Genomic DNA, 57671 nt, shown 5'->3' on the forward strand with positions numbered 1-57671 from the left:
GTTCTCCGGAACAAAATCATCATAACTTGGTGGGAGAAGACTCAACTGGGACTGGTTGTTGGTCTTCCAGACAGGACTGGCTTTCATACCATGAAGATACGAAATACTGAAAAGTATTCAAAAAAAAAGAGACTGCCTTTTAAGACAGCCTCATTTTAATTTGTATCGCTATGTAAATGCGTTTTTAGTACCCAAAGTCTTCCTTAATTTTTGCTGCTTTATCCAGCATCAGATCTTTTGTAATAAAAGCAACCTCTTCTAATAGAAATCCATTCTGGTACGTTTTCATCGCCTTTTTGGGAGACCCTGTGTTTTCCATAGATAAGGCTAGATAATAATTACCTAACATGGTGTCTGGATATTGTTGTCTTGCAAGTTTTCCTAGACGCTCTAGTCCTTCCCAATCTGAGCGTTTTTCGAGTGCAGTTGAGGTGGCGATGAAGTCATTTACTCTAATCTTTTCATCTAGACCAAAAAGTTCCTTAACAACTGCATATTTCTCGATGAGATAATCATAGGGTGAACCTGGAAGATTGAGAATAGTTTCCTTGTATTCTTTTTTACTTATAGGTCTTGATATAGAAAATATATCTTCAAGCGCTTGTGGTATCGCACGACCCACTAAGGAGTAGTGTGTAGCCTCATCAAAATTATCAAAGTATGTTTTCACCATAGGATTGCTCACCGTATTGAGCTGTCCGTTAAGAGCGTTTATGGGCTCTCGTAATACTTTGATATCATCTGTAGCGGTAGCGAGATAATAAAAAACCTTTTGCTCTACAGCACCTAGACGCTGGACGAGTCGCTCTTCCATCATAGGAGAAAGGTCCGGGCTCAAGGATATGTATCCCTGAAAAAGCGATGGATCTTTCATAAGATAAAAGTTTATAAAATTTGCGGTGAGGTCGTGACCTACGGCAATTCTAAAGTTTGCCGTGCGGTAGTTTGCATCGAGATAAGGCATAAGCTCAAGGCCCACAAATTCAAAAAAAGCGGCTCCTGTATCGTCTGGAAGAAAATTTACATCATCATAAAAGGTGTCATCATCGCGCGTGTCTCCTTGAAGTATCCCGACTACAATGGCATCAGGCATTTCTTCCCAATAGCTATAATAATCTACGTTTCCAGCAACGGGTTCAAAAAGATAGTCTCCATCCATCACTATGATAACGGGATAGTTTTTCTCAGTGTTTGCACTGTAATTTCTAGGGAGTTGTACTTTGATTTGACGAGTGGCGCCTAGTTTTTCGGAGGTGAGTTCTCTGTATTCTACTTGCGCTTTCGCGAAAGCGGAAACTAAAAGAAACAATAGTAGGATTGTCTTTTTCATCGTGGGGTTTTAAGAATTAGGATGCGTAAAATACGGAAAGTTATACTTTTCTCTGAGCGAGCACGAAAAACAAGCCGCAAATGCCTCCAACAATAATGTTAAATATGGTTTGCGTGCCCCAAATAATCCAACCAAAGGTAAAAGCATCTTCGTATAAAAATCCAAAAAAAGAAAAGATAGCGCCCATTGCTATAGGATAAATTCCCATTCCCGCATTAGTAGCACTCATAGAAAATGCTCCTACAACAAACGCGGCGAGGATTACTCCTAGAGGAGCTTCTTCTAGCCCGGGGACTGTAAATTTCATCACCCAAAACATAGCAATATACATTGTCCATATAAATAGCGTATGGAAAATAAAAGCTGCATTTTTCTTCATATTCAGAATGCTTTTTACGCCTTCTAAAATACCGAGTCCAAAATCTCGAACTTTTATAATAAATGGATGTGAAGATTTTTTAAGAATACGCAATCCTAAAATTCCAATGGTGAGCAATACTGCCAGTCCTATGATGGACGGAAGCGGGTTTGCAGCCGTCTTAAAATAATCTATAAGTGTCGTAGACTGTAATACAATCGCAGTAGTCATAATGACGAGTAACACCGCAAGATCTGCAATACGTTCAGAAATTATGGAGCCAAAGGCTTTTTCAAAAGGGATTTTTTCAGATTTACTGATAACAACACCCCTTAATATCTCGCCAGATCTCAAAATAAAAGTGTTTGCAAAATAGGCAATCATTACTGCAGAGAAGCTGTTCCAAAGTCTAGGCGAATAGCCCATAGGTTCTAGCATAAACTTCCACCGGTATGCTCGCGATAGATGACTACAGGTGGCAAAAAATAATGAGATGACCACCCACAGGGGATTTACTCCCTTTATAGCTTCCCACATTTCTAAACGCCTGGCAGCACTCATTTCGTTAAGAGAATACCACATCAAAAAAACTCCCACGAGTGGGAGTATAATTTTAAGCGCAAGGCCTATATGTTTTTTGTTTGCCAATGTTTATTTGAGCAAGTTTGTTTCTTCGTTAGGGAAGCAAAGCGTAGGCTTAAATTTCTTTGCTTCTTCCAGTTCCATAAAAGCATAAACGATAAGAATAAGGATATCTCCCTTTGCTACTTTACGAGCAGCAGCACCGTTTAAGGTGATTTCTCCGCTATTACGAGGTCCTGGAATGGCGTATGTTTCCAAACGTTCTCCATTTGTCACATTTACGATCTGCACGCGCTCGCCTTCAATTACATTTGCAGCATCCATTAAGTCCTCATCTATGGTAATACTCCCAATATAATGAAGCTCTGCTCCAGTAACCTTAACGCGATGAATTTTTGATTTTACAACATTTACTAACATGATACAAAGGTAATTAATTTAGTTAAGTGCAATATTATCTATAAGCCTGATTTCTCCAGCAAAGGCAGCGATAAAAGCGCGGTACTTTTGATTTTTACGCTTTCGCGAAAGCGGACTGAGATTTTTAATATTAGCAATTTCAAAGTATTCTAGCTCCAGACCGTCTTGAGAGGCAAATTGCGCTTGGACCCATTTACGAAGTTCATTTGCTGATGTCGAGCTAAATCTTTCTCGTGCCTCCTTCAAAATTTTATGAATAAAAGGAGCGGTTGCGAGTTGCTTTTGGGTAAGTCTTGCATTGCGACTACTCATTGCAAGCCCATCAGGTTGCCTGTAAATAGGGCACCCCAAAATTTGAACAGAAAGTTTTTCCTTTTCTACTAACTTCTCAACAATCTTTAATTGCTGGTAATCTTTTTCGCCAAAAAATGCCTTGTCCGGCTGTACTTGTCTAAAAAGATGATTGAGTACCGTACCCACGCCGTCAAAATGTCCTGGCCGGTGTTCTCCCTCCATAACATCTTCTAAAGAGCCAAAATTGTATGATTTTGACACAACATCACCTTCATAAATTACATTTACAGATGGGACATAAACTAAAACTTGCGATTGGTATGAGCTTAAAAGTTCAAGGTCTGCATCTACAGTGCGAGGGTATTTTTCTAAGTCGGCAGCGTTATTAAATTGTGTGGGATTCACAAAAATACTCACGACAACAACCTCACAACATTCTAAGGCATAGTCTATAAGGGAAAGGTGTCCTTTGTGCAGCGCTCCCATCGTAGGGACAAAACCTACGGTATTATTCTTCTTTTTTGCCTCTAAGACAGCTTTTAAGATTGCTTCTTTACTAGTTATTGCACGCACTTTACCAAAACTTTAACGGGCTGCAAACTTACCATTTTTAAGGCAAAGTGGGCAAAAATTCGTACTTTTGCGTGTTTTTTGAACAGATTAACAACCTAAGAATATTTTTATGAAAGAAAAGAGGATTTTGTACGTGTCGTCTGAAGTTATTCCTTATTTACCAGAGACCGAGATTGCCTCTATGTCGTTTGAAGCTCCTCAAATGGTTAATGCTAAGGGCGGTCAGATACGCATTTTTATGCCGCGCTACGGAAATATAAATGAGCGTAGGCACCAGCTACACGAGGTGATTCGCCTTTCTGGTATGAATCTGGTTATCAACGATTTTGATATGCCTCTGATCATAAAAGTTGCGTCTATCCCTAAAGAGCGCATGCAGGTCTATTTTATAGATAACGAAGAATACTTTAAACGCAAAGCGACGTTTACAGATGAAGAGGGGAAACTCTTTCCAGATAATGATGAACGTGCTATTTTTTTTGCTAAAGGAGTTGTAGAAACAGTTAAAAAATTAAACTGGTCTCCAGATATCATTCACGTACACGGTTGGTTAGCATCTTTACTACCGCTATATCTTAAGCATTATTATGCAAGTGAGCCTTTATTTAGCGAGAGTAAAATAGTAACCTCTATATACAATCAAGGTTATGAAGGATCGTTAAGTAAGGAGATGATTAATAAAATTGCCTTTGACGGAATAGATCCAGCAAGTATATCTGAGCTTGAAGATCCGACGTACGAAAACTTAATGAAAGTTTCTTTGCGTAATTCTGACGCAACGATTGTAGGTTCTGAGCATCTAGAAGAAAATTTAATGAAGTTGGTAAATACTACGAAAATACCAGCGTTACCTTACAAGAAGAAAGAAGAGTTTGCTCAAGCTTATGAGGAGTTCTACACGACCAAGGTTTTAAAGGAAGAATAGAGAATATGAAATTATATAAATTATTGACACGAACGGCAGTTTGTGTCTTTGCTCTTTTGGGAGCGGTTGCTTGTACAAATGATTTTGGTGGTGCTGGTGCAGGTCTTGTAGATCAAGTTAATTTTGATACAGGACTTACCGCAGAAATTGACATTACTTCATACAGCGTCAGGTTTGATGCAGTACAGACAAATAATCTTCCAGTAGGAGCGATAGGGGTGTATAATGACCCTGTTTACGGTACTGCGACAGTATCTGCTCTCTCTCAAGTTACTTTGTCTAGGTTTGATCCTAGCTTTGGCGATAATCCTGAATTAACCGGTGTATATCTTACACTACCATACTTTAGTTCTAGAGAAGAAACAGATGAGGATGGGAACACCACGTATACTTTAGATTCTATATTTAGCAATACGGGACCTATGAAGCTTTCTATTTATCGTTCTAATTATTTCTTGAACGATCTAGACCCAGATGATAACTTTGAATCTGCTGCTGTATATTTTTCTGATGAATTTAGAGATTTTGACGGTATAGAGGGTGACTTGCTTTACGAAGACGAAGCTTTTATTCCTAGCAATCTAGAAATCAGATTAGACTCAATAGGCAATCCTTTAGAGGAGTCATCTGAAATTGAAATAGCAAGTAGACTGGCACCATCTCTTAGAGTAAAACTAGATAATGATTATTTCACACAAAATTTGATTAATCAAGAAAATTCAGAAAACTTATTAAACCAAAATAATTTTAGAGATTATTTTAGAGGTATTTATATAAAAGCAGAGGCGGTAAACGGTAATGGGAGTTACATTCTTTTTAATTATGACGGTGCAAATATTACGGCTTTTTACCAATTTTCAGGCACTGACGATTCGGGAGACGATGAGGTCGAAACTACAGAAAATAGTTCTATTGCCCTAAATTTTGGAGGTGTGCAAGTTCTAGGAATTGATGGAGAATTTAATCCTGCAATCCAGAATGATATCAATAATGCAGACGTGCTAGACGGTGAGGATAATCTTTACTTAAAGGGAGGAAATGGATCAATAGCCGTTATAAATTTATTTCCAGATCGGGACGAGGACGGTATAGAAGATCAATTAGATATCTTAAAGTCTTGTAATGTCATAATAAACGAGGCCAACCTAATATTTTTTGTAGATCAAGACCAATTAGGAGCTGGGACCGGAGTTTTGGAACCAGAAAGGATTTTTATTTATGATTATGACAATAATCGCACGTTGATAGATGGACAGATTGACCTTTCGGCTGGTAACGATGGTGCTGTAAGTTCTAGAACAAACCATTTGGGCAGATTAACTAGAGAAATTGAAGGCGACAGAACAAGTCCAGGAGAAAGCTATAGAATACGTATCACAAGACATCTAAACAATATAGTGGTAAATGACTCTGCAAATGTAAATCTTGCATTAACAGTTTCTCAAAATGTTTTAAATGCCTCAAGTTCGAGAGTGCGCGGTGAGAATGGTGAGATATTAGATAGACGAATTCCATCTACTAATATAATTTCTCAGGAAGGAACGATTCTTCACGGTAACCGAAGTGTAGATGAAGATAAAAGACTAAAGCTGAGAATTAATTATACTCTTACAGAAGAGATTAATCCAGATACTCCTTGCGGGCGTATCTTAGGATTGTAAAAACCCAAATATACCCAGAACTATGTGCGGAATTGTAGGTTACATCGGTCATAGGGAAGCTTACCCTATAGTCTTGCAGGGTTTGCAGCGCTTAGAGTATCGAGGATATGATAGTGCAGGAATTGCCTTGTACGACGGTAAGGATCTTAAAGTCTCAAAAACAAAAGGTAAAGTAGCAGACCTTAAAAAACGTTTAGAAAAAGAAATTTCTACAGAGGGTTCTATAGCTATAGGTCATACAAGATGGGCAACTCACGGAGTTCCTAATGATGTAAATTCTCATCCTCATTATTCTAATTCTGGTAATCTAGTGATCATCCATAACGGAATCATTGAGAATTATGATGCATTGCGTCAGGAGTTGCTTAAGCGTGGTTATGCCTTTACATCAGACACAGATACAGAGGTTCTCGTAAACCTCATAGAAGATGTAAAAACAAAAGAAGGTGTAAAATTAGGAAAGGCAGTACAAATAGCACTTAACCAGACCGTCGGAGCTTATGCTATTGCAGTTTTTGATAAAACAAAGCCAGACGAGATTATTGTCGCACGACTAGGAAGCCCTCTGGCCATAGGAGTGGGAGACGATGAGTTTTTTATAGCATCAGACGCAACACCCTTCATTGAGTATACGAACAATGCAATCTATCTTGAAGATGGGGAAATGGCCATCGTAAGACGCCATAAGGATCTTAAAATTAGAAAGATAAAGGATGACACCCTAGTCGTTCCCTATATCCAGGAATTACAACTTAATCTTGAGCAAATTGAAAAAGGAGGTTACGACCATTTTATGCTCAAAGAAATTTATGAGCAACCCGCTGCGATAACAGACACCTTTAGAGGCCGTATGAGAGTAAATGAAGGCCTTATTAAAATGGCTGGAGTAGATGATAATATTGATAAGTTCTTAAACGCACGTCGCATCATCATTGTTGCCTGTGGAACATCCTGGCACGCTGGTTTGGTAGCCGAATACATTTTTGAGGAATTCTCAAGAATTCCTGTAGAGGTCGAGTACGCGTCAGAGTTTCGATACAGGAATCCCGTTATTTATAAAGATGATGTTGTAATAGCTATTTCTCAAAGTGGAGAAACAGCAGATACTATGGCCGCTATTAAACTTGCAAAAGAGCAAGGAGCTTTTGTTTTTGGGGTTTGTAATGTCGTAGGATCCTCAATCTCTCGAGAAACGCACGCAGGAGCATACACACACGCAGGACCCGAGATAGGTGTGGCGTCAACAAAAGCATTTACAACTCAAATCACCGTATTAACACTTATCGCATTAAAACTCGCAAAAAAGAAGGGAGCAATCACAACTTCTACCTTCTACGCTTATTTACAAGAGTTAGAAAGAATTCCGACAAAAGTGAAGACTGCACTAGAGTCTAATGAGCACGTAAAATTTGTTGCAGAGCAGTATAAAGATGTGTCTAACGCATTGTATTTAGGAAGAGGTTATAACTTTCCAGTTGCACTTGAGGGAGCGTTAAAACTTAAAGAGATCTCATATATCCACGCAGAGGGGTACCCTGCAGCCGAGATGAAACACGGACCTATTGCTCTTATAGATGAGCAAATGCCCGTAATTGTTATTGCCACAAAAAAGGGTCATTATGAGAAAGTGGTAAGTAATATTGAAGAGATTAAAGCACGTAGTGGTAAAATCATAGGTATAGTGACCGCTGGCGACACCGAGGTAAAAAGACTTGCTGACCATATTATAGAGATTCCAGAAACTATGGAGGCCTTAACGCCACTCTTAACAACAATTCCATTACAGTTATTGTCGTATCATATTGCGGTTATGCTGGAGAAGAATGTAGACCAACCGCGTAATCTTGCAAAGTCTGTTACTGTAGAGTAGCGTTTTAAACACGCCTAAGCGAAAAATCGAAAGGGTATTACATCATTGAGTTGTGAAACCTTTTTATTTTAAAAAACTCAGAATTTTAAATTTTTCTGAATCTCCAAAACTGCCGCTTTTTCATCCAGAACACCTCGTATTAGGGCATCGTCGCGAGTATCATAGTTTTGAAACCAGTCTACAATAATTTCTACTGCCCCAGGGTATTTTGTATTAAGATCTATTAGACTTTCTGAGGAAATAGTTCTTAAGTGTTCATCTGCTGGAATTGCTAGGATTTTTGTGTCCATCTCTCCATCATCCAGAAGATCAATCATCGCGATTGGGGTTACCTCAATAACGGTTCCTGTTTTTAGAGTAGGACATAGCACTAAAATGTCTAAGGCATCTCCATCACCACCTTTATTTTTTTCAGACAGGGTACCGGGGATAAAACCATAATTTGCTGGATAAGGCAAGAACTCGATAATGCGAGTTTTACCATTGCGCTGGTCTGGAGTAAATTTTTTGGTTTTGGGATGATATTCAATTTTTGTGTTTGTGCCGGCGGGAATTTCGATGACGGCGTTTAGGTTTCCGCTTTTCGCGAAAGCGGGATACTCATAAACATCTACCGTTTTACAATGAATAAAGAGCGCGCAAAGGGCTATGATGAGTAAGGTTCGAGTTAAATTCTGGCTCATCTAGGTCTCTTTATGATGTTGTATGAGATTTACACCTCTTACATATTTAGAATTTTTAGAGAGGCGAGCGGTAAGTTGTTGCGTGAGTTTTCGCGCCTCTTTGTCATCTTCGACTTTATACTTGAGCTCTAAAACTACGTCCTGTAATGTGGCTTTAGAAGCTTGTTTGTTTTTAAAATCTGGATTATAAAATACCATATTATAATCTATGGTAATTCTAAACTTCTCACAATCTGACAAGAAATACCTGCGCTCGTAGGCGTTGAATAGTGCTGGCGACAGCTGTTTTAGATTAATAAGAAGCTCAGGATTGTTGATTTGGGCTATTTTTTCAAGTATGGCGTTCTCAGTTGAGGCAATAGAATTATACTCAAGATTATGGGAGAATCCATCAAGCTTAAACGAGAGTTTATCTCCTACGGCTCCCATTTTCTTTTTGATTTCTAAAATGGGATTTTCAATTTTAGAAAAAGTATCTCCGTACCATCGTAGTCGGTATTTATGCCGTTTGTCGTCACCTGCAACGTTTTGATGATAAAAGGACATCGATGGGTCGTCATAGTAAATATTGTTTACGGTGCGGCGGTAAAAAATTTCGTGAAAGCAAAAAGAGTTTACCAGTACCTCTGTCTCGATAATATCTTGAGGTAATTTGTGCGTGTAAATGAATTTGCGCTCATACCGGAGATTCTGAAAAATCTCGCTCGTCTCCTTAACGGCTGCTTTTTCCGTACTCCTTTCCATACATTTGGTCTATCACATTGTTAGATACGGTCTCTACGGCCACATCATCTATTTTCAGGGTAGAATTGACTTCTATAAGGTGTTCTACACTTACGTTTTTAAATGAGAGCTCTCTTACATCTATGGAGGCTACGCCATATTCTGATTTTTTCTGGAATGCCGAAAGTCCTAGTCTCGTATCTGTAATATTGAGATTTGTAAGCGTCACATCCGAAAGGTCTTTACTCACAACACCTATCTCACCGCCAGAAACAGTAACATTTTGGCCCGTAATAGTGCTATTTTCTCCTGCGCTTATAGCTTTGTCTGACGGATTTGTGACCGTGATATCGTTTAGTTTAAGGACAGAGCCTGAAACATCTATCCCGTCGTTTCCAGAATTAATAAAGGAACATCGATTAAGACTTCCATTTACAAAATCCCCGTCAAAGGAGTCTGACTGTGTGTTTTCAAAAACAGTATCTGTCATCACAAACTCAGACCTAATGATGTTGAGTGCGTCCTCACACCTATTATTTGTAAAACTACTGTTTGTAATGGTTACATCACTTTCGTGAAAGTTTACTGCGCCAGATACAGACCACAATTCAGATTGAGGATTAGAAAGATTGTCAAACTGTGTGTAGGTTACCTTAGATCTTTTACTGGCATCTGTCACAAAAATCCCTTGTCCCGTACCGTCTGAAGAAAAGAACCGTACCGGATTTTCCTTAGTTCCCGTACAGATAAGTGCAGATTTTGATCTTATGGAAGCATTGTTCTTAAAGTCCAATGAAAATCCAGATGGAATTTTGACCACATATCCAGATGGAATAACGAGATTTTGCTCCAGTTTAAACGAGCCTTTACTAAAGGCAAGAATACTATCTGAAACGTTACTTATAAAGTCAAACAAATCCACATTTGGCGTATGGGATGCCTTATAGGAACTTATTTTTTTATCTAAATGCAAGCTGACGCTATAAGGCCTTATTTCTGAAAATTGAGTCGCTTTCACACCAGTTACATAATGTGGTATTCTAAGTTTTGAAACATCTTTAGGAAATTGAAACGTTCCTTTTTTGTTTTTTTTGGAGACAAAAGCGTTTACAAAATAGTTATTCAGTTTAAACCTTATAATTTGCGAGGTGTCTGCTGCGATTACTTTTATAGATTGTGCCACACTCATTTTACGCCCATCTTTGTGTTCTAAATCTTTAATTTGAACGGGAAATGACGTTAAGTTGTCTATGCGTATGTCCATACTTGAATCATCGTAGCTTACAAGACTAGAGGTAATAAGTATAGCCGGATCTATTGTTTTTTTAATAAAATTACTATTGTAGGCTAAAATCTCATCGTCAAAAAGGTAGTTATACTCCGTATATAATGCTGACTTTAATTTTAAGAGTTCTGTCTTGTGACGAGATAAAAAGCTATTAATATAATCTGTGCTGCTTACGAGTGCAAGCTTTTGCCTTACCTGTTTTTGATAAATGGTGTCATTTTCAGAAAATGGGTAGTGGGTGATTTCGGTTAACTTCCTGCCACTCATCGAGTCAAAGGAGATGGGCTCAAGCTTTCCAGTAATTGGATTGTAATACATTCTTAAATTATGCCAGACCAGCCCGTGAGAGCCGGCAAAAAGATTGTTAATCGCAACAAAGGTGGTTAACTTGTCCATATCAAAAACCTCTGAAATCTGATATTTAGATTGTCTTAAACCCTCCAAAAGTCCTTTTGCGGTTTCAAACTGTTTAGCCAGAGCAGGGTTGCTCAATACTTTGCCTTCATTAAAAACGCGTATGGGAGCCTTCATCACGTCTCTTAATGATTTTGAATATGCAGTTCTGTCTAGTTCTAGTTGTCGTTCTTTCTTAACGTCAGACCAGTATAGAGACTCATCAAAGGCTACAATAACGCCCTCTCTCTTTCTGTTACTTTCTATCAGAATTTTATCAAATGATTCCTCAACTGCCATTAACCCTACATTAATATCCTCATCATTTTCCTGATCTTTAATCTTGAGGTAAACTTCTGCATAGTCATAGCGTAATCCTATAATTTCTTCGTCTTTAATGACTTTGTTAAGCAACCATTCCCATAAATAGTTGCGTACTTTAGGGTGCTGGATAGAGAATTTGCGCATACCCTTAAAGGTTTCTCCATCTTTCATCACAACTCTATAAGACCATTTTTTTTTGTCTAACAAATGGTCTGGCCAGTCTCCTTTGAGCCTAAACTCAATATCTTTTTTGTCACCATTATTGAGAGAGATTTCGCCATTTATTAGATCACCATCTGCAGAGGATAACACACCTACGTCTAGCGCTTGTTTTCGTTTTTTTAGGATTTTTTCAAAATCCTTTGCTTTTGTAGTAATAAAAATTTTATCCTGATTACTGTTAAGCTCTATTTCTGGGATGTCCTTGATAACAATTTTACCCAAATCTAATGATCTATCTACTCCTGGCTTATTGCGTCCAGTTCTTATAAATGCTATGTCACTTATGGGTATCTCCTTACCTAAGTAACTTGCACTCACTAAATCTCTCTGAAAAATATAGTATATGTTATTATCTGTTCTTATGGGCTCTCCAGTTTGAAAGAAATCAAGATTTATAAAACGAGCATTCCCCATGAGCTTTGTAGAGTCTTTTACAAAAAGATGTAAGAAAAAATTATCCGTAATCTCCCGTCCTTTAGGAGCGTCCTTATAGGCATAGATGACTTTAGATACACCAGATTTATTTACAGCATACACCTTCAGGTCACTATTTTCATAAATTTTTGCGTCTTCCCCTTTTAGAAGTTCTTTGTAGTTAAGGCTAAGTCCATTAATAGTAGTTTTCTTACTCAGTTCATCAAGACTAGAAGAAACGCGATCAGATTTTCTCGCAGCGTTGTTGTACAGTACATAAAAACTCAAAAGAATGACTCCCAAAATAGCCAGTGCTATAGGTAACCAGTTTCTTTTTGAATTAGAGCGGGTAATCTGCATTTTTTTAGTTTTTAAAGCGAATTGTCAATAAACGTAACGTCTACTTTAGAATGAATAGCCACAAGTTTTTCATTTATGCTATTCAGGTTATCAAAGGATTTAACCTTCACGAGATAGTTTATAGCGATATTGTTTTCTCCGTGCTTGATTCTTTTTACATCCAGTTGGCGCGTATTTGCACTTATAGCATCGGTAATATTCTTTATGACTACTGCTCGTTGGTCAGCCTCACACGGCATATCGACTAAGATATTTTGAGTAATGGATGAATCGCCCCCTTTGTGCTGTATAATCACTATAAGCATCAATATTATAAAACCAATGAGTGTGGGAAAAAGTTGGTTAGCTCCCATTCCCAATCCTATCGCGATCGCCATAAAGAAGTATCCCAGCTCTTCTGGTTCCTTAATTGCTGTTCTAAAACGTACAATAGACAAGGCTCCAACTAATCCCAGCGAGAGGGCAAGAGAAGACTTTACAATAGATATGATTATAAATGTAGTAAGACCTACAATCATCAGTACTTTAGAAAGTTGTGCTCTGTTAGAAATAGACTGGCCAAACCTCCTGTAAACTACCGCAAGAAGAAATAATAGCCCCGCGCAGAGTAAAATGTATGCAATGTATTGCGTAGGTGAAAAGGTGTCTTCAAAACTCAAAGACAATTGATCTATAAATTGATCCATAATTAAAAATATAAATGTGATGGTGCGCGAAGTTAAATTTATTTATACAAACCAGCTAAAGACAGCCAGAATTCCTTTTGAACTGGCTACTGTGTCGACTTTAATTTAAGAAGTTATGTTCTTTTTGGCATCAGTGATAACTGTTAGGAGTACGCTTTCGCGAAAGCATAAAATGCCACCATAAAATCTAACACAAAAACTTACATTTTGCATTTTTCTATAAAAAATAAAAAGGTATCTTTGCGCTCTGAAAAAGGAGGTATTTTGCACCTTATATAATGCTAAACATTAAATAGATACTAATGTCACAAGTTACAGGTAAAGTTTCACAAATCATTGGCCCAGTAGTAGACGTTGCATTTGCAAGCGGTTCTGCATTGCCAAAAATTTACGACTCACTAGAAGTTACAAACTCAGACGGAACACTACTCGTTCTTGAAGTACAGTCACACATTGGAGAAAACACAGTACGTACGATCTCAATGGACTCTACAGATGGTTTGAGCCGTGGTGTGGATGTAGTTGCTACAGGAGCACCTATCCAGATGCCAGTAGGTGACGCTGTTTACGGTCGTCTTTTTAATGTAATCGGAGATGCGATTGATGGTATGGAGAACTTGCCTAAAGCAGGTGATGCTGGACTATCAATACACCGTGATGCACCTAAATTTGAAGATTTATCAACCTCTACAGAAGTACTTTTTACAGGAATAAAAGTAATTGACCTTATCGAGCCTTATGCAAAGGGTGGTAAGATTGGATTATTTGGAGGAGCAGGAGTAGGTAAAACTGTACTTATCCAGGAGTTGATTAACAATATTGCAAAAGGTCACGGAGGACTTTCAGTTTTTGCGGGAGTAGGAGAACGTACCCGTGAGGGGAACGACCTTTTGAGAGAGATGCTCGAGTCTGGTATTATTAAATACGGAGACGACTTTATGCACTCTATGGAAGAAGGAGGATGGGATTTGTCTAAGGTAGACAAAGAAGTGATGAAAGATTCTAAAGCAACTTTCGTATTCGGACAAATGAATGAGCCACCAGGAGCACGTGCACGTGTGGCACTTTCTGGACTTACGATTGCCGAGTATTTCCGTGATGGAGCAGGAGAAGGACAAGGGAAAGATGTACTCTTTTTCGTAGATAACATCTTCCGTTTTACACAAGCAGGTTCTGAGGTGTCTGCACTTCTAGGTCGTATGCCATCTGCAGTAGGTTACCAGCCTACACTTGCAACAGAGATGGGAGCGATGCAAGAGCGTATTACTTCTACTAAAAGAGGTTCTATTACATCTGTACAGGCGGTTTACGTACCTGCAGATGACCTTACAGATCCGGCGCCAGCAACAACGTTTGCTCACCTGGATGCAACTACCGTACTTTCTCGTAAGATTGCAGAGCTAGGTATCTACCCAGCGGTAGATCCTCTAGATTCTACTTCACGTATCCTTACGGCAGATATTCTAGGAGATGCTCACTATAACTGCGCACAACGTGTAAAAGAGTTATTGCAACGTTACAAGGAGCTTCAAGATATTATCGCCATCTTAGGTATGGAAGAACTTTCTGAAGAAGATAAAATGGCAGTAGGCCGTGCACGTCGTGTACAACGTTTCTTATCACAGCCATTCCACGTAGCAGAGCAGTTTACAGGTCTTAAAGGAGTTCTTGTAGATATTAAGGATACTATTAAAGGATTTAATATGATTATGGACGGTGAGTTAGACCACCTTCCAGAAGCAGCATTTAACCTTAAAGGAACGATTGAAGAAACAATCGAAGCTGGAGAGAAAATGCTTGCAGAAGCTTAAGAGCGATTTTTATTAAACTAACGAATTATTTCTCTCCCTCTGGGAGAGATGCCCGGAGGGCAGAGAGGGAAATCCCTAAGTAATTGATATAAACATTAGCATTATGCACTTAGAAATTGTAACTCCAGAAGCATCATTAGTAAGTGGCGAAGTAAAAAGCGTTACTGTTCCAGGTGTAGATGGTGAATTTCAAATGTTAGACAATCACGCGGCCGTTGTTTCATTACTGGACGAAGGGAAAGTAAAGTTTGAAGGTAGCCCTACGATTGCTAAAGGTTTTGAAAAAAAATTTACTAAAGAGTCTGATGGAAAATGGTCACTAGCCATTGCCAGCGGTACTGTTGAGATGAACAATAATAAAGTAATTGTACTGGCAGATTAATCGCTCAGTATGATAAACTATAATCCCAAATTCCGAAAGGAGTTTGGGATTTTTAGTTTTAAATAGGTTTCTAATCAAACCATTTGTAATACATCTTTTGAAAATGGAAAAATTGCACTGCTTCTAACGGAAGTAGCGTAATTTTAAAATACAATTTACTTCATTTTGGTTAGGAGTTGTTCATCTCATATTTAGTATCTTAGTGAGCTTATCAATACTCAATCTTATGAAAATCACTGATAAGTCAATTGCCTATGAATCTGCAGGTACAATTGAAGAAACGCGCCTCGAGAAAATACACAATGTTGTTTTTGAAGATAGTATAACCGCTTCTAAGATGGTTGCTCAGGAAATTGCTGCGCTCATACGGGAAAAGGGTAAGCAAGGTAGTAAGTGTGTTCTAGGACTTGCCACAGGATCTTCTCCTATTAGGGTTTACGATGAGCTTATTAGATTGCACAAGGAAGAAGGACTGAGCTTTAGGAATGTAATCACCTTTAATTTGGATGAGTATTATGGGCTTTCTAGAGAAAACCCTGAGAGCTATCACTATTTTATGCAGGAGCAATTGTTCGATCATATTGATGTGCTCCCTGAAAATATTCATATTCCTGACGGTACGGTTGCTCCAGATGATATCGAGGATTATTGTAAATCCTACGAATTAAAAATTAAGAGCGCTGGCGGTCTTGATTTTCAGCTTTTAGGAATAGGGCGTACGGGGCACATTGGTTTTAATGAACCCGGTTCTCATGTCAATTCTAGGACACGACTCGTTACCCTTGACCACATTACCAGAGTAGATGCATCTTCTTCATTTATGGGGATACAGAATGTACCACGCAAAGCAATTACGATGGGAATAGGAACTGTACTTGTCGCAAAACGTATTGTCCTGCTGGGATGGGGAAATCATAAGGCACAGATTTTAAGGGACACCATAGAGGGTGAAATATCTTCGGAGGTTCCAGCTACGTACTTACAGCGTCACGGTAATACCACATTCATTCTGGATACTGAGGCCGCTTCAGAGCTTACCCGTATTAATACACCCTGGCTTGTAGGGACGTGTCATTGGACCGAACTTTTAAAACGGCGAGCGGTAATTTGGCTAAGTAAGCAGCTTAAAAAATCTATTTTAAAACTTACGGACAGGGATTATAATGCTCACGATATGTCCGATTTGCTCCAAATCGAGGGAACGGCCTATGACCTCAATATAAAAGTATTTAATACACTACAAAGGTCCATTACTGGATGGCCAGGAGGAAAACACAATGCAGATGATACCTACAGGCCTGAGCGGTCTCAACCACAGCGCAAAAGAGTCATCATATTTAGCCCACATCCAGATGATGATGTGATTTCTATGGGGGGAACCTTTGACAGGCTTGTAGAACAAGGTCACGAAGTACACGTGGTCTATCAAACGTCTGGGAACATTGCGGTGTCAAATAATGAGGCGCTCAAATTTGCCCGTATCGCCAGACAATATTCATCAGATATCAAAACGATGGATATGATAATTTCTGAGTTAACAGAAGAGATTACGGGAGGAACTAGTTCCTTGCCTGTGCGCAACCTCAAAGGGTTAATCCGTAGGGAAGAGTCATTGCTGGCAACTGCCTTTTTAGGATTACCTGAGAGCAACGTTCATTTTTTAGACTTACCATTTTACGAGACTGGACAAAAAAAGAAAAACAAACTTAGTAGCGTGGACGTACAATTAATGACAGAAATTATTAAAAAAGTAGCGCCTCATCAGATCTATGCTGCAGGAGACCTTGCAGACCCTCACGGAACACATAAAGTTTGTCTTGAAGCGCTCTTTGCTGCATTAGAAGAACTAAAAGATCATAAAAGTCTTAAAGATTGTTGGGTGTGGTTGTATCGTGGAGCTTGGCACGAGTGGGAAATACACGAAATGGATATGGCTGTCCCTATGAGCCCAGATCAGGTAATAAAGAAGCGATTAGCTATATTTTACCATCAGTCGCAAAAAGACGGGGTGATGTTTCAGGGCGATGACCCTAGAGAATTTTGGGTACGCGCCGAAGATAGAAATCGAGCCACGGCCCAACAGTTCAATAAACTCGGATTTGCAGACTATGCGGCGATAGAAACTTTTAAGCGCTATCGTTTTAGATAAGGTTGACGTGAGGGGCGTTTTTAGGTAGTACGCTTTCGCGAAAGCGGAGCAAACTCTAAAATATCACCAGGCTGACAATCCAAAGCTTCACATATAGCTTCAAGTGTAGAAAACCTCACAGCCTTCGCCTTTCCAGATTTTAAGATAGACAGATTTGCCTCCGTAATTCCTACGATTTCTGCGAGCTCTTTGCTTCTCATTTTACGATCTGCCAGTACGACATCTAAGTTTATAATGATGGGCATAGGCTATATGGTTAGGTCGTTTTCTATTTGGATTTCGACGCCTCTTTTTAAAACTTGAGCAATAATAAAGAGTATCCCTGCAAAAAGGATAAAGGCATCTGCGCCTTTTATAAATTCGTTCATTACTGAGAAATTTTCGGCATCAAGAAAAGCTTGACTAAGGCGGAGGGAAACATTGCTTAGGATACCAATGGTGAGCGAGACGTAACTCATTTTTGATACAATTACACTAAGGATAGGAGTAAAGGGGCGTTCAAATTTAATTTTGGCAAAAATCTGAGTGACAAAATATAAGAGCAAGGTTTTGAATATGAAACTCACCACTATTGAGATTGTAATCAGGTAATAGACTACCGGTGTCTTAGTAATGGTGTCAAATAGGTCAAGACCACTATAAAGTTCACTCGCACTTTCAGGATTAATTTGTACCTGAATTAAAAATGAATAGGCTAAAATCCCTGTTTGAACGAGAAGCGATATAAATGTGAGCCAACTTATAGCCTGCATTACCTGCAGGATATTTTGTGTTCTTGTTTTCTTAATTGGATTCATAATCTAATTATTAAACCGTTAATTCATTTTCTTCTTTTAAGGCCTTAGCCTGTAAAAAAGCTTCTCCAAAAAACATAAAATAGAGCCCAACAATCACCAGAAAAACGGCTGTAAGGAACACACTGTCAAAACTTATTTGAAGTTTAGATAAGAGCACCAGTGGTCCAACAAACTGAAGTAGCGCTGTTCCTATTCCTGTATAGACGAGGAATCTCCCGCCGTTCTTAAAACCATTTGAGACAGGTTCTGAAAACCCAACACCTTTGTGCAAGAAGGGAGTGGTCTGTTTTAAATGGTTAATAGCCAGAATGAAAACATAAAAAAGCCCTAAACAGCAAGCGGTATAGAGGATAGTACCCCACGCCCCAAAGTTGACACTATCCAAGCCATCACAGCCGTCTGTTTCAATCGTTTTCCCGCTAAAGAAAAGAGCTATTGCGCCAGCGCAAGCCAAATAGAAAAACAGATTCAATCCATAATAAAAGTACTTTATGATAGTACTTAAGGTAGAGATATTTTTCATTTTATTATTGTTTTACGATAACAAATATATAAAAATTATTGAAAAACAATAATAATATTTTTGAATTATATATCAAATTGACAAGCTTGTACTCTAAACTTATTGACATTAAATGCGACAATGGCTCTCGGATAAATAAGAAATATTGATTAATAAATAGTGAGTCGAGCCTTTTGATTTTTATCTAGAAGTTATGAAATTCCCACAGCCACAATACAAAATTATTTAAGTTTGATTATTCTTTTAATAAGAAAGGGAGTGGTAATAATTAAGTGAGAGACTTCAAGAATATAGTGAGATCATCCGTATTACTAAGTTCTAGTTTCTTACGAATTTTATGACGATAATTATCTACAGTAACGGAGCTAATGTTAAGTTGATTTGCTATATCCTTAGAAGATTTATCCAAACGGACTAAAGTGGCAATTTTAATCTCACGTTTAGTCAAGTCAGGATAATTATGAGTTAAACAGCCTATAAAATCAGATGCAAGATCGTTATCAAGATGGAGGGAGTTGATTTTTTCTTTGTCTATTTCAAGAATTGATTTAAGTGTTTGCAACGCTATTTTCTTTGACTCAGGATTTTGAGTTGAGAGGCCTTGAAGTCGGTCCTTAAAAGTTTCAAGTAATTGGTTTTTCTCTCTAAAAAGTAATGCGACATCGGTCAGCTCTTCATTTTTTGTCGTATTAAGGGTAGCTAAATATTCAGTCTCCTTAAGGAGGGCATTTCTATTTGCAATATAAATATTGCGCCTATGTAAAAAAATAAGAGTAAGTAAAACCAACAATAATATTGAGGCTACGATGATGACAATATTTCTTTGTCTTACCACTTTAAGGTTTTTGCGCTCAATTTCGATTCTTTTATCCTTATATGCAAGTTCTCTTTGATGAGCGTTAAAGGTGAATTTAACGAGATCATTTTTTAATTTATTCTTTGACGAATCATCTGTAGCTACATTAGAAGACTTAGCCAAAAAATTCAAAAGACGAGTTGAGAGGGATTCCGTATCGTCACTTTTATATATTTTCTCTAAACTTTCAAGCTCACTTTGAGTCAAAGTTCTCAGTAAACCCGAATCTTGCCACTTGCTAACAAATTCATCCAAGCGTTGTTCTTTTAAATTAGAATTTTCAGAAGTGTTTTCAAGTATTAAATCTTTATCCACGCTGAATTCTATGGATGGGAACGAATATTTCGAAAGCAAATAGTCTAATTCCTTTCTCGATGCCTGAAACGCCAATTGTTGCTTATTTTCCTTAGATATTAGGCCTTTATAATACGTCGATGTAGTATGTTCGTATTGAAGTTCATATTTTTTTGCGTAGTTGTAAGCGCTGTCAACGTAGGGGGTTGCTTCTTCAAATTTCCCTACTTCTATATAAATTCCTGATAAATTAAGCCAGGCGCCCACAAGATAGTTTTTGGGAAGGTCAGACAAGCCCTTCACAATATTTAGCGCTCTTTCAAAATAGAATATGGATTCTTCGCTATTACCCAGAGAGCTATGTATCGATGCTAGTGAAGTGTAAAGCTCTGCAAGAAGTCCAGGAGACTCTTGTAGGTAAGGACTTTCTTTAATTTCTTCCAATTGCAAAAGTGCCTCTTCTAAATATTCAGAACGTATTAGGGTTCGAGCAATATCCAAGCGGTTTAAAACTTCTAATGTATCAAGAGAGCGAGAATTGACCTCTTTGTAAAAATTTTCTGCCTCTAAAAAAGTCTCTAGACTTTTTATACGCTCATTATTCATTTCATAGGCTCTTCCTAAGGCCTTGTAGACTAGTCCCAATTCTTTAGTAGGTTCTAGAGGAGTCAGAAAATGGCGTGCATTGTTCAAGCTCTGCATCCCTTCCTCTAATATACCTTTCTCAATTAGAATTTTACCAATATGATATTGAGCCACACCCATCTTTGTACTATCTAGCTTTTTTGCTATGGAGGCATCATATAAATTGAAATAATGAAGAGTGCTATCCTTCTCGTTGGGATCAAAACTTAGTGCTTTTTTATAGTCTGGGTGGTCTATTTCTATATAGCGAATAGACTCTGGAGGCGTGTCCTTGTCCATTTGTTTGCAACCTAGTAGAGAGAAGGTTATGATTAAAAAAAATGTAAGAAATATCTTCATTAGAAAGCCTTAAACAAGTTTTGTGAGATAAAAGTAAGATAAACTTCCTATAATCAGTAGCTTTTGTTAGATAACTGTGAGAAGGTATGAAGATATGTATGGCTAGACAATTCTAGATTTGAGCCGTATAAATTATCAAAATATTGTAATGGTTATGAGACAATTATATAAGATTAAAAAAAGAATAACAGGATTACTTGCCTGTGTACAAATGTTGTTTTCAGATAGGATAGATGTTCCGCCCGTTGTTGCGGAAATTATGCCATTAAAAAGAAGATCTCCTAAGAAAACAATAGAATGGTTGCTTAACATAATATATGAGATAATGCATAAAGCAACGCACCCTAATCAAAATTCAAAAACAACTCAAATTTCAGGGATTTTCCTGTTTTGTGCATTATCCTCATCTTTTGCCCAAATAGGAATTAATACAACCTCACCTACACGAGATCTGGATGTTAATGGAGATTTACGTATTAGAAACTTACCGAGTCAAAATGTAAATGAATCTAATTTTCTAACAACAGATGCAAATGGGAACATCGGACAATCTACAGCCTATATTTTATCAGATGTTGATGCTGTAATTGCTTCTACTAATGTAGATAGAACTGTAACTGGTTTAGGTATAAGAGATAACGTGCCCCTGGGATTGTCCATTAGGACAACAATTCCAGCAAATAAAGAAGGACTAGTGATAATACAGTACTCCGTCCCTGTGGGTATTTCATCATTTACAGAGCCTAGAGGATATTATGGGATTCGTTTCTTAAGAAATGGTGTCGAGGCAGTAGAAGGTTCACGTAAATTTTCGATGATGAAAGAGGGTCACGCAAATATGGTTTCAGTTTCTAATGTTTATGTTGAGCATTTTAGTCCTCGGCCCAATGATAGGACGATAACTTTTAACTGCAAAGGCTATATAGAACAGCGCAGTGGTAGCGGTGCCAATAGATCACATACCTACAGATTTAATATGTGGAGTACAGGTACTCCTAATTTTAATTGGGGTAGGGCCACAATTAGTAAACAAGTCTTTATACGTTAGGAATCCATATAAGTCTTTATCCTAAATATGACAAAGATATAAGTTACTAGGTCGCCATAGAAATTACAATTCATAAGATTGCTTTCACCTCTAATTGTGATCCACCTGAAGTCCCGGATTTCATCTTGATATTCGGGATTTCTCTTATAAGAAAATTAAAACAGTAAACAAATATAACTTTGAAGATCGAAGGTGTATTTGTTTAATGTTCGCCTACTGCTTCCCAAGCCAAGCATCCCTAGCCTTCTCTACTTTAGATTTTACATTAGTATTCATCTCAATAAGATACGTTGGGTCTGAGACTAAAGTCATCGTTGCGGTTTTGGTTTCGCCAAAACGTTCGTAAGCAATACTTAGAATCTCTCCCACTTTTGAGGCGGCGATGACCTCGTTAAAATCTTCGGCTTCTTCGATGTTTTTATCGTTTACTTTTAAAATAAGATCTCCTTTTTCCAGTCCTGCGAGATATGCTGGAGTACCTTGGTTTACCGTTCTTGCAATGGAGATACCTTTTGACGATTTCTCCGTGGTCATTCCTGTAAACGGTTTCTTGGAGTCTTGCGTGATGGTAAGTCCTACCTGTTTAAACAGTTGCTCGTAATCTGGCATCTCACTGTTGTATATGTATTTTGAGAAGTACGCTTTCGCGAAAGCGGCACCCGCATATTCCCCCAAAACCCCCTCAAGGTTTTCAATCGTATACGCCACTTCAGTTTTGCCGTATTTTTTCCAAACGCGTTTAAAGAAATCATCCAGATTCAGTTCATTTGCCCTAAGCTCAAGATCAAGGGCGAGGCCCAGCACGCTACCGTAGGAATAGTATGAGATGAAAGTATTCCCGCGATTTACAGGATCTACCGAGGTCGCGGCATCTACAAATGGCGCTTGGTAGCTCATCTCAATTGGGTTAAAGTAAGCGCGTGCTGGCGAATTCCAAACATAATTGAACGTACGGTTAAGACCTTTAACATAATCCTCTGGCGTGATGATGCCCGCTCTGGCCAGGATGAGGTTCGTATAATAGCTGGTAAAACCTTCGGCAAACCAGAGGCTACCGCTCATATTTGCAGCTGTAAAGTCAAAGGGTTCGAGGTCATCCGGACGGATGCGCTCCACGTTCCAAGCGTGGAAAAACTCGTGTGACACCGTGCCTATGTTTCCTTGCATGCCACCATCTGCCAGTGTCTCCCGGTCCGTTAGGATTGTGCTATTGCGGTGCTCCATCCCATCGCCAGAAACGTGGGGCAGGTAACAGGCAAGAAAGGTGTACTCCCCGTAATCAAAGGTGGGCAACTCGCCAAAAACTGCCTTTTCCTGCTCCACAACACCCTGTACATTTTTCCAGTACGTATCAAAATCGTTGGCAGTATCTGGGCTGTGTAGCACAAACCGAATATTCTGTTCATCCACTTTATACTCCCGCAATTTATAATCACTTATCTCCGTGGGACTATCCATAAAATACTGGAGATTTGGCGCATAATAGGTAGTATCGCTCAGTTTTTTGAGCTGCGTGGCCACTTTCCAGTTCAAATCTTCACGTATTTTAAAGGTCACTTCGATAGGTCTTTCCTCGGTATTTTCCATAAACATAAATGTCGCGGGCATATTGAGGTGCGCGTGGGTTTCATCTATTTGAGAGTAAGTACCGTCTGCACGGTCGGCAAATAGGGTATAGGTGACGTTTACCGTCCCATCGTGTCCAGAAATTTCCCAAGAATACGGGTCAGGACGAGAGGTTTTGAGTATTTCGCCCTTAATGTTTGTGGCTTTGAGGTCGTACACATTTTTGGCAAACTCGTGTATCGCATAGCGCCCTGGCGAGGTGCGCGGCATTCTCACGGTCACGGTATTCGTTTTGATACCAGGGAAGGATGCCGTGATGTGCGCCTCGTGGTGCGTTGCATTCTCAAAGGAAATTGTGTAGCTGTTCGTCTGTCCGTAAGTGACAGCAGTTAGTAAAAGAGCAAAAAGTAGCAAACGCATAGTTGTAAAGTTTAGACCCTAAAAGTACATAAGAAACTACAGTTATGGCACCCCGTAAAATGAATTTCAACGCCTATCTTTACCGTATGTTACCGCACAAACTTCAGCATAAACTTCAGCAACGCACGGAGGATAATTCGTTGCGTGAGCTTACGGAGCCTTCTGGTTTGATTGATTTTTCTTCTAATGATTACTTAGGGTTTTCTAGTGATAGCGTTACTTCGACTGCGCTCAGTACGAGTTTCGCGAAAGCGATCTCCAAAAAGACCCAAGACATTTTACATAAAAACGGCTTATCCTCAAATGGAGCGACAGGTAGCCGATTGCTAACCGGGAATCATAAACTCTACGCCCTTGCCGAAAGTGCCATCGCGAGTTTTCACGAGAGTGAAGCTGCGCTAATTTTCAATAGCGGGTATGATGCAAACATTGGTTTTTTTCAATCTGTACCGCAACGCGGAGATTTGATTATTTACGATGAATACATTCACGCCAGCATACGTGACGGCATCCAGATGAGCCTTGCGAGAGGTTACAAATTCAAGCACAACGATGTCGCCCATTTAGATACAACCATTTCCCGCTTACGCGAAATGCATCACTTAAACGACACTGCAACTAATGCCGAAATCTATGTCGTTACCGAATCTGTTTTCTCGATGGATGGCGATACCCCGGACCTTAAGACCATTATCGAAATTTGTAAAAAGCACCGTGTACATCTCATTGTAGACGAAGCGCACGCAGTAGGAGTAATGGGTGAGAGCGGAGAAGGAGTGGTACAATCCTTAGGGTTGCAAGGCGATGTTTTTGCGCGTGTCGTGACTTTTGGAAAAGCACTGGGCGCTCACGGCGCAGCTATTTTAGGAAGTGAAGAGTTGAAAGGTTATTTGGTCAACTTTGCAAGATCACTTATCTATACAACCGCTTTACCTCCACACTCGGTTGCGACGATTATGGCTGGATACGAGCAACTAGTTGCGAGCGCCGAAGGCGCGAAGCAATCTGCTGCGATCCAAAACCAAGTTGAGAGCAAAGCGAAGCAACCCGCTGCGATCAAAAAACTACAAACCCTAATAAACCACTTCAACACCCAACTAAGAACCCAAAATCTAACATCACATTTCATCCCTAGCACCTCGGCAATCCATTGCGCCGTAATTCAAGACGTGGAGAAAGTAAAAGCGCTTTCACAGGAATTGGAAAAACAGGGTTTTAATGTAAAACCCATACTGTCTCCCACTGTGCCAAAAGGACAAGAGCGCCTGCGCATTTGCCTACACGCATTTAATACGGAGGAGGAAATAGAAAGATTACTGTCAATTATTAAGGAACATATTTAAGACTACAAAGTGCTACTCCCCTTGGCGAGGGGAGGTGGCTTCGACGATAGGAGAAGGTGGAGGGGTGTAAGCACATTGTAAAATAAAAAAGAACGAACTATGAAAAACCAAACTTACTTCATCACTGGCATCTCTACAGACGTGGGAAAGACCATTGCCGCCGCTATCATCACCGAAGCCCTAAAAGCCGACTACTGGAAACCAGTACAAGCAGGAGATCTGGACAACAGCGATACGCACAAAGTAAAGCGATTGGTTAAAAATGACATATCGCAATATCACGATAATACGTATGCGCTAAAAACCCCAATGAGCCCCCACGCAGCTGCAGCAATAGACGGCGTAACTATAAAAGCCACCGATTTTAAACGCCCAAAAACCAAAAATAATCTAGTGATTGAAGGTGCGGGAGGATTGCTTGTACCCCTTAACGACACAGAAACTATTATTGATCTTATCCAGCCCACAGATAAAGTAATCGTAGTTTCCAGACATTATTTGGGAAGCATAAACCACACCTTAATGACCATTGAAATTCTTAAAAGCCGTGGTTTTAAAAACATAGGTATCCTTTTTTCTGGAGAAGAACACCCCACAACCGAAAGTATCATCAAGAAGATGACTGAGGTAACGATTATAGGACGTATAGATGAGGAGCCTTATTTTGACCAGAATGTGGTTTGTGAGTATGCGGAGGAGTTGCGTGAGGGGTTAGTTGGGGTTTGAGTATATTTACGGTATATCGATGACAATAATCCGTTGTTATCTTGAGAATTTTGCGGTATATCAACGATAAAAGTTATTATATAGCAAGTTAACATTCATTTTGAACAAACTCACAGATTAGAATAATATGACAGAAAAAATAATTCAATATTTAGACAAAATCGAAAAGGAAAAAGAGATAAAGATTCTTTTAGCTTGTGAAACAGGTTCGAGAGCTTGGGGATTTCCTTCACCCGATAGCGATTTTGATATTAGAATTATCTACGTTCATAAAAAAGATTGGTACTTATCATTGTCCGAAAAAAATGATAGTATCGAACTAATGTTTGAAAACAACGACATTGATATAACGGGTTGGGATTTGCGAAAATCCTTAAGACTTTTACAAAAATCAAATCCGCCTTTATTGGAAAGAATTCAATCGCCAATTCTTTACAAATCAGATAATGATTTTTTAGTTAAAATAAATGAAATAGCAAATTCTCAATATTCGAGAATTGCCACAATTCATCATTACTTAAGTATGGCTAAAAAGTTCACAGAAGAACTAAAAGAAAAGGAAGACTATAAATTAAAAAACTTCTTTTACGCTTTACGTTCTGCAACTGCTTGTAAATGGATTTTAGAGAGAGAAGAAATGCCACCAATTGAATTTCAAAAAATGATTGATGGATTAAATATTGAAAGTAATTTATTAAATCGTATTGGCGAACTAATAGAACTCAAAGCTACAATAAGCGAAAGTTATTTACACAAAGGAGAAAATGAACTTATTAGCTTTATCGAAAATTGTATAAATTCTGCTAACGAACAAAGGAATTCATTGCCTTCTTCAAAAGGAGACGTAAAAGAGTTAAATTCATTTTTCTTAAAAATGCTTTCCTAAAATGACTATTGAATATTTAAAAGAAAATGGTTTAATAATTCTTGAATGTATTAGCGGAAGCAAAGCCTATGGACTTGATACACCAAGTTCTGACACAGATATAAAAGGTGTTTTCTTACTACCAAAAAAAGATTTTTATGGACTTGAATACACACCTCAAGTTAGTAATTCAACAAATGACATTGTCTACTATGAATTAGGGCGTTATATGGAGTTACTTTCTCTAAACAACCCAAATATCCTAGAACTTCTTAACACGCCAGAATCAGCAATTATTTATAAGCATTCGTATTTAGATGCAATCAATTCAAAAATGATTTTATCGAAACTATGCAAAAACACTTTTGGAAAATTTGCTTTATCTCAAATTAAGAAAGCAAAAGGTTTAAAAAAGAAAATTGTAAACCCAGTTGGAAAAGAAAGAAAAAGTGTTTTGTCGTTTTGCTATGTAAATTATGAACAAGGTTCAATTACTCTTTCAAGATTTCTAGAACTTAAAAATTGGAAACAAGAAAACTGTGGACTAATCAACATTGCTCATATGAAAGATGTTTTTGGTTTATTTCATAATGAACAAATCAATTATAACGGAATTATCAAAAACGATTTATCAAACGATATTCGTTTAAGTTCAATACCAAAAGAAGAAAAACAAGAAGCTCTTCTCTACTTCAACAAAGATGGCTTTTCTAAATATTGCAAAGAATATAAAGAATATTGGGATTGGGTAGAAAATCGGAATGAGGTACGTTATGAGAACACTCAAAGTCACGGAAAGAATTATGATGCAAAAAATATGATGCATACTTTCAGACTTTTAGAAATGGCAATTGAAATTGGTAAAAAGAAAGAAATTAATGTTAAGCGATCAAACAGAGAGTTTTTACTTGACATTAAAAGTGGGAAATATGAATACGAAGACCTTTTAGAAATGGCTAAAGAACTGCAAAATGAAATGGATTTAGTCTTTGAAAATTCTGAATTACCAGAAAAACCGAATATTGAATTTATCAATAATCTCACATTTGAATTAAGAGATAAATTTTATCAGTATGAATAAAAAAAACGAAATGGCAACAAGGAATACAACATAGAAAAACCGTCATTTCCTACCCTCAAATTTATCATTCTTAAATTCAGACTTTTTCAACTAAAAACCCACCCCGTGACCACCCTAATAACAGACCAAAAACACATCTGGCACCCACTCACCCAGCATAAAACAAGTAGCGCTCCTGTGGCAATTGCTAGGGCAAAAGGTGCGGTGTTGTATGGAGAAGACGGCAAGGAATATCTGGATGGGATAGCGTCGTGGTACACCTCGCTTTTTGGGCATTGCCATCCGTTTATTACGGAGCGGGTCACGGCGCAAATGCAACAGCTGGATCAGATAATGTTTACGGGCTTTACCCACAAACCCGCCACAGATCTTGCGGAGAGTCTCTTTAAAATCCTACCCAGCAACCAGGCTAAAATGTTTTTTAACGACAACGGCTCCACAGCCGTAGAAGCAGGGATAAAAATGGCGTTGCAGTATCACCATAACAAAGGCAAAAAGCGCAATGTGCTTATCGCTTTTGAGGATGGTTTTCACGGAGATACCTTCGGAGCAATGAGCGCTAGCGGACTTTCGGTGTACAACGGGCCATTTAATGAGTTTCTCATCAAAGTAGAGCGCATCGCGACGCCACAGGAAGATACGATCGACGATATATTAAAAAGACTGGAAGAAATCGTTTTGCATAATGATTGTGCGGCTTTTGTGTTTGAACCGCTGGTGCAAGGTGCGGCGGGAATGAAAATGCACGAGGTAGCTGGATTAAATAAGATTTTGGCTTTTTGCAAGCAACACGATATCATCACTATTGCAGATGAGGTAATGACCGGTTTTGGGAAAACGGGAACGCATTTTGCTTCTTTGCAATTGGACGTTTATCCGGATATTATGTGCCTGAGCAAGGCGCTCACGGCGGGACTGCTTCCTATGAGCCTAACGACCTGCTCCCAGCATATATTTGACAATTTTCTGAGTGATGAAATCGCCAAAGGTTTCTTCCACGCCCATACTTACAGCGGGAATCCGCTGGCCTGTGCGGCCGCCATTGCGAGTATTGAGTTGTTGCAGTCGGAAGAGATGCAGGACAATTTGAGGCGTATTACGGAACGTCATACTACTTTCGCGAAAGCGTTATCAAAAAACTCAAAAGCGCAAAACATCAGAGTAAAAGGAATGATTCTCGCCTTTGAGCTCTCAACCAAAATGGAACGCTACGGAAACCTGCGCTACGAGTTGTACCAGTTTTTTATGGACAGAGACGTATGCCTGCGACCGCTAGGGAATACCATATACGTACTGCCACCCTTAGTCACTACAAATGAACAGTTGGCAAAGATTTATGGAGTGATTGAGGAAGCGCTGGAGGCTTTCTAGTTTAGAAATGGGCTGGGGTGTCTCTGCTTTGGTGTAAAATACGTTCTATAAAGAGCTTAGAAGTTCCTATAGAATAGTATATGGTGTGGGAAACATATACCATACTTCGGACATCTTTATTTATTTCTGGGCGAGAAATTCCTTCGAATGGGAATTCAACTAGTTGGTCTAATAGTTTTAATAAACCGTCCCGATATTTTTCAGCTTGATCTACTCCAAATTCTCCGATGGAAAATATGAATATATCCATTAAATCATCTTGAGCTTGAAGAGATAGTTCGTAAGAGTGCTTCATTGAGCTTTCTTCAGAGCACGGGCTTTAGCCTCTTCAAAAATATCACGCACGCTCCTATCGCTATAACCACTATCAATCCCTTTCTGAATTTCGGCACGAAGAACGGCCAGCTTCTTCTCATAGTCGGATGAGTGCAATCTAAGCGCCTCGCGCACCACTTCACTAGCATTTTTGTAATCGCCGCTGGCAACAAGATTTTTAATGTATTCTTCCTGTTTTTCTGTAAAGCTAATGTTCATCTTTTTCTTTTAAAAATACAATTTATGTCCAATTTTAGCAAATATGGACACAAATAAGACCAATTCATCTCAGAAAGAACAAGAATAAGTATTAGAAATCTTCATCATCCGTAACTTCTAATAGCGGAATAATACGGTCTTCATCAAAAATATAAACCTCCAGCTGTTCATAAACTAGATTCTCTTTTGGTCCAGTTGTAGTGACGTAAATCTCACCATTACCTTTAGGGCCTTTTATGGGAACGACAGCTTTTGCGCTACGGTTTCCGTTTGAGATATTAATATTGTAGCTTCCTATTCCGTTGGTTTCTATGGGTTCTCCTAGGGCATCTATGACTTCTTGTTCCGTTTGAACTTTTGCCAGCACCTCATCGTGATTTGTGTTTTCCTTTACACTGCTTATAATACCTGCTGCACCTATTCCTATCACGGTGATAAATAATATGATAATGGTGAGACAGCCACCTACGGGAACAGCCCATTTCCAGTTGCGTTTCCACCAGCTGGGCTGTTCTACTAATTCGTTATCGTACTCCATAATTTATTCTATATCGTCTAGTAAATCTATGACTTCTCCGGAGTCTTCCACGGTAACTGTAAATACTTTGTAATCCCACTCATCATTTACTTTAAGCGCATTCACGCGTAGTACACCGTTTGCTTTTTTACCACGTAAATCCATTTCTAGATTCATTTGATTCGTGTTCATTTCTGGGTCATAATCATTGTCCTCTATATTAATGGGGCGACCTAGAGCAGCAATTACTTCTGGGTTCTTCTGGACTTTTGTAATCACATTTATAAAAGCAAAAACGCTCGTCTCGTCGCCCAGCTTATCTGCAACTTTATAAACGCCGTAGCCTATAAATGATACTGCGATAATAATTATTGTGAGGCAACCTCCTGTAGGTAATGCCCATTTCCAGTTACGTTGCCACCAGCTACGCTTTTCTATTGTGTTGTCCATTGATCTTAAATTTGACTGATTAGTGTGTGGTGCATCTTTTATGTTACGGGAATTATATAAAAATAGATATTTGGCTGGGTATACTTTCAATTTATTGAGGTCTAAGCCCAGCTTGTCTCGGTGTGAATAGTATTTTTGCATCATAATCAATTTTATGCTCACAACACCAATCGCCATCACAGGACTTTCTTCTATTTCCCCACTGGGGAAGACGAGCGATGCCGTTTGGAAAGCATACCGGAATAATGCATCTGCGATTGTATGGGAAGACGAGCTTGAAGCTTTTATCACACCACTTTCAAAAGCCGAAAAAGAAACAATTAAAAACTTAGCAGCCGAAAATAATCACTATGCAAGATTAGATAACTCTGTGCTTTACGGGATTATAAGTGCTCGTAACGCCATTAAGGAAGCAGGGTGGATGAGTGGTGATTTCGGGATCAATATAGGTTCTTCTCGCGGGGCAACGCAGTTGTTTGAAGGTTTTTATGATGCTTTTCTTGGATCAAGTTCAAGACACGGCAAGAAAAATGGCAACACCCAGACCCTGGCTTCTCCCACAACAACCTTAGGTAACATCTCCTCTTGGGTTGCACATGACCTCCAGAGCGAGGGTCCGGAGATATCACATTCCATTACGTGCAGTACGGCGCTTCACGCCATTTTAAATGGAGCGGCTTGGTTACAATCGGGAATGGCAACAAAGTTCCTCGTAGGAGGAACGGAGGCCGCACTCACACCATTTACCATTGCACAGATGAGGGCGATGAAATTGTCACCCACCGACCATAAAAAATCTGACAGCGATTATGTGTGTCGAGCCCTAGATAAAGGGAAGAAAAGCAACACTATGGTGCTGGGAGAAGGTGCAGGAATGGCGTGTCTGGAACTGGGTGAGAAAGAAAATGCCCGTGCCTATATCTCAGGAATAGGCTACGCGACCGAAGTACTGGAACATTCCGTTTCCCTTTCGGCGACGGGTGATTGTTTTCAAAAGTCTATGAAAATGGCTTTGGGCAACCTCGATGCTTCTGCAATAGATGCCATCGTAATGCACGCCCCAGGCACCATAAAAGGCGATGCGGCCGAATTAGCTGCCATTACCGAAGTATTCGGAGAAAATCCTCCCTTACTCACTACAAACAAGTGGAAAATAGGGCACACCTTTGGCGCCAGTGGCTTGCTCAGTCTTGAGCTTGCGGTACTGATGCTGGAAAATCAGGAATTTATTGGAGTCCCATATTTGGAGACGAAAAGTAGCAAACAAGAACTCAATAGCATCTTAGTAAATGCAGTAGGTTTTGGAGGGAATGCGGTTTCTGTTTTGGTGACTAAGGCATAATCTTCTAGCCTAAAATTTACGGTTTTGAGTGCGCTTTCGCGAAAGCGTAACCCTAAAAATCTCATCGCTTAATAATATTTAACCTCAAAAAACTACCGTCCATCGTCTACTGACAACCGACTATTTCCTATTTTTGGATTATGACAGAGATACGACACGACTGGACCAAAGAAGAGATACTGGCGATTTACAATAGGCCTATGATGAGCTTGTTGTATGATGCTGCAACTGTGCATCGTGAGCACCACGACCCGAACACGGTTCAGGTTTCAACACTCCTTTCTATAAAAACTGGAGGTTGTCCTGAAGATTGTGGATACTGCCCGCAAGCAGCCAGATACCACACCGATATTGAAGGCAATGACCTGATGTCTGTACAACAGGTAAAAGCGCAAGCGTTACGTGCAAAGTCGTCTGGAAGCTCACGAGTGTGTATGGGTGCTGCGTGGCGCAATGTGAAGGACGGACCAGAATTTGACAACGTGCTGGAAATGGTACGTACCATTAATAAACTTGATATGGAGGTGTGCTGTACTTTAGGTATGGTTACAGAAAACCAAGCAGAACGCCTCGCCGAAGCGGGTCTCTACGCATACAATCATAACTTAGATACTTCTGAAGACTATTACAAGGATGTAATTTCGACCCGTGCTTTTGAAGATAGGTTGGATACGATTTCTAATGTCCGTAAAACAAACGTAACTGTTTGTTCTGGAGGAATCATCGGGATGGGAGAAGCGATAGAAGATCGTGCAGGAATGCTTGTTGCCCTTGCTAAGCTTGATCCACAACCAGAATCTACACCCATAAATGCGCTGGTAGCGGTTCCTGGAACGCCTATGGAAGACATTGAGCCTATCTCTATCTGGGAGATGATACGTATGGTAGCGACTACGAGAATCGTTTTGCCACAAACGCAAGTACGTTTAAGTGCAGGAAGAACAGAGATGAGTCGTGAGGGACAGGCGATGTGCTTTTTTGCTGGAGCAAACTCGATTTTTGCGGGGGATAAGTTGCTCACCACGCCTAATCCAGATGTAAATGAGGATATGAAAATGTTTGAACTGCTCGGTCTTACTCCTCAAAAACCATTTGTAAAAAAAGCGCAACCACAATCTGTTGAAGCAGCAGACTCTAAGCATACCTCATTGGGCGAAAAACCAAAATGGTCTCGACCAGGACACACCATAGAGCGTAATGTGGCGGCAAAAGAAGCTGGAAAAGTGCTCAAATAGCACAATGAAGAAATAAGATTATGTTAAAGGTCATTCTTCTTGAATGGCCTTTTTTATTTTTACGCGACACGGTTAGTTTGAATTTATGCAATTACAAGATATCCCAAGAGTCCATACGATTACTAAAAAAGAATTTCTGCGCGATTATGTGAAACCTCAAAAACCTGTGGTTATCGAGCATCTTATAGACGACTGGAAAGCCTACAATACTTGGAAGTTGTCTTACATTAAGGAAATTGCAGGAGATAAAGAAGTACCATTATATGACGACCGACCTGTAAAACACGATGAAGGTTTCAATCAGGCGCACGCAACAATGAAAATGAGCGAATACATCGACTTGCTTAAAAAAGGACCGACCAATTTTCGAATATTCTTGTATAATTTGATGAAAGAGGTGCCCTCGCTCAAGAATGATTTCAAATTCCCAAAGATAGGATTACGCTTGCTTAAGCAAATCCCGATGCTCTTTTTTGGAGGAACAGGAAGTAAGGTGTTTATGCACCACGATATAGACTGGGCAAATATTCTCCACTTTCATTTTGAGGGGAGAAAGCAATGTATTTTATTTCCGCCCAGTGAGACACCGCACTTGTATAAAGTTCCTTATTCTCTCATCACTAGGGAAGATATAGATTTTGACAACCCTGATTATGACAAGTTTCCTGCGCTAAAAAAGGCCAAAGGTCACATCTGTCACCTCAATCACGGCGAGACGCTGTATATGCCAGAGGGCTACTGGCATTTTATGAAATATGAAACGCCTGGCTTTAGTATGAGCCTGCGAGCGCTACCCAGTAGTTTTAAGCACTTGCGATATGCGCTCTACAATGTATTCTATATGCGTCACTATGATAACTTCATGCGCAGGAGAAAAGGACAGTCGTGGATAGATGAGAAGAATGAGAGAGCTATGAGGCAGACTAATAGAAATAATGGGATAGTTTAGTTGCATATTTTGCTTTCGCGAAAGCGAACTTTAAAATTTCCCACAAAAAAACCCCGTACTCAGCTCGAATACGGGGTTTGATTTTTTAAGCCTTTATCTCATTACCATCTTTATCTGTAAATCGATATTCCAAATAGGTGTATGCATCTCTAGGCATCACTTTTACCCATTTCTTATGGTCCATAAACCATTTAGATCGTATGGATGGAAAGCCTTTTGTAATATAGGCGGCTATAAAAGGGTGTGCGTGTAGCGTTACCTTCTTAGTGCCATTCTTGAAAATCTTTTCAAGCTTATCCTGCATCTTGTCTACTAAAATGATAGGAGCCTCCACTTCGCCGTTCTGGCCATTGTTAGGGTTTTCCTCTTTTGTTTTAATATCCATCTCAGGACGTACGCGTTGTCTAGTGATCTGGATGAGTCCAAATTTACTAGGTGGTAGTATCTTATGTTTTGCGCGATCATCTTTCATTTCCTCTTTAAGGTGATTAAAGAGTTTACGCCTGTTTTCAGATTTATTCATATCGATAAAATCGACTACGATAATCCCTCCCATATCCCGGAGGCGTAACTGGCGTGCCATTTCTGTGGCCGAAAGCATATTTACTTCAAGGGCAGTGTCTTCCTGACTCTTTGCCTTGTTTGATCTGTTCCCGCTATTTACATCTACTACGTGTAATGCTTCTGTATGCTCTATAACGAGATAAGCTCCTTTACTCATAGAAACGGTTTTTCCGAATGAGGTCTTTATCTGTCTTTCTACGCCATATTTTTCGAATATGGGCATAGGGCTTTTATAGAGTTTTACGATATTCTCCTTCCCAGGAGCAATCTCGCTTACGTATTCTTTTAATTGGTGGTAGAGTGTTTCATCATCTACGGTAATTCCTGTAAATGAATCATTAAAAATGTCTCTTAAGATAGAAGAGGCGCGATTCATTTCTCCTAGTACGCGACTAGGTAGATGTGCTCCAGGAATTTTTGCACACATAGTGTTCCATTTTTCCACTAAGTTTTGCAGGTCTTTGTCTAGTTCTGCAACTAAAACATCTTGTGCTACGGTTCTTACAATGACACCAAATCCTTTAGGACGGATGCTCATTACAAGTCGTTTAAGACGTGCTTTTTCTTCTTTGCTCTCTATTTTTTGTGAGATAGAGATACGGTCAGAAAAAGGCACGAGAACAATATATCGTCCAGCGATCGAAAGCTCACTGCTTATACGAGGACCTTTAGTCGATATAGGTTCTTTTACGATTTGAACCAGTAGGTTTTGATTGGATTTTAGAACATCAGCAATTTTGCCATTTTTATCTATATCCTTCTCAAACTTGAAGTTATTTAACGAATAGTCTTTTACTTTACCTGTGCTTACTTTTTTTAGAAAGCTTACGAGCGTAGGAAGTTTAGGTCCCAAGTCATGATAGTGCAAGAAAGCATCTTTTTCATAACCTACATTTACAAATGCGGCGTTTAGGCCAGAGACAGATTTACGTATTTTAGCGAGATATACATCTCCTACGTTAAATTTGTTCTCTCCATCTTCTTTGTGTAACTCGACGAGTTTTCCGTCTTTTAGTAAGGCAAAATCAACTACTGTAGAACTAGATCTTATTACTAATTCTTTATTCACAATGTAGTATTTTGTATTCATCACGCGGTTGGTGTGCATGACAAATGAATTAAACAATTCTTATACCACAAATTGCGCACAAACTACTGTGCGTGTGTTATAAGGCCGGTGCAATAGTTTAAAGCTCAAGGTGGGAGCGATATTGTTATTGCGATGTCAAAGAACAAATCTTTACCCCGTCGATTCTTCTAGGGGGCTATAGATATTAAAAGAAAAAGTAGCCTAAGACTACTTTTTCTTTTTGTGACGGTTCGCTCTACGTCTTTTCTTACGCTTGTGCGTCGCTACCTTGTGTCTTTTACGTTTCTTACCACTTGGCATAAATGTTCTTGTTTAAAATGTTACTTATTTTGTTACAGCAACGTTTGTTTTTACACCTTCTACAAATATTTTAGCAGGCTTAAACGCTGGGATGTTGTGTGCTGGGATCTTGATAGTTGTATTTTTAGAAATATTTCTACCAGTTTTCTCAGCTCTTGTTTTGATAATAAAAGATCCGAAACCTCTTAAGTATACATTGTCTCCTCCTTCAAGTGAAGTTTTAACTTCTGACATAAACGACTCTACAGTTGCCTGTACGTCATTTTTTTCAATTCCAAGTTTTTCAGAGATCTTTGCTACGATATCAGCTTTAGTCATTATTTCAATTTATTTAGGGGTTAAAAATTCAAGGTTGCAAATATAACGATTAAATGTTCAAACATTCAAGCATAACGTTTTAAAAAATAAGTAGATAAAACATAATTTTGTGCGATGCCCAAAAACAATCCAGTATTTGCTAACCAACTCATTGAGTGGTATTTAGACAATAAGCGTGCCATGCCTTGGCGAGAAACTAAGAATCCTTACTTTATTTGGCTCTCAGAAATTATTCTTCAACAAACGAGAGTTGCGCAGGGCTTGCCTTACTATCTTGCGTTTACAGAAGCTTATCCTACTGTCCAGCAACTCGCTGCAGCCCCACAGGAGGATATTCTTAAATTATGGCAGGGATTAGGGTACTACTCCAGAGCGCGGAACCTGCACGCGGCCGCTCAAATGGTAGTCACAGACTACAATAGTATCTTTCCCAATAACTATAGAGAGCTTCTTAAACTAAAAGGTGTTGGTGATTATACGGCTAGCGCTATTGCAAGTATATGTTTTGACGAACCAGCAGCGGTGGTAGATGGTAATGTTTATCGGGTCTTATCACGTATCTTCGGAATTGATACCCCTATTAATAGTTCACAAGGAATTAAGGAGTTTAAAAAACTAGCTTCTGGTCTTATGGATAGAGACCGTCCAGCAGACTTTAATCAGGCGATAATGGAATTTGGCGCGATACAATGCACGCCTAAAAATCCATACTGCCTGCATTGCGTGTTTAATGATCGATGTGTTGCGCTTCAAAAGAGTAGAATACATGAATTACCTGTAAAAATTAATAAGACTAAGGTTAAGAAGCGTTATTTGAATTACATTTTTATTAAGACAGCAAGCGGAGATACGGTTTTGCAACAGCGCACGGGCAAAGGGATATGGCAAGGTTTATATGAGTTTCCTTTTATTGAGGCAAAAGGGCCATTGGGGGAAGATCGCTTTCGCGAAAGCGTAAAGAGTCAAAACCTCCTCCCAAATGTTATTGAAATGGATATTACGAGGTATAATGATACTCCCATTGTCCATAAACTCTCTCATCAACATTTATACACCACATTTTGGATTGTTGATGTTGCTGAAATTGATAGAGAAACCATCCCAGTTCATTCGATAAGGAACTATCCTGTACCTGTTTTGATTGCTAATTTCATAGAAAAGAACATCGACTAAAAAGGGTAATTTTTAGTACATTTGATATATGGCAGGAACAGTAAATAAAGTGATTCTTATAGGTCACACAGGAGACGACGTAAAGATGCACTACTTCGAAGGTGGCAATAGCATAGGGCGCTTCCCGCTCGCGACAAATGAAGAGTATACAAATCGAACGACAGGTGAGCGCGTGAGCAATACGGAATGGCACAATATTGTAGTACGTAATAAGGCTGCCGAAATATGCGAGAAATATTTAAAAAAGGGGGATAAAGTATATATAGAAGGCCGACTTAAGACTAGAAAGTGGCAAGATGACAAAGGCCTAGATCGTTACAGCACAGAAATCCAATGTATGGATTTTACATTCTTGTCTCCAAAAGGAGAAGGTATGGGGCAAGGGAACGCGCAGCAAGGAGCTTCTGCACAGCCACAGGCGCAACCTTACAATACAAATCAACCTGCCCAACCCTCTCAAGGCGTAAATGAAAGTGATGTAGATGATTTACCGTTTTAACCCTACACGTTAATTTAAAATCAAATCATTGGACCCAGATCCTGAACCCTTATTTATAACACTCATCGCATTAGATTCGGCTATTGCGGTATCTATTATTTTCCTAATCGTATTGTTGGGTTGCTCCGCACTAATAAGTGGCGCCGAAGTTGCTTTTTTCTCCCTGACCGAAAGCGATTTTGAACCTGAAGATGATAAGCCTATTTCTCGCCAGCTTCAAATCGTACAGAAATTATTGGAAAAGCCTAAGAAGCTTTTGGCAACCATTCTCGTTGCAAATAATGCTATTAATATTGCGATTGTATTGTTATTTGCCAGTCTAGGTGAGACATTTTTTGGCGGGCTTTCTGAGAATGCACGGTTTTTCGTAGAGGTAGTCGTGATTACATTTTTGATTTTAATGTTTGGCGAGATTTTACCTAAGATCTATGCTAACCGAAATCAGAAGCTTTTTGCAAGTTTTATGGCTTATCCGTTGCGTTTTCTTGATGTCATATTGACTCCTATAAGTGGACCTATGCGTGCTGTCACACTTTTTATTCACAGTAGGCTGGCTGACCAAAAGAGCAATTTCAATATAGACCAGCTTTCTCAAGCATTAGAACTTACAAGCGAAGAAGATACGACTACAGAGGAACAAAAAATTCTTCAAGGTATTGTTTCTTTTGGGAATACTGATACAAAACAAGCGATGCGACCACGTATGGACGTTTTTGCATTAAATGAGGATGACGATTATAAGTCTATAATTCCTCAGATAACAAAACACGGCTTTTCTAGGGTTCCTGTATATAAAGAGAGCATAGATACAATCACAGGTATACTATATGTTAAGGATTTACTTCCTCATCTTAATAAAAATGAATTGGATTGGAATGCCTTGGTAAGAGAACCTTTCTTCGTGCCAGAAAACAAAAAACTAGATAACTTACTAGCCGAATTTAAAGAAAAGAAAAACCACCTTGCTATTGTTGTAGATGAGTATGGTGGTACGAGCGGTCTCATATCATTAGAGGATATTATTGAGGAGATTGTGGGAGATATCTCAGACGAGTTTGATGATGAAGATGTGATTTACTCAAAACTTGATGAGTTTAATTACGTTTTTGACGGTAAGACGTCTCTCAAGGATTTTTACCGTATTACAAAACTGGAAGATGAAACAAGTTTTGAAAACAAAAAAGGAGAAGCAGAGACTATTGCCGGTTTTGTGCTAGAGGTCTCTGGAGGATTCCCGCGTAAAAATGAGATAATAAAATTTCAAAATTATGCGTTTACCGTAGAGGCCATAGACCGCAAACGTATAAAACAGATAAAATTTACCATCACACCTTGAGAAATTTACACTTCATCATAGTCGCTATTGCGCTTATAGTTTGTTCCTGTGGTGGAGATGTTATACCAAAGCCTCAAGGATTTTTAAGTCTTGAATATCCCGCGCCCATTTATGAAAAAATAGCTTCAGCCTGTGATTACTCCTTTGAAAAGAACAACTTAGGGACTGTTAGGTTTAAAGATGACTGTTCTGCGGTCATAGACTATCCTAAACTGGATGCTTCTCTTTTTATTACCTACCGTAAGGTGACTGGGAATATAGAGACACTCTTGCGAGATGCGCAGAAATTAACTTATGAGCACGTAAGAAAAGCAGATAACATTGCCGAAGAAAAATACATTAATGACCAGCAAAATGCTTACGGAATGTTTTACGATGTGCTAGGAAATGCCGCTTCGCAGTCGCAATTTTATGTGACGGATAGTACAAATCACTTTTTAACAGGCTCTATTTACTTTAACGTTAAGCCCAATTACGATAGTATTTATCCTGCGGCCGTATATCTTAAAAATGATATACGAAGGTTAATGGAGACTGTGGAGTGGGAAGAATAGTTTTATCACGCTTTCGCGAAAGCATTATAACAGCAACACCCACACTAGCAAAACAATTTATTTCTAAGCTAGTTTAGGATAGGCCAAAAGTTCTCCTATTAATTTAAGTCATCACCTTCGGCTAGTGAATTGATTGCGAATTTTTTCTACTTTCTACTCTCGTTTTTCCACTCTATTACCCGCCCACATTCTCAGGATTGTACCCGAGATAAGGCACTTGGTACTCCTTAAAAGTAATCCCATAGTCCTCCAGCTCCTTAAGGATAGGTTCATACACTTCTTTAGATATAGGTAGCTGCACACCGGAAGTTGTAATCTGTCCGTTTAAAATGCGCAAAGTCGCCATTGCTACTGGAAGTCCAACGGTTCTCGCCATTGCGGTTTCCACTTGGTCATTCCCTATGTTTACCATCGTAGCATCTATTTGTTTCTTCTCTCCATTGAGTTCGTAGCCAAATTTATGATACATCACAATCATATCTTTATCCTCTGGGGCGAGCGTCCATTTATCTTCAAGGATACGTTGTAAAGCTTTTGCTGGTGTAGCTCTTTTAATACCTATTGTCTTGTCTGGATTAAAAATATCGAGCTCTACCAGTTTGTCCCAGAGCAAATCATCTTGATCTATCTTGAGGTAATGGCGCAATTTGAGTTCTACAGAATCGGTAGGAGAGTAGGGTAGGAATAAGTTTAAGAAATCGCGGTAGCTCATATTTTCAGTATCCTGAAGCTTATAGCTGTCATCTGTCATTCCCATCATTACAAAAATGTGCCAAGCTTTAGAGAAGCCTACGCGACGTATTGTACCACGATATAATGTAGGAATATCTTCTAGTCCATAGACAGATCGATATTTTAATGAATTACGGTTTGCATACCCTTCAAAACGTCCGTGACCTTCTATTTGTAAAAACTCAGTCCGTCTAAAAAGACGTTGATATGGAATGTACTTGTAGGTGCCTTCTTGAATAAATTCTGCAGCGCCTCCTTGACCCGCTAGCACTACATTACGAGGGTTCCAGGTAAATTTATAATTCCATAGGTTAGTATCACTCTCTGGGGCGACCAGACCTCCTGTAAAGGACTCGAACAAGAGCATCTTTCCTCCATTGTCACGTATTCGATCTATGACCTGCATCGCACTCATATGATCGATTCCAGGGTCTAGACCTATCTCATTCATAAAAATAAGGCCCTTTTCTTTTACTGCGGCATCGAGTTCTTTCATTTCCTTAGAAATATAAGAAGCAGTCACCATAGATTTCCCAAAGGTCACACAATCCCTTGCCACCTCTATATGAAAACGAGCGGGAAGCATAGATATCACAATTGTAGCATCTTGTATGGCTTCCTGACGTTGTTCTTTATCAAAAACATCAAGAGAAATTACGCTTCCATTTTTATGATTTCCTACAAGTTTCTGCGCATTTTCTTTGGCGAGGTCACCTACGGTAATCTCTAGTTGCTCACTTTCAGATTTATTGAGGAGGTATTTTATGAGTTGGCTAGCAGATTTTCCTGCACCTATGATAAGGACTTTACGCATTCGGGTAGGTATTTTGTAGATTTGTTGTGAGACGAAAGTACAATTTTGGGAACCTAATTTAAAAGAATTTCGATGAATAAAAAATTGCAAATTGCTGGAGCTATTTTTGGATTAACCGCGGTTATCATTGGAGCCTTTGGCGCTCACGGTCTTGAGAAAGTACTGGACGCTTCAGACATAGCTACTTTTGAAACTGGAGTGAAGTATCAAATGTATCACGCCCTATTGTTGTTGCTTGTATCTCTTTTCGCTTTAAGCGAAAAAACAAAAAAGACCGTTCTCATCCTCCTTGTAACAGGAGTCATATTCTTTTCGGGCTCTATTTATGGGCTGGCGACTAATGAACTTACGGGCTTTGACTTTACGACAATCGCCCTTATTACCCCGCTGGGCGGGGCGCTCTTAATTATAAGTTGGATAGTTCTTCTAGTTCAGTTCATTAAAGGGAGCAATAATGGCTAAATTTTAAGGTTTAGTTAGCAGGTATTTTTTACTTTTGCACTTTAAAAACAACACAACAAAACATCTTTTTATGGCTTCTTACACCCAAGTTACGAAAACGATTTCGTTAAAACCCTACGGGATTGATAATGCAACAGTTCATTATCAATTGTCCCCGCAAGAGTTGCACGAGATTACTGTAAATAATGAAATGGGAAAAACAGCTTCTAGTGGCGCTCTTGCTGTAAATACTGGAAAATTTACAGGGCGCTCACCGCTGGATAGGTTTATTGTAAGAGATCAAAAAACAGAAGATAAAGTATGGTGGGGAAATATAAATATCCCTTTTGAGCCGGACGCTTTCGCAAAATTAAAAACCAAGGTAACAGACTATCTCTCAAACAAGGAAATATACGTGAGAGACAGTTATGCCTGTGCGGACGATAAATACAGACTGAACATTCGTGTAATAAACGAATATCCGTGGTCTAATATGTTTGCCTACAATATGTTCCTACGTCCTACCGAAGAAGAACTAGAAAACTTCTCTCCAGAGTGGACCATCCTGAATGCCCCAGGTTTTATGGCAGACCCAGAAGTGGACGGAACGCGCCAGAGTAACTTTGCCATCCTTTCGTTTACCGAAAAAACTATCATTATAGGTGGGACGGGTTACACAGGCGAAATAAAAAAGGGAATCTTTTCTGCGCTTAATTTCATCCTTCCCGTTGAAAAGGAAACAATGCCTATGCATTGTAGTGCAAACGTGGGCGAAAATGGAGAAACAGCTATTTTCTTTGGGCTTTCTGGGACAGGGAAAACAACACTCTCTGCAGATCCAGATCGTAAGCTAATAGGAGATGATGAGCACGGCTGGACAAAGGAAAATACCATCTTTAACTTCGAAGGAGGTTGCTATGCAAAGGTCATCAACCTCTCAGAGGAAAATGAACCAGACATTTACAAGGCTATAAAACCAGGAGCAATTCTTGAGAATGTAGTTCTCGATGAGAAAGGAGACGTAAATTTTGCAGATACATCAATTACTCAAAACACCAGAGTTAGTTACCCGATAGATCACATTAATAATATAAAGGAGCCATCTGTAGGTAAAAACCCTAAGAATATTTTCTTTCTAACGGCAGATGCTTTTGGTGTTTTACCTCCTATATCTAAACTTTCACCGGGACAGGCGGCATATCACTTCATAAGTGGCTATACTGCTAAGGTTGCGGGTACAGAGGCTGGAGTTACAGAGCCGCAACCATCGTTTTCGGCGTGTTTTGGAGCACCGTTTATGCCATTGCACCCTACAAAGTATGCAGAGATGCTCAGTAAGAAAATGCAAGAAGCGGGCGTAAACGTATGGCTTATTAATACAGGATGGACAGGTGGTCCTTATGGTGTCGGATCACGTATGAAGTTAAAATACACAAGAGCGATGATAAGCGCTGCGATGAACGGCGAGCTTCCTCAAGAAATCTCTCACGAGAACTACCACATACATTCGGTATTTGGAGTGGCGCAACCTAGAACGTGTCCTGGAGTACCTACAGATGTGCTTTCTCCTAGAGCGACTTGGAATAACGATAAGGGTTATTATGAAACTGCTCATAAACTGGCCAAATCATTCAAAGAAAACTTCAAGAAGTTTGAGGAGTACGCTAGTAAAGAGATTATGGACGGTCAACCACCATTGGGATAAAAATTGAGATTCATATTATAACAAAGCGACACCTAATAAATGGGTGTCGCTTTTATTTTAGGTGTTTTGTAAAAATCGTTTTAGCGTATCGTAAAAGTGTACTTATCCCCATTCCAATTCTCCAAAGAGTAATTTAGGTATGAAAATTGCGTTAGAGATAAACCAATGTTTAACTCAAAATTTAAAAAATGAAAAAACTACTTACAATATGCTCAATCTTACTACTATTTTTAACTGCCTGTGAAGGACCAGCCGGACCCCCAGGTTTTGACGGGTTAGATGGGCAGGACGGGCAAGATGCACCGCTCCCTTCTGTATTTGAAGAAAGTGCGACGTTTAACTACGATGCTCCAAATAATGTTTGGATTTCTCAAGTGTTCAGCTTTAATGGTACTATAGATGGGGATGTGTTTTTAACATATCTGGAAATTTCTCCTGGGATATTTACGCTAATGCCGGTTAGTATTTTTGATGAATTTGGAGAGTATCAATATGTTTTTGACCACGATATTAATACCGTACAATTACAAATTATAGGAGATAGCGACCTGTCTACATTGGACGATGAAAGCACAACAAATGTGCCTATACGTATCGCTATTATTCCAGCAGATTTGGTTCGTGGCGCTTCATTTGAAAATTATGAAGATTTTGACACCCTGTTGTTTAACCTAGATTTGGATGAAGGCGATATTCAGTTTTTGAATTAACAAACTGGTTTCTGTTCGGGCGCAGTCTTGAACCTTATGACCTATGTTTGTAAAAAGAATTAACGTATAAAAAGCAAGGAGCTGAGAAATCAACTTCTTGCTTTTTTACTTCTATTTCCTAAGTAAACCCCCGTGATTATAATCAGTGCAGCAAGGAATTGTAGGAATGTAAAGATTTCTCCATCCAGTAAGCCCCATGTAACAGACACGATAGGCATAAGATAGGTGACAGAGGAAGCAAATACTGGATCACTTATCTGGACGAGTTTATTGAACATCACCTTTGCCGCAGCCGTCCCAAAAATTGAGAGAATCAGTATATACCCAATCGAGGTTTGTAAAGTCGAATCTGTACCAAGTGGCAATTCAAAAAAATCTGTTGAAAAAAGAATGCCGAGTGCGGGAATGATAAGAAAAAGAAAATTCCCTAGTGCGATAGCCATCGCGCTTACATCTTGAAGATGGCGCTTTATAATATTTACATTTATAGCGTAAAGACAGGCCGCCGCAATAACCAGTAAGGCGTAATAGTAGTTTTGATCAGGGTTGACTCTTGCACCTATGAGAATTAGAGCTACGGCTCCAGCAAGCCCAAGAAGCACGCCAAGAAACTGTTGTTTAATAAACCGTGCTCCAAAAAATAGAATACCAAATATAAAAGCCAAAAGAGGAACACTAGAGTTGAGAATTGCGGCAATGGCACTATCTATTTCGGTTTCTGCATAAGCAAATAAGAATACGGGGATTCCAGTTCCCAAAATACCAGAAATGAGCACCCATTTCCACTCTTGTTTCTTGATTGTTTTAAGACTTTTCCAGCCAGCGATACCCAGAACAGCTGCAGAGAAAAGAATTCGTAAAGCACCTAGTTGCAAGGGAGTTAGTCCTACGAGCCCTTTCTTAATCAAAATAAATGAACTTCCCCAAATAACCGAAAGAACAATGAGGTAAATCCACTTAAGACTACTGTTTTGCATAGCAACATTTAGAAAGCGCAAAGTTGCAGATTAATAACGTAAAATAATCGCAAATTTTAAAAATTCAGAAGTTTAGGTTGTTCTTAAAATTTAGGTGCTGTATGCCTTTTTAATAAATAATAGTACGCTTTCGCGAAAGCGTAACCCAAAAACGTAGCACCTAAAATTCAAACTTTACTTGCACGTCAATGGGTTTTTCCTTTTTAGATTTTTCTTTTTTCTTATCCTCCGTATTGAGATTTGAAAGGGAAATCCCTAGGAGCCGAACACTATTCTCCATCTTCTCTTGATACAATAAGTCTTTTGCCGTTTCTAAAATCACATCCTTCGACCGAACATAATAATCTAGCGTTTTAGACCTGGTTTTAAGTGTAAAATCTGAATATTTGATTTTTAGCGTAATGGTCTTTCCAGCCACTTCGCTTTTTGCAAGTCGGCGAGCGACTTCTTCGGCGATGTGGTCTAGCTTCTCCAGCATAAAAATCTCAGAAGTGATATTTTCTCTAAAGGTCCTTTCGGCGGCGAGGGATTTCCTGATTCGGTTGGGTTTTACCTGACTGTGCTGGATGCCACGTACGATATCATAATAATAAACCCCGCTTTTTCCAAAGTTCTCACCAAGCCACTCCTTAGTTTTGCTTTTTAAATCCATTCCGGTAAAAATGCCTTTGAGGTACATTTTCTCTGCAGTCTTTTTACCTATCCCGTAAAATTTACGGATATCTAACTGTTCCAGAAATTCAATCACCTCTTCTGGAGGTATGGTTTTCTGACCGTTCGGTTTATTGATGTCGCTAGCAACTTTGGCGATAAATTTATTAATGCTTATTCCCGCGCTGGCATTGAGACCTGTTTCTTCTTTAATGCGTTGGCGTACCCAAGACGCTATAACCGTAGCACTAGGCATACCGACTTTATTTTCGGTAACGTCCAGATAAGCTTCATCTAATGATAAGGGCTCGACTAAATCAGTAAATTCATAGAAGACAGCGCGTATCTGGTCTGAGACTTGGCGGTAACGCTCAAAGTTGGTTCGCACAAAAATGAGGTCAGGGCAAAGTTTTCGCGCAAGCGCACCCGCCATCGCACTACGTACTCCGTATTTACGCGCCTCATAACTCGCTGCGCTCACTACCCCACGCTCTCCACCACCACCCACAGCAATAGGTTTCCCACGTAAGTCGGGATTGTCCAGTTGCTCTACAGACGCGTAAAACGCGTCCATATCTACGTGGATAATCTTGCGTATGTGAAGGGTTTCTTGCACGGTTACAAGGTACGAAGCGCGGTAAAATAATTTGTATATTTGGGTATGGCAGATGAATCCGAAAATAGAAAAAAACAACTCAAGGATGTGGCTCTGGCTATTGAAGAGCAAATAGCCATTGATACAGATAACCGACTGAAGGAGGAATCAACCATCTTTGAACCAAGAATCTCTGATGCCGAATGGCATAAAATCAAAATTGGTCTCGCTCAAGCAAATGAAGGATTAGGAATTTCTAGAGAAGAAGCTCGCAAAGTTTATGAGCGATTTTTATAAGGTTATTTGGCTCCCACAAGCGTTAGAAGATTATCACGACACGCTTAGCGATCTGGAACTGTATTGGACTTCAGAAATTGTTATGAGATTAGCACTAGAAGTCGAAAAAACACTTGATTTACTAGAGCAAAACCCTCATATTTTTCAAGTAGCAGACGAGGCTGAAGACATACGACGTGCCGTCGTCCTAAAGCTTAACAAAATATACTATCGCATAAACTCAGACCGAACGATAGATATTTTATCATTCTTCCCAAGTAGAAATGACCCAAATGACCTCACCCTCAAATAAGAAAACCGCAATCATCCTAGGCGCCACCGGACTCACTGGCGGACTTCTCACGGAGTTACTGTTAAAAGATTCCGCTTTCGCGAAAGTAAAAATCCTCACCCGTCGTCCTACACATTTTAAACACGAAAAGGTGGAAGAAATCATCTGTAATCTGCTGGACGTTTCTACGTTTGAAGAGCATTTTACGGGTGACGTTGTCTTTTGTTGCATTGGGACGACCAAAGCAAAAACACCAGACAAAGAAAAGTACCACGCCATAGATTATGGCATTCCCATCAATACTGCGCAACTTGCCAAAGCAAACGGTATCAAAATCTATATGGTCGTTTCCTCTATGGGAACTTCGGCCAAGAGTCCGTTTTTCTATGTGCGAACCAAAGGAGAAATGGAACGTGATCTTTTAAAGGTTGGAATTACAAATACTTTTATCATAAAACCCGCCTTTATCAACGGTCGCCCAGATGATGACCGAAAAGGAGAAAAATGGCTTAAAAGAATGATGGCTGTGATGGACTTTTTTATGGTAGGCCCGCTCAAAAAATGGAAATCTACCCAAGCCGAGGATATCGCCAGAGCAATGGCACAACTCGCTAAAAGTCCCGAAGACCACCCCAACATCGAAAACCAAGAAATCAAGTCCCTTAGCCTTGCCTACCGAGTTTGAACATATCACCATCCCGTCTAAAAATCTCGATGTGTCCATATCATTTTACACGGCGCTTGGGATGCAACTCATCGAACACGAGCCACGGCATCACGCACATTTTGAAAACCTCGAACACCAGGTGATTTTTACGGCATACTACAATGAAAAGCGACCTGATTATGAGGTTAAAGTGTATTTTGAGACAAGCGATATTGAAAAAATAGAATTACGCTTTCGCGAAAGCGCTAACGAAATAAGCGTCATAAAAGATTGGGGAGGAAAAGAACTTAAACTCACAGACCCAGACGGAAATCACGTAATTTTATACCAGAAACTTTCGGCAGACATTGTTCCGCCGTGGCACGCACAAACAAATGAATCTTAACCAAATAACCGTCCCATCCCTTGACCTAGAAAAGTCGGTTGCTTTTTACAAAACTTTGGGCTTAAAACTCATTGTAGATGCCCTACCGCGCTACGCTCGCTTCGAATGTCCCGATGGCGATGCGACGTTTTCGGTTCATTTGGTTGATAAATTATCTGAAGGTGACGGCATAAGTATCTATTTTGAAACGGAAACGCTGGATGAAGATGTGTTACGCTTTCGCGAAAGCGGACTCACCTTTGACCTACTCCCTAAGGACCAATCGTGGCTTTGGCGAGAAGCAAGGCTCAATGACCCCGACGGAAACCAGATAATTCTTTATTTTGCAGGAGACAATCGTAAGAATCCGCCGTGGCGTATTAATTAAATCTAAAGAATCTGGTAAAGGACTGTTCATATGCATGAGATAGAACGTAAATTTTTGGTTAATTCAGATGCTTTTAAACTGGGAGCCCACACCAGCACGCGCATCAGACAAGGTTACCTCAGTACCGACCCAGCACGCACTGTAAGAGTGCGCACCAGAGGAAAAAAAGCCTATCTCACTATAAAAGGAAAATCAAACGTGAGCGGAACTACAAGAGTTGAGGTGGAGGAGGAAATCGCTTTCGCGAAAGCGGAAACCCTACTCACATTATGTTTACCAGGCATCATAGACAAAACCCGCTACGAAGTAAAAGCTGGCAAACACGTTTGGGAAATAGACGAATTTTACGGTGCAAACCAAGGCCTCACCATCGCCGAAATCGAGTTAGCAACCGAAGAGGAGGACTTCATAAAACCTTCTTGGCTAGGTGCCGAAGTCACAGGAGAGAATAAGTATTACAATTCGCAATTGAGTTTAAAACCCTTTTCTTTGTGGTAAGCTGTGCTTTCGAGAACTACCGTATGAAGATTAACTGAACAAAGATTATATAAATAATATGATGAAGACACTTTACATACTTCTTATTACATTCTTAGCAGTAAGCTGTCAATACAACACCGAACCAGCAAATGTTTGGGTTGAAGAGGAAACTACAATCTCTAAAGCCCAACAAATCGCTCAACTCAAAGCCGATGGTTTTGAAATCTGGGATTATGTAGATGAAGCAACGAGTGACACCATTATTATGCAACAATATTTTATGGTATTCTTAAAGAGTGGCCCTAACCGTGACCAACCCAATGCGCAAGCAGATAGTCTTCAGAATCTACATATGGAGCATTTAGGAAGAATGTATGAAAAAGGCTACGCAGATATTTCGGGGCCCTTTGGCGACGACGGCGACCTTCGCGGAATAACCATTTACAATGTGCCAACTCTAAAAATGGCAGATAGCCTAGCAAACCTAGACCCAATGGTAAAAGCAGGAAGACTTGCCATAGAAATCAAACCGTGGTGGGCAGGGAAAGGATATCCCTTGCGTTAGTCACCTTTGATGAGTCTCGTATCAAAAAATACAGGCTCAGTCTCTATGATTTCTATCTGATGGTAATCTGTATGGGAAACATCAAAAACCAAAACCGCATCTTTACTATTTATGGCAGACGGTACGCTGATGCCGTGAAACCCTTCTTTAAAATAAGTGAGCATAAGATGCTGTAACATCTTGTAGTGTAAAGGCAGTTGCCATTGCTTAGGTAAATCGGTAGTATTTATAGTCTTGATTTTAAAATGGTCAGGTATCTCAATAGTGAGTAATCGCTGTGGAGCCCTGAGCAAATCTACATCCGTATGTACCAGTTTTTCAAGTAATGCCAGCGATGAATTTTCGGCGGTATAGAGGACTGCGGTTCCTTTGGGATTCCACCTTCCACCCCATTTTCGCGCGCCCTCACCGCTTAAATCTGATGCATAACGAGGAGGGACAACTCTATACACTTTCATATTACGCAGGAATGCCGTGTTCTATACGTCCAAGAAGGGTTTTTACAGTCTGGATGCCATAATTTGTATCAAGAAGCGATAGTGGTGTTTTATCACCCAAGGCATATCGGGGACGCTCTAACCATTTTCTGAAAGCACTCCTGTCGCCAAAAACTTCCCAACCTTGCTCATAGAGAAGTGACAGCTCGAGCACCTTTTCTGTCTGACTGGTGGTGAGGCGTTTTTTTTCCTTATGTATGCGGTCTATCGTACGGTCTGATATATGTAATATATCGGCGAGTTGTTTTTTTGAAAGATTAAAAGCACTCTCTGCAATCTTAAATTTTTTATATGGTAATCCCTCTCTAGAAACGTGTACAAGTTTTAAGATAGAGGAGTCATCTAGCTGATACCCCTCATAAAGCATTGCCGGTTCTAACACAGCTGACTGCTCCGGCGTGACATCACTTCCTGAAACCAACTGGGGAATGAGACCTTTTTCTTCGGATATTTCTGTATCGTATCGCATAACTCTCTGTCTTTACACAAAGATATGAATTTTGTCTTAAATATAACGACAATTTTACATCATCCTCTAGAGATTTTAATATTTTCCTTCATTTCGTTACCCTCTGCATCCACCACAGTGAGAAGATAGGTGCCTATGTTAGGTGCAACGGCCAGTTCGTGAAAGTCTTCTGTGCTTCCTATAAAAGTCCCGTCAAGATACCAGAATAATTTAGTCTCTGGATTGCGGTGGGCGATTTTGAAGATGACTTCGTTTACAGATGCATCAAAATTTTTAGGCAAAATAACTCCTTCATTATTTTTGGGATAGATAAAAGCCATAGGCATCTCTCCCGTCACACTACAATCGGGATGCCACGGCGGGAGTTCTTTGTAATCGGGATGTTTCTGGGCGTAGTAATATTCCATTGAAGGAGGCAGACTGAAACGAACTGTAGAAATCATTTTGTCCAAGTCATAGCAATCTGAATTTACACGGTAGTTGCCAGAAGTTGTGACATATACCTGTTCGTGGAACTGACAGCTATGCGTGTTTTCGCCAGAGATGGGTGCCCATTGCTCGAGGGTGTCGGGACATAAGAGACTCGCTTTTTGTCCGCTTTTTGTACAAGTTTTTAGGGTGATAAGGTCATCATACGGTCGTTCAAACCATTTTCCATCCGTGGGCAAAATGCGCAACACATCAAAAAACAAGGGCGCAGAAGCCTGTATCCCCGTTATCCCCGGTCTCCCTTCACCATCTGCATTACCCACCCAAACACCAATAGCATACTGTGGAGTAACACCCAGAGCCCACGCATCTTTAAATCCAAAACTCGTCCCCGTTTTCCAAGCTACAGGTTGAGCATCTTCATAAAATTGCCAATTCTCCTCTCCACTAGGTCTATTAACTGTTCGCAGGGTTTCCAGCGTACTATAAATCGCCCCTGCCGAAAACACTTCGGGTTCCTTGATTAATTCTGAATTCTGAATTCTGGATTCCGAATTAAAAACAGAATACCCCTCAAAAGCATCTGCTACGTACTCGCTTGACGATTGATTAAATCCATTTAAGGTATGCGCCAGTCCTGCGTAGGTTTTAGTAAGCTCCCAAAGACTACTTTCTGCACCACCTAGTACCATTGCGAGCCCGTAATGACCTGCAGGTTTATCTATACCTCCTAGTTGTATATCCTTTAAATTCCTATAATATTTATCCAGTCCGTACTGCCTGAGCATACGCACCGCAGGTACATTGAGAGATCTAGCAAGCGCTTTTCCTGCGGGAACGGCACCATTATATTCATTATCAAAATTCTGCGGTTGATAATCATTAATGCTCGTAGGAATATCTGCCACCAGCGTATTGGGTAACAAAAGTCCTTCGTCCAGCATTCCTGCATACAGAAAAGGCTTCAACGTGCTTCCTGTACTGCGCGATTTTGTGATGATATCCACATCTTTTTGATGGGCGACATCTGTGGGCGCGTTGCCTACATACCCCAAAACTTCTTTGATTTTCACATCCATCACAACTATGGCGAGATTGTAAATCTCGTTTTGTTTGAGTTGTCCGTAATGCTCTTTTGCCAGCCGGTTCAAATCTCTTTGTACACGAGTTTTAATTGTTGTTTTGACTCGTTTTCCTTCAGAATTAGCACGGATGCGCTCTACAAGATGCGGAGCTATTTGCGGTAGTGGATACGGTTTGCCTGGTAATTCTTCGAGCAATGCAAGCTCATAAGTTATTTCGTCTATTTCACCTGTTTCCCAAAGTTTTTTAAGAAGATCATTACGCTTTCGCGAAAGCGTAACCTCATTTTTTCCCGGTCGCACCATACTCGGATTGTTAGGTAATACCGCCAGCGATGCCATCTGTCCCCAACTGAGACGTTCTGCAGGGAGCCCAAAATAGCGCCAAGAAGCCGTTTCCAGCCCTACCACATTCCCGCCAAAGGGCGCGTAGGTTGCATACATATTTAGAATTTCGGCTTTGGAGTATCCTGCCTCGAGACGAGTAGCTTTGATGATCTCTATGAGCTTTTCGGTGTAGGAGCGCTCTTTTCCCTTTCGCGAAAGCCTGATGACCTGTTGTGTAATCGTGCTCCCACCACGGCGTTTATCAGTGGTGATGTTACCATACATTGCCTTTCCCATCGCCACAGGATTAAAGCCAAAATGCTGGTAGAAATACTCGTCTTCAAAAAGTAAAATACACTTCTCAAACTTCTCAGGAACACTGTCCAATGCAGGAAATCGCCATTGCCCATCCCGGGCTATATGAGCGCCCAGCAGGTCACCTTCTGCACTCTCAACTACCGTTGCGTGCGGATCTTTAAAAACTTGAGAGGGCAAACAAAAAAACCAGTACAAAAGAAATCCGCACAAAACCGTCAGTTTGATTTTGTGAGATTTTAAGGTTTTTATGATGTGTTGTTTTTTCAAGTTTTTTTGTTTTTGAGCTTGGGGCTTTTCTACCCCTTCCGTCAATTTCTCTGCTATCGCGCCGAAATCGCCACCTTTGTGACTTCCTCTCATTTATATAATCTGTCGTTCGTACCTCACTCTCAGATTACAACATTCGTCGGAGGCAAGTCTGGGGAAGGAGCCATTAATAATTCATTTAAGCTTTGTTACATATTACGAGATTTTTAATCTCAGGAATAATGGCTCCCCACTCTGACCTGTCTCCGACGAGAGAGGCACGAACGAGAGGAAGACACGGGGTGGCAAAGCTTCGCTTTGGCGGGGCGGGTTTACTTCTCAATCTCAACCCACTTCCCTTTATTCCTTGCATAATAATTATTGTCATACATCGCCTCGACCTGCGTTCCGGGTAAATAATATTTTCCCAGATAGCTGGCATTGAGTCGTACCGTAAAGACTTGTGTACTGGCTTTTTTCATATCAAAATAAAAGTTTACACGGTCGTCTCGTATGTCGGTATATCTTGCACTTCCTTCGGTGCCACCGTCTGCTTCGGTGAAGCGGGTGTTTACGATTTCCCAACCGCTGGGGAAGATTTGGGTGAGGGCGACGTTATCTACAAAGTCCTTGCTGTTGTTGCTTACCGTTATTCTGGCTTCAAACTCTTCTCCTTGACGCAATTTATTCACCGAAATTGCATTTCCAGCACCATCCACAAATGCTGTGGTCACGGTCAGGTTTTTACGTTCGGCGAGTTCTTGACCTAGAGGGAGTTTCCCGCTTTGTACAAGGCGAACGAAGACAAGATTTTCCTTTGCATTATTGAGCGTGATGGAATTACTGCCTTCTTGTGTTTCTAAATCTCTCAGCGCAATGGTCTGTGGTGTATTTATAGTAACTTCCTTACCGTTTTTTACATAGCTCAACTGCATTGCTTTGCCTCCGTTTTCAACCACCATCTTAGCCATTGCGAGCAATGCAAAACTGGTTTCTTGAGTGCTGTACCATCCTGAAGATGATAAGTCTTTGGCTATGGAAATGGCCAAATCCTTCTGCTTCGGGTCATTGAGCACGACCATCGTTTCCAGTGCCATCGCTCGATTTCTAAACACTGAACCATAGGTGTGGTAGTCATAATTATTCGGTCTAAAGTCTATGTTTGCCGTGCTTGAAAGTTCGCGCGCTACTTTCTCTTGACCGGCTAGTGCATAAGCTCCCGCAAGACGCCATTTGCTTTCATTACTCAGATCACTGTTTTCGCGTAAGCGGTTCATAGAAGCAAGGTCAGGTTGCCCAGCGAGCGCGAGTGTATAAAGTCTATATGCCTGGATGAGCGTTGAGTTATAACGATACTGTCCCGCCCGCCATTCTCGTGCCTGCTTTTTCTGGAAACGTAGCCAATTACTCATAAATGTAAGCGGTAGCGCATAGCCCTTTTTCTGGGCTTCTATCATAAAATGTCCGGCATATGTCGTCCCCCAAACATCTGCTCGCGACTCGCCCTGCCAGTAGCCCAGCCCGCCGTCTGCATTCTGGAACCTGCCCAGACGGGTGATACCATTTTTGATGTTTTCTTGTGCCTCGCGCTTTTGCTCATAGGTCAAATCAAAAATATCATCCATAAACAATTGCGGGAACACGCCAGAGGTCGTTTGCTCCACACACCCGTGAGGATAGCGGATGAGATATTGCAAACGCTTTGAAAAATCCATAGGCGGTAGGGTGCTGAATTCCAGCGCACTTCCATTAGTTCCTGTTACGCCAAAGGTGCTGTAATCCACCTTCAGACTACCATTTGCCTTGAGCTCGTAATCGGTTACTTTTTGGGTGATAGGGTTCGGGTTTTCTACGTCTATTTCGACCTCGTAGGTGGCACGTTCTCCGTGACCTTCGGCGATGATTTGCAGGGTTTGGATGCCCGTGGCACCTTGCATATCAAACTCAAAAGGAACAATTTTTTCTCCCACTTTCGTGAAATTGACCGTCTTCACGTTGCCGTCACTGGCTTTAAAAGCTTCGGAGGTTTTTACGGTGATTTTGGCTTGTTTGATGTTGTCTTCCATCGCAAAAATGGTGACAGGCAAGGTCACGTGTTCCCCTGGAGACAATTTTCGCGGAAGCGAACCTAATACCATTAACGGTTTGCGCACAGGAGTTGCTTTTTCGGCCGTTCCGTAGGCGCTTTTTGTATGGTCTCCCGCAACGACCATTGTCTTTACGGAGCCTACATAGTTGGGCATCTGGAGGGTGTGTGTTTGGGTTTCATTTTCGCTTAAAGCGAAAGGACCTAAAAACGTAACCACAGGCTTGAAACGCTCTGCTTTCCGATTTTTAGCGCCCGCGCCCGCGTCGCCTCCACCTATGGCATAAATGTTCTCGACACTACCAGAGTAGGCACCGATGACATAATCGTAGAGGTCAAAAGACTTGACGCCTAGGGCTTCCCGACTGTAAAAATGCTTGTGAATGGATGGCGTTTTAAAACGCGTGAGGTCCAGCAATCCTTCATCAACCACGGCGATGGTGTAGGTCATTGACTTGGCATTTTTTTCGCTCACCTTTACGGTGTATGATTCTTCAGGTTTCAGTACGTCAGGCATCACAATCTGCGGATTGAGCACCGTATTTGTGTCCTCTACCAGAATCGGTATGACGCCATACAATCTTATGGGTAAGTCATTTTTAGACTGCTCGTGTGGTTGTAGGAGGGAAATATTTACATATACATTAGGTGCCATTTTGCTGTCAATAGGAATGGTGACCGCGGTCTCTCCCTGTTGAGCATCTACCCAATAACTATTCAATACTTTTGTGCCGGTCTCGATACTCACCAGCGCCCGCCCCGCGGAACTTGACGGAAATTTGACCACCGCCTTATCGCCCACATTGTACTTCTCTTTATCTGCTGAGAAAACGAGCATTTTTGCACTTTCAGGGTCGCTCTGGAGTCCGCTCCAGTTGCGGTAGAAGTAAGCGATACGTCCGGTGGCGTGTCCACTTTCTGGGTCAATCACTCGAATGAGATATCGTCCACTTTCATTCTCTGGGATATTTACATTAAAGTTGGCTTTTCCATTAGTACCAGTGGTTACTGTAAAGTCGCTTACGGGCGTGTGCACGGTTCCCGTCTCGTAGCTGGAATAATTATCGCGGGAGCGGTTCCACCACCAGCGCCAGGACATTTTATATATTTTTACTTGAAGTTTTCTGTTGCCTTTTGCGTTTCCTCTGGCATCTGTGGTTACAAGGTCAAACTCGGTATTCTCATCAGTATAGTAACTTCCATAAGCACGACTTTTTGGGGAGCGCAGTCCTACAAAATGGTCAAAGGGCGCAACATCCTTACTCACCACATCTAGCGAAAAGTCTCCACCACCCTCATAAGCTTTAGTCACAAAGGTAGCCCTGAGCATTCCCGGAGCGCGCTTGCTCAAATCTAGTTTTTTGTTAATGATGGTAACGCCTTCATTATTCAGTTTTCCGTCAAGGATGTTGATTTCTACTTCATTAAAACTTCGGATAGGGTCATAAAAGTGATACCCCGAGAAGTTTGCAAACCCGCTTGACGAACTGCGTATGGTGGCATCTGTCTTAATCTTGAGATTGCGCGCAGGTGCGCCGTGAAGCCAGTTTACCGTTGCAGTACCTGTAAGATTACTGCTCGCATCGAGAATTTCATCTTCAAAGTCTAGGTTGACTTTGAGTCTATTGGGTTTTATGGTTTCTACTTTTAGGGATTTGTAGAAGGTGGCTCCTCCTACGGAAACTGTGGCGTTGTAGTTTCCAGTGGGGGAGGTTTGGGTTGTGGGGATTGGGAAGTGGTAGAAGTTGTTAATCCCTCCCCCAGCCCCTCCCGAGGGGAGGGGAGAACCACTCTTGCGTGTAATGGCATTTTTGGTTTGGGAGTTGCTTTGTCCAAGAGGTTGCTTCGCGTTGCTCGCAACTTGGCTTGTTTGCACTTTTCTGTACATCAATTTTCCTCGCGCGTCTGTGACTTCTAGTTTTACGGGGTGGTCTTTGGGGAGGGGGTTTTCTTTATCGTTTAGGACGAAGGTGTAGTAAATCGTGTCGCCAGGCCGGTGTACCCCACGTTCTGTGTAGGAGAAACCTTTTAGGCCTTTCTCTAGTTGATTACCTGAAATGTCGAATTTACTCATCGAGAGGCTATTTCCGTCCTCAAGTTTTAGATAAGCGTAGTTCTTATTTTTAACGGCTACGGCAAAAACAGGGAAGCCTTTTGGAGCAACTTTCGCAATTCCTGTCGCATCTGTAGTGATGGTTTCTATGGGTTGCTTTTGGTAATTGTAGAGTGTGATTTTTGTGTTTGCTTCGGGAGTAGTCGTTACGATATCTGCCACGGCAAAAACATAGCTGTTATCTTTTCCCTTCTTCACAATTACCCCTAGGTCTGAGCCCAGTAGGTTACTATTTATGAATTTATTTTCTTGATAATAGGCTGG

General features: G+C 40.2%; 55 protein-coding genes (1 of these 55 running past the window's edge). 29 read left to right on the plus strand and 26 right to left on the minus strand.

The features are described from left to right. Positions 1-184: 184 nt before the first annotated feature. From EAX61_RS14220 to panC, 4 genes are read right to left on the minus strand one after another with little or no spacing between them, the layout of a single operon-like run. Positions 185-1330 (minus strand): alpha/beta hydrolase, encoded by a 1146-nt coding sequence (locus EAX61_RS14220; RefSeq protein ID WP_121918380.1) that lies wholly within the window; start codon positions 1328-1330, stop codon positions 185-187. A gap of 40 nt (positions 1331-1370) precedes the next feature. After that, positions 1371-2336 carry a lysylphosphatidylglycerol synthase transmembrane domain-containing protein gene (locus tag EAX61_RS14225; RefSeq protein WP_236642058.1) on the minus strand — a complete coding sequence of 322 codons (966 nt, stop codon included), beginning with the start codon at positions 2334-2336 and terminating at the stop codon, positions 1371-1373. A gap of 3 nt (positions 2337-2339) precedes the next feature. Next, positions 2340-2690 carry an aspartate 1-decarboxylase gene (gene panD / locus EAX61_RS14230; RefSeq protein WP_121918381.1) on the minus strand — a complete coding sequence of 117 codons (351 nt, stop codon included), beginning with the start codon at positions 2688-2690 and terminating at the stop codon, positions 2340-2342. Between the two features lie 18 nt (positions 2691-2708). Continuing rightward, positions 2709-3557 carry a pantoate--beta-alanine ligase gene (gene panC, locus EAX61_RS14235; RefSeq protein ID WP_121918382.1) on the minus strand — a complete coding sequence of 283 codons (849 nt, stop codon included), beginning with the start codon at positions 3555-3557 and terminating at the stop codon, positions 2709-2711. A 109-nt stretch (positions 3558-3666) separates the two neighbouring features. Here panC and EAX61_RS14240 point away from each other — a divergent pair, with 109 nt between their 5' ends. From EAX61_RS14240 to glmS, 3 genes are read left to right on the plus strand one after another with little or no spacing between them, the layout of a single operon-like run. After that, entirely contained in the window at positions 3667-4482 is an 816-nt protein-coding gene (locus EAX61_RS14240; protein ID WP_121918383.1) for a glycogen/starch synthase, read from the plus strand. 5 nt (positions 4483-4487) lie between these two features. Then, the gene (gene bamH / locus EAX61_RS14245; RefSeq protein WP_121918384.1) at positions 4488-6143 is read left to right on the plus strand and encodes a BamH family beta-barrel-assembly machinery protein; all 1656 of its coding nucleotides are present in this window, start codon (positions 4488-4490) and stop codon (positions 6141-6143) included. A gap of 22 nt (positions 6144-6165) precedes the next feature. Further along, a complete protein-coding gene (glmS, locus tag EAX61_RS14250; protein ID WP_121918385.1) occupies positions 6166-8013 on the plus strand; it encodes a glutamine--fructose-6-phosphate transaminase (isomerizing) in 1848 nt (615 codons plus the stop codon). A gap of 77 nt (positions 8014-8090) precedes the next feature. Here glmS and EAX61_RS14255 read toward each other — a convergent pair whose 3' ends face one another. From EAX61_RS14255 to EAX61_RS14270, 4 genes are read right to left on the minus strand one after another with little or no spacing between them, the layout of a single operon-like run. Beyond that, complete coding sequence (locus tag EAX61_RS14255; protein WP_121918386.1) at positions 8091-8696, minus strand: inorganic diphosphatase; 606 nt, start codon at positions 8694-8696, stop codon at positions 8091-8093. Beyond that, positions 8697-9440 carry a VTC domain-containing protein gene (locus tag EAX61_RS14260; RefSeq protein ID WP_121918387.1) on the minus strand — a complete coding sequence of 248 codons (744 nt, stop codon included), beginning with the start codon at positions 9438-9440 and terminating at the stop codon, positions 8697-8699. After that, positions 9409-12420, minus strand: a complete 3012-nt coding sequence (locus EAX61_RS14265; protein WP_121918388.1) for a CotH family protein — start codon at positions 12418-12420, stop codon at positions 9409-9411. Before EAX61_RS14265 ends, EAX61_RS14260 begins: the two co-directional genes overlap by 32 nt. 11 nt (positions 12421-12431) lie before the next feature. Next, the gene (locus EAX61_RS14270; RefSeq protein WP_121918389.1) at positions 12432-13106 is read right to left on the minus strand and encodes a DUF4956 domain-containing protein; all 675 of its coding nucleotides are present in this window, start codon (positions 13104-13106) and stop codon (positions 12432-12434) included. Between the two features lie 302 nt (positions 13107-13408). Between EAX61_RS14270 and atpD the strand changes: the two genes are divergently transcribed. The 3 genes from atpD to nagB all read left to right on the plus strand — a co-directional run bounded on the left by atpD (position 13409) and on the right by nagB (position 17448). Next, the gene (atpD, locus tag EAX61_RS14275) at positions 13409-14917 is read left to right on the plus strand and encodes a F0F1 ATP synthase subunit beta (RefSeq protein ID WP_121918390.1); all 1509 of its coding nucleotides are present in this window, start codon (positions 13409-13411) and stop codon (positions 14915-14917) included. 103 nt (positions 14918-15020) lie between these two features. Beyond that, positions 15021-15299 carry a F0F1 ATP synthase subunit delta/epsilon gene (locus EAX61_RS14280; RefSeq protein ID WP_121918391.1) on the plus strand — a complete coding sequence of 93 codons (279 nt, stop codon included), beginning with the start codon at positions 15021-15023 and terminating at the stop codon, positions 15297-15299. A 226-nt stretch (positions 15300-15525) separates the two neighbouring features. After that, positions 15526-17448 carry a glucosamine-6-phosphate deaminase gene (gene nagB, locus EAX61_RS14285; protein ID WP_121918392.1) on the plus strand — a complete coding sequence of 641 codons (1923 nt, stop codon included), beginning with the start codon at positions 15526-15528 and terminating at the stop codon, positions 17446-17448. A gap of 20 nt (positions 17449-17468) precedes the next feature. Here the strand turns inward: nagB and EAX61_RS14290 are convergent, their stop codons facing one another. The 4 genes from EAX61_RS14290 to EAX61_RS14305 form a co-directional block, all read right to left on the minus strand. Continuing rightward, positions 17469-17693, minus strand: coding sequence for a helix-turn-helix domain-containing protein (locus EAX61_RS14290; RefSeq protein WP_121918393.1), 225 nt, complete (start codon positions 17691-17693; stop codon positions 17469-17471). A gap of 3 nt (positions 17694-17696) precedes the next feature. Further along, positions 17697-18245 (minus strand): DUF2975 domain-containing protein, encoded by a 549-nt coding sequence (locus EAX61_RS14295; protein WP_121918394.1) that lies wholly within the window; start codon positions 18243-18245, stop codon positions 17697-17699. Positions 18246-18255: 10 nt separating this feature from the next. Continuing rightward, on the minus strand, positions 18256-18768 hold the full coding sequence (locus tag EAX61_RS14300) for a hypothetical protein (protein ID WP_121918395.1): 513 nt from the start codon (positions 18766-18768) through the stop codon (positions 18256-18258). A 268-nt stretch (positions 18769-19036) separates the two neighbouring features. Then, positions 19037-20842 (minus strand): transcriptional regulator, encoded by a 1806-nt coding sequence (locus EAX61_RS14305; protein WP_161555241.1) that lies wholly within the window; start codon positions 20840-20842, stop codon positions 19037-19039. Positions 20843-21056: 214 nt separating this feature from the next. On the opposite strand from EAX61_RS14305, the gene EAX61_RS14310 reads away from it, so the two are divergent. Continuing rightward, entirely contained in the window at positions 21057-21950 is an 894-nt protein-coding gene (locus tag EAX61_RS14310) for a hypothetical protein (RefSeq protein WP_147448384.1), read from the plus strand. Between the two features lie 213 nt (positions 21951-22163). Here the strand turns inward: EAX61_RS14310 and EAX61_RS14315 are convergent, their stop codons facing one another. Further along, positions 22164-23936 carry a M61 family metallopeptidase gene (locus EAX61_RS14315; protein WP_121918398.1) on the minus strand — a complete coding sequence of 591 codons (1773 nt, stop codon included), beginning with the start codon at positions 23934-23936 and terminating at the stop codon, positions 22164-22166. A gap of 44 nt (positions 23937-23980) precedes the next feature. Here EAX61_RS14315 and EAX61_RS14320 point away from each other — a divergent pair, with 44 nt between their 5' ends. The 5 genes from EAX61_RS14320 (at position 23981) to bioA (ending at position 29322) form a co-directional block, all read left to right on the plus strand. After that, positions 23981-25279: an aminotransferase class I/II-fold pyridoxal phosphate-dependent enzyme gene (locus EAX61_RS14320; protein WP_347337929.1), complete on the plus strand. Its 1299-nt coding sequence runs from the start codon at positions 23981-23983 to the stop codon at positions 25277-25279. Positions 25280-25378: 99 nt separating this feature from the next. Beyond that, on the plus strand, positions 25379-26005 hold the full coding sequence (gene bioD / locus EAX61_RS14325) for a dethiobiotin synthase (protein ID WP_121918399.1): 627 nt from the start codon (positions 25379-25381) through the stop codon (positions 26003-26005). A gap of 127 nt (positions 26006-26132) precedes the next feature. Further along, positions 26133-26891, plus strand: a complete 759-nt coding sequence (locus EAX61_RS14330; RefSeq protein ID WP_121918400.1) for a nucleotidyltransferase domain-containing protein — start codon at positions 26133-26135, stop codon at positions 26889-26891. 1 nt (position 26892) lies between these two features. After that, on the plus strand, positions 26893-27951 hold the full coding sequence (locus EAX61_RS14335; RefSeq protein ID WP_121918401.1) for a DNA polymerase beta superfamily protein: 1059 nt from the start codon (positions 26893-26895) through the stop codon (positions 27949-27951). 105 nt (positions 27952-28056) lie between these two features. Further along, positions 28057-29322 carry an adenosylmethionine--8-amino-7-oxononanoate transaminase gene (gene bioA / locus EAX61_RS14340; RefSeq protein WP_121918402.1) on the plus strand — a complete coding sequence of 422 codons (1266 nt, stop codon included), beginning with the start codon at positions 28057-28059 and terminating at the stop codon, positions 29320-29322. Position 29323: 1 nt separating this feature from the next. Here the strand turns inward: bioA and EAX61_RS14345 are convergent, their stop codons facing one another. From EAX61_RS14345 to EAX61_RS14360, 4 genes are all read right to left on the minus strand, one after another. Continuing rightward, positions 29324-29617 (minus strand): type II toxin-antitoxin system RelE/ParE family toxin, encoded by a 294-nt coding sequence (locus EAX61_RS14345; RefSeq protein WP_121918403.1) that lies wholly within the window; start codon positions 29615-29617, stop codon positions 29324-29326. Beyond that, complete coding sequence (locus tag EAX61_RS14350; protein ID WP_121918404.1) at positions 29614-29856, minus strand: type II toxin-antitoxin system ParD family antitoxin; 243 nt, start codon at positions 29854-29856, stop codon at positions 29614-29616. The genes EAX61_RS14345 and EAX61_RS14350 overlap by 4 nt, the downstream gene beginning before the upstream one ends. A gap of 91 nt (positions 29857-29947) precedes the next feature. Continuing rightward, positions 29948-30394 (minus strand): cytochrome c oxidase assembly factor Coa1 family protein, encoded by a 447-nt coding sequence (locus EAX61_RS14355; protein WP_121918405.1) that lies wholly within the window; start codon positions 30392-30394, stop codon positions 29948-29950. 3 nt (positions 30395-30397) lie between these two features. Further along, positions 30398-30823: a cytochrome c oxidase assembly factor Coa1 family protein gene (locus tag EAX61_RS14360; protein ID WP_161555242.1), complete on the minus strand. Its 426-nt coding sequence runs from the start codon at positions 30821-30823 to the stop codon at positions 30398-30400. Positions 30824-30977: 154 nt separating this feature from the next. Here EAX61_RS14360 and EAX61_RS14365 point away from each other — a divergent pair, with 154 nt between their 5' ends. The 3 genes from EAX61_RS14365 to EAX61_RS14375 all read left to right on the plus strand — a co-directional run bounded on the left by EAX61_RS14365 (position 30978) and on the right by EAX61_RS14375 (position 34349). Next, the gene (locus EAX61_RS14365) at positions 30978-32165 is read left to right on the plus strand and encodes a beta-ketoacyl synthase N-terminal-like domain-containing protein (protein WP_121918407.1); all 1188 of its coding nucleotides are present in this window, start codon (positions 30978-30980) and stop codon (positions 32163-32165) included. A gap of 140 nt (positions 32166-32305) precedes the next feature. After that, positions 32306-33400: a biotin synthase BioB gene (gene bioB, locus EAX61_RS14370; protein WP_121918408.1), complete on the plus strand. Its 1095-nt coding sequence runs from the start codon at positions 32306-32308 to the stop codon at positions 33398-33400. An 85-nt stretch (positions 33401-33485) separates the two neighbouring features. Further along, a complete protein-coding gene (locus EAX61_RS14375; RefSeq protein WP_121918409.1) occupies positions 33486-34349 on the plus strand; it encodes a cupin-like domain-containing protein in 864 nt (287 codons plus the stop codon). Between the two features lie 85 nt (positions 34350-34434). On the opposite strand, the gene EAX61_RS14380 is transcribed toward EAX61_RS14375, so the two are convergent. Together EAX61_RS14380 and EAX61_RS14385 are read right to left on the minus strand one after the other, a co-directional pair. Beyond that, the gene (locus EAX61_RS14380) at positions 34435-35982 is read right to left on the minus strand and encodes an Rne/Rng family ribonuclease (protein ID WP_121918449.1); all 1548 of its coding nucleotides are present in this window, start codon (positions 35980-35982) and stop codon (positions 34435-34437) included. A 345-nt stretch (positions 35983-36327) separates the two neighbouring features. After that, positions 36328-36621 (minus strand): HU family DNA-binding protein, encoded by a 294-nt coding sequence (locus EAX61_RS14385; protein WP_121918410.1) that lies wholly within the window; start codon positions 36619-36621, stop codon positions 36328-36330. 114 nt (positions 36622-36735) lie between these two features. Here EAX61_RS14385 and mutY point away from each other — a divergent pair, with 114 nt between their 5' ends. From mutY to gldD, 4 genes are read left to right on the plus strand one after another with little or no spacing between them, the layout of a single operon-like run. Next, complete coding sequence (gene mutY / locus EAX61_RS14390) at positions 36736-37794, plus strand: A/G-specific adenine glycosylase (protein WP_121918411.1); 1059 nt, start codon at positions 36736-36738, stop codon at positions 37792-37794. A 28-nt stretch (positions 37795-37822) separates the two neighbouring features. Further along, positions 37823-38293, plus strand: a complete 471-nt coding sequence (ssb, locus tag EAX61_RS14395) for a single-stranded DNA-binding protein (RefSeq protein WP_121918412.1) — start codon at positions 37823-37825, stop codon at positions 38291-38293. A 28-nt stretch (positions 38294-38321) separates the two neighbouring features. Beyond that, positions 38322-39629, plus strand: coding sequence for a gliding motility-associated protein GldE (locus EAX61_RS14400; RefSeq protein ID WP_121918413.1), 1308 nt, complete (start codon positions 38322-38324; stop codon positions 39627-39629). Continuing rightward, positions 39626-40183, plus strand: a complete 558-nt coding sequence (gene gldD, locus EAX61_RS14405) for a gliding motility lipoprotein GldD (RefSeq protein ID WP_121918414.1) — start codon at positions 39626-39628, stop codon at positions 40181-40183. Before EAX61_RS14400 ends, gldD begins: the two co-directional genes overlap by 4 nt. Positions 40184-40358: 175 nt before the next feature. Here gldD and EAX61_RS14410 read toward each other — a convergent pair whose 3' ends face one another. After that, on the minus strand, positions 40359-41729 hold the full coding sequence (locus EAX61_RS14410; protein WP_121918415.1) for a saccharopine dehydrogenase family protein: 1371 nt from the start codon (positions 41727-41729) through the stop codon (positions 40359-40361). Positions 41730-41801: 72 nt separating this feature from the next. Between EAX61_RS14410 and EAX61_RS14415 the strand changes: the two genes are divergently transcribed. From EAX61_RS14415 to EAX61_RS14425, 3 genes are all read left to right on the plus strand, one after another. Then, on the plus strand, positions 41802-42191 hold the full coding sequence (locus tag EAX61_RS14415; RefSeq protein ID WP_201739468.1) for a DUF423 domain-containing protein: 390 nt from the start codon (positions 41802-41804) through the stop codon (positions 42189-42191). A 70-nt stretch (positions 42192-42261) separates the two neighbouring features. Beyond that, a complete protein-coding gene (gene pckA, locus EAX61_RS14420) occupies positions 42262-43875 on the plus strand; it encodes a phosphoenolpyruvate carboxykinase (ATP) (protein ID WP_121918417.1) in 1614 nt (537 codons plus the stop codon). Positions 43876-44063: 188 nt separating this feature from the next. After that, entirely contained in the window at positions 44064-44585 is a 522-nt protein-coding gene (locus EAX61_RS14425; RefSeq protein ID WP_121918418.1) for a hypothetical protein, read from the plus strand. An 89-nt stretch (positions 44586-44674) separates the two neighbouring features. Here the strand turns inward: EAX61_RS14425 and EAX61_RS14430 are convergent, their stop codons facing one another. After that, positions 44675-45562 (minus strand): DMT family transporter, encoded by an 888-nt coding sequence (locus EAX61_RS14430; RefSeq protein ID WP_121918419.1) that lies wholly within the window; start codon positions 45560-45562, stop codon positions 44675-44677. A gap of 160 nt (positions 45563-45722) precedes the next feature. Next, on the minus strand, positions 45723-46829 hold the full coding sequence (dinB, locus tag EAX61_RS14435) for a DNA polymerase IV (RefSeq protein WP_121918420.1): 1107 nt from the start codon (positions 46827-46829) through the stop codon (positions 45723-45725). 45 nt (positions 46830-46874) lie between these two features. Between dinB and EAX61_RS14440 the strand changes: the two genes are divergently transcribed. Genes EAX61_RS14440 through EAX61_RS14470 form a run of 7 tightly spaced genes read left to right on the plus strand, consistent with a single transcriptional unit; the run spans position 46875 to position 49840 of the window. Then, positions 46875-47105, plus strand: coding sequence for a hypothetical protein (locus EAX61_RS14440; protein WP_121918421.1), 231 nt, complete (start codon positions 46875-46877; stop codon positions 47103-47105). Continuing rightward, positions 47089-47397 carry a type II toxin-antitoxin system RelE/ParE family toxin gene (locus EAX61_RS14445; RefSeq protein ID WP_121918422.1) on the plus strand — a complete coding sequence of 103 codons (309 nt, stop codon included), beginning with the start codon at positions 47089-47091 and terminating at the stop codon, positions 47395-47397. The genes EAX61_RS14440 and EAX61_RS14445 overlap by 17 nt, the downstream gene beginning before the upstream one ends. Continuing rightward, the gene (locus EAX61_RS14450) at positions 47378-48061 is read left to right on the plus strand and encodes an NAD(P)H-binding protein (protein WP_121918423.1); all 684 of its coding nucleotides are present in this window, start codon (positions 47378-47380) and stop codon (positions 48059-48061) included. Before EAX61_RS14445 ends, EAX61_RS14450 begins: the two co-directional genes overlap by 20 nt. A gap of 31 nt (positions 48062-48092) precedes the next feature. Continuing rightward, entirely contained in the window at positions 48093-48428 is a 336-nt protein-coding gene (locus tag EAX61_RS14455) for a VOC family protein (RefSeq protein ID WP_161555243.1), read from the plus strand. Continuing rightward, on the plus strand, positions 48418-48795 hold the full coding sequence (locus tag EAX61_RS14460; protein WP_121918425.1) for a VOC family protein: 378 nt from the start codon (positions 48418-48420) through the stop codon (positions 48793-48795). Before EAX61_RS14455 ends, EAX61_RS14460 begins: the two co-directional genes overlap by 11 nt. 30 nt (positions 48796-48825) lie before the next feature. Then, positions 48826-49293, plus strand: a complete 468-nt coding sequence (locus EAX61_RS14465) for a CYTH domain-containing protein (protein WP_121918426.1) — start codon at positions 48826-48828, stop codon at positions 49291-49293. Between the two features lie 58 nt (positions 49294-49351). Continuing rightward, the gene (locus tag EAX61_RS14470) at positions 49352-49840 is read left to right on the plus strand and encodes a YciI family protein (protein ID WP_430641074.1); all 489 of its coding nucleotides are present in this window, start codon (positions 49352-49354) and stop codon (positions 49838-49840) included. Here the strand turns inward: EAX61_RS14470 and EAX61_RS14475 are convergent. From EAX61_RS14475 to EAX61_RS14490, 4 genes are all read right to left on the minus strand, one after another. Next, on the minus strand, positions 49837-50298 hold the full coding sequence (locus tag EAX61_RS14475; RefSeq protein WP_121918428.1) for an RES family NAD+ phosphorylase: 462 nt from the start codon (positions 50296-50298) through the stop codon (positions 49837-49839). The two genes, EAX61_RS14470 and EAX61_RS14475, sit on opposite strands and share 4 nt — an antisense overlap. A gap of 1 nt (position 50299) precedes the next feature. After that, positions 50300-50806 (minus strand): type II RES/Xre toxin-antitoxin system antitoxin, encoded by a 507-nt coding sequence (gene parS / locus EAX61_RS14480; protein ID WP_121918429.1) that lies wholly within the window; start codon positions 50804-50806, stop codon positions 50300-50302. 59 nt (positions 50807-50865) lie between these two features. Next, the gene (pbpC, locus tag EAX61_RS14485) at positions 50866-53229 is read right to left on the minus strand and encodes a penicillin-binding protein 1C (RefSeq protein ID WP_236642060.1); all 2364 of its coding nucleotides are present in this window, start codon (positions 53227-53229) and stop codon (positions 50866-50868) included. 311 nt (positions 53230-53540) lie between these two features. Next, positions 53541-57671 carry the 3' portion of an alpha-2-macroglobulin family protein gene (locus EAX61_RS14490; RefSeq protein ID WP_121918431.1) on the minus strand. It continues 1578 nt past the right edge of the window, so only the last 4131 of its 5709 coding nucleotides appear in the window; the start codon falls outside the window, past its right edge; the stop codon is at positions 53541-53543.

Source organism: Dokdonia sinensis, from assembly GCF_003688895.1.
Classification (GTDB): Bacteria; Bacteroidota; Bacteroidia; order Flavobacteriales; family Flavobacteriaceae; genus Dokdonia; species Dokdonia sinensis.

What these genes read in the sequence shown, in the direction of transcription:
- EAX61_RS14220 (WP_121918380.1), bottom strand. Translation starts at nt 1,330, where the DNA reads ATGAAAAAGACAATCCTACTATTGTTTCTTTTAGTTTCCGCTTTCGCG.
- panD (WP_121918381.1), bottom strand. Translation starts at nt 2,690, where the DNA reads ATGTTAGTAAATGTTGTAAAATCAAAAATTCATCGCGTTAAGGTTACT.
- EAX61_RS14240 (WP_121918383.1), top strand. Translation starts at nt 3,667, where the DNA reads ATGAAAGAAAAGAGGATTTTGTACGTGTCGTCTGAAGTTATTCCTTAT.
- bamH (WP_121918384.1), top strand. Translation starts at nt 4,488, where the DNA reads ATGAAATTATATAAATTATTGACACGAACGGCAGTTTGTGTCTTTGCT.
- glmS (WP_121918385.1), top strand. Translation starts at nt 6,166, where the DNA reads ATGTGCGGAATTGTAGGTTACATCGGTCATAGGGAAGCTTACCCTATA.
- EAX61_RS14255 (WP_121918386.1), bottom strand. Translation starts at nt 8,696, where the DNA reads ATGAGCCAGAATTTAACTCGAACCTTACTCATCATAGCCCTTTGCGCG.
- EAX61_RS14260 (WP_121918387.1), bottom strand. Translation starts at nt 9,440, where the DNA reads ATGGAAAGGAGTACGGAAAAAGCAGCCGTTAAGGAGACGAGCGAGATT.
- EAX61_RS14265 (WP_121918388.1), bottom strand. Translation starts at nt 12,420, where the DNA reads ATGCAGATTACCCGCTCTAATTCAAAAAGAAACTGGTTACCTATAGCA.
- EAX61_RS14270 (WP_121918389.1), bottom strand. Translation starts at nt 13,106, where the DNA reads ATGGATCAATTTATAGATCAATTGTCTTTGAGTTTTGAAGACACCTTT.
- atpD (WP_121918390.1), top strand. Translation starts at nt 13,409, where the DNA reads ATGTCACAAGTTACAGGTAAAGTTTCACAAATCATTGGCCCAGTAGTA.
- EAX61_RS14280 (WP_121918391.1), top strand. Translation starts at nt 15,021, where the DNA reads ATGCACTTAGAAATTGTAACTCCAGAAGCATCATTAGTAAGTGGCGAA.
- nagB (WP_121918392.1), top strand. Translation starts at nt 15,526, where the DNA reads ATGAAAATCACTGATAAGTCAATTGCCTATGAATCTGCAGGTACAATT.
- EAX61_RS14290 (WP_121918393.1), bottom strand. Translation starts at nt 17,693, where the DNA reads ATGCCCATCATTATAAACTTAGATGTCGTACTGGCAGATCGTAAAATG.
- EAX61_RS14295 (WP_121918394.1), bottom strand. Translation starts at nt 18,245, where the DNA reads ATGAATCCAATTAAGAAAACAAGAACACAAAATATCCTGCAGGTAATG.
- EAX61_RS14300 (WP_121918395.1), bottom strand. Translation starts at nt 18,768, where the DNA reads ATGAAAAATATCTCTACCTTAAGTACTATCATAAAGTACTTTTATTAT.
- EAX61_RS14305 (WP_161555241.1), bottom strand. Translation starts at nt 20,842, where the DNA reads ATGGACAAGGACACGCCTCCAGAGTCTATTCGCTATATAGAAATAGAC.
- EAX61_RS14310 (WP_147448384.1), top strand. Translation starts at nt 21,057, where the DNA reads ATGAGACAATTATATAAGATTAAAAAAAGAATAACAGGATTACTTGCC.
- EAX61_RS14315 (WP_121918398.1), bottom strand. Translation starts at nt 23,936, where the DNA reads ATGCGTTTGCTACTTTTTGCTCTTTTACTAACTGCTGTCACTTACGGA.
- EAX61_RS14320 (WP_347337929.1), top strand. Translation starts at nt 23,981, where the DNA reads ATGGCACCCCGTAAAATGAATTTCAACGCCTATCTTTACCGTATGTTA.
- bioD (WP_121918399.1), top strand. Translation starts at nt 25,379, where the DNA reads ATGAAAAACCAAACTTACTTCATCACTGGCATCTCTACAGACGTGGGA.
- EAX61_RS14330 (WP_121918400.1), top strand. Translation starts at nt 26,133, where the DNA reads ATGACAGAAAAAATAATTCAATATTTAGACAAAATCGAAAAGGAAAAA.
- EAX61_RS14335 (WP_121918401.1), top strand. Translation starts at nt 26,893, where the DNA reads ATGACTATTGAATATTTAAAAGAAAATGGTTTAATAATTCTTGAATGT.
- EAX61_RS14345 (WP_121918403.1), bottom strand. Translation starts at nt 29,617, where the DNA reads ATGAAGCACTCTTACGAACTATCTCTTCAAGCTCAAGATGATTTAATG.
- EAX61_RS14350 (WP_121918404.1), bottom strand. Translation starts at nt 29,856, where the DNA reads ATGAACATTAGCTTTACAGAAAAACAGGAAGAATACATTAAAAATCTT.
- EAX61_RS14355 (WP_121918405.1), bottom strand. Translation starts at nt 30,394, where the DNA reads ATGGAGTACGATAACGAATTAGTAGAACAGCCCAGCTGGTGGAAACGC.
- EAX61_RS14360 (WP_161555242.1), bottom strand. Translation starts at nt 30,823, where the DNA reads ATGGACAACACAATAGAAAAGCGTAGCTGGTGGCAACGTAACTGGAAA.
- EAX61_RS14365 (WP_121918407.1), top strand. Translation starts at nt 30,978, where the DNA reads ATGCTCACAACACCAATCGCCATCACAGGACTTTCTTCTATTTCCCCA.
- bioB (WP_121918408.1), top strand. Translation starts at nt 32,306, where the DNA reads ATGACAGAGATACGACACGACTGGACCAAAGAAGAGATACTGGCGATT.
- EAX61_RS14375 (WP_121918409.1), top strand. Translation starts at nt 33,486, where the DNA reads ATGCAATTACAAGATATCCCAAGAGTCCATACGATTACTAAAAAAGAA.
- EAX61_RS14385 (WP_121918410.1), bottom strand. Translation starts at nt 36,621, where the DNA reads ATGACTAAAGCTGATATCGTAGCAAAGATCTCTGAAAAACTTGGAATT.
- mutY (WP_121918411.1), top strand. Translation starts at nt 36,736, where the DNA reads ATGCCCAAAAACAATCCAGTATTTGCTAACCAACTCATTGAGTGGTAT.
- ssb (WP_121918412.1), top strand. Translation starts at nt 37,823, where the DNA reads ATGGCAGGAACAGTAAATAAAGTGATTCTTATAGGTCACACAGGAGAC.
- EAX61_RS14410 (WP_121918415.1), bottom strand. Translation starts at nt 41,729, where the DNA reads ATGCGTAAAGTCCTTATCATAGGTGCAGGAAAATCTGCTAGCCAACTC.
- EAX61_RS14415 (WP_201739468.1), top strand. Translation starts at nt 41,802, where the DNA reads ATGAATAAAAAATTGCAAATTGCTGGAGCTATTTTTGGATTAACCGCG.
- pckA (WP_121918417.1), top strand. Translation starts at nt 42,262, where the DNA reads ATGGCTTCTTACACCCAAGTTACGAAAACGATTTCGTTAAAACCCTAC.
- EAX61_RS14425 (WP_121918418.1), top strand. Translation starts at nt 44,064, where the DNA reads ATGAAAAAACTACTTACAATATGCTCAATCTTACTACTATTTTTAACT.
- EAX61_RS14430 (WP_121918419.1), bottom strand. Translation starts at nt 45,562, where the DNA reads ATGCAAAACAGTAGTCTTAAGTGGATTTACCTCATTGTTCTTTCGGTT.
- EAX61_RS14440 (WP_121918421.1), top strand. Translation starts at nt 46,875, where the DNA reads ATGGCAGATGAATCCGAAAATAGAAAAAAACAACTCAAGGATGTGGCT.
- EAX61_RS14445 (WP_121918422.1), top strand. Translation starts at nt 47,089, where the DNA reads ATGAGCGATTTTTATAAGGTTATTTGGCTCCCACAAGCGTTAGAAGAT.
- EAX61_RS14450 (WP_121918423.1), top strand. Translation starts at nt 47,378, where the DNA reads ATGACCTCACCCTCAAATAAGAAAACCGCAATCATCCTAGGCGCCACC.
- EAX61_RS14460 (WP_121918425.1), top strand. Translation starts at nt 48,418, where the DNA reads ATGAATCTTAACCAAATAACCGTCCCATCCCTTGACCTAGAAAAGTCG.
- EAX61_RS14465 (WP_121918426.1), top strand. Translation starts at nt 48,826, where the DNA reads ATGCATGAGATAGAACGTAAATTTTTGGTTAATTCAGATGCTTTTAAA.
- EAX61_RS14470 (WP_430641074.1), top strand. Translation starts at nt 49,352, where the DNA reads ATGATGAAGACACTTTACATACTTCTTATTACATTCTTAGCAGTAAGC.
- EAX61_RS14475 (WP_121918428.1), bottom strand. Translation starts at nt 50,298, where the DNA reads ATGAAAGTGTATAGAGTTGTCCCTCCTCGTTATGCATCAGATTTAAGC.
- parS (WP_121918429.1), bottom strand. Translation starts at nt 50,806, where the DNA reads ATGCGATACGATACAGAAATATCCGAAGAAAAAGGTCTCATTCCCCAG.